At 73.5% G+C, this 57,671-nt stretch carries 50 protein-coding genes (2 of these 50 only partly in view); 25 read left to right on the plus strand and 25 right to left on the minus strand.

Features of this window, described 5'->3' with window-relative positions; genetic code table 11:
* Positions 1-364 carry the 3' portion of a hypothetical protein gene (locus tag ABD665_RS18750; protein ID WP_344742725.1) on the plus strand. 101 nt of this gene lie to the left of the window's left edge, so 364 of the gene's 465 nt are visible here — the last part of the coding sequence; its start codon lies beyond the left edge, outside the window; the stop codon is at positions 362-364.
* Here the strand turns inward: ABD665_RS18750 and ABD665_RS18755 are convergent.
* The 4 genes from ABD665_RS18755 to ABD665_RS18770 form a co-directional block, all read right to left on the minus strand.
* Positions 327-944, minus strand: a complete 618-nt coding sequence (locus ABD665_RS18755; RefSeq protein ID WP_204911155.1) for a CE1759 family FMN reductase — start codon at positions 942-944, stop codon at positions 327-329. The two genes, ABD665_RS18750 and ABD665_RS18755, sit on opposite strands and share 38 nt — an antisense overlap.
* A complete protein-coding gene (locus tag ABD665_RS18760) occupies positions 941-2,080 on the minus strand; it encodes a CE1758 family FMN-dependent luciferase-like monooxygenase (protein WP_204911156.1) in 1,140 nt (379 codons plus the stop codon). The genes ABD665_RS18755 and ABD665_RS18760 overlap by 4 nt, the downstream gene beginning before the upstream one ends.
* A 92-nt stretch (positions 2,081-2,172) precedes the next feature.
* Complete coding sequence (locus ABD665_RS18765) at positions 2,173-3,615, minus strand: APC family permease (RefSeq protein ID WP_204911157.1); 1,443 nt, start codon at positions 3,613-3,615, stop codon at positions 2,173-2,175.
* Between the two features lie 40 nt (positions 3,616-3,655).
* Complete coding sequence (locus tag ABD665_RS18770; protein WP_204911158.1) at positions 3,656-4,456, minus strand: nitrilase-related carbon-nitrogen hydrolase; 801 nt, start codon at positions 4,454-4,456, stop codon at positions 3,656-3,658.
* An 80-nt stretch (positions 4,457-4,536) separates the two neighbouring features.
* Between ABD665_RS18770 and ypfJ the strand changes: the two genes are divergently transcribed.
* Complete coding sequence (gene ypfJ, locus ABD665_RS18775; protein ID WP_204911159.1) at positions 4,537-5,415, plus strand: KPN_02809 family neutral zinc metallopeptidase; 879 nt, start codon at positions 4,537-4,539, stop codon at positions 5,413-5,415.
* A 12-nt stretch (positions 5,416-5,427) separates the two neighbouring features.
* Here the strand turns inward: ypfJ and ABD665_RS18780 are convergent, their stop codons facing one another.
* From ABD665_RS18780 to msrA, 4 genes are all read right to left on the minus strand, one after another.
* Complete coding sequence (locus tag ABD665_RS18780) at positions 5,428-6,678, minus strand: MFS transporter (protein WP_204911160.1); 1,251 nt, start codon at positions 6,676-6,678, stop codon at positions 5,428-5,430.
* A gap of 179 nt (positions 6,679-6,857) precedes the next feature.
* Positions 6,858-7,151: a hypothetical protein gene (locus tag ABD665_RS18785; protein WP_204911161.1), complete on the minus strand. Its 294-nt coding sequence runs from the start codon at positions 7,149-7,151 to the stop codon at positions 6,858-6,860.
* Between the two features lie 58 nt (positions 7,152-7,209).
* Positions 7,210-8,853 (minus strand): ATP-binding cassette domain-containing protein, encoded by a 1,644-nt coding sequence (locus ABD665_RS18790; RefSeq protein ID WP_204911162.1) that lies wholly within the window; start codon positions 8,851-8,853, stop codon positions 7,210-7,212.
* A 304-nt stretch (positions 8,854-9,157) separates the two neighbouring features.
* Complete coding sequence (msrA, locus tag ABD665_RS18795; RefSeq protein WP_204911163.1) at positions 9,158-9,790, minus strand: peptide-methionine (S)-S-oxide reductase MsrA; 633 nt, start codon at positions 9,788-9,790, stop codon at positions 9,158-9,160.
* Positions 9,791-10,016: 226 nt separating this feature from the next.
* Here msrA and ABD665_RS18800 point away from each other — a divergent pair, with 226 nt between their 5' ends.
* Positions 10,017-11,165, plus strand: coding sequence for a cystathionine gamma-synthase (locus ABD665_RS18800; RefSeq protein ID WP_204911164.1), 1,149 nt, complete (start codon positions 10,017-10,019; stop codon positions 11,163-11,165).
* Positions 11,166-11,468: 303 nt separating this feature from the next.
* Here ABD665_RS18800 and ABD665_RS18805 read toward each other — a convergent pair whose 3' ends face one another.
* Positions 11,469-12,164 (minus strand): uracil-DNA glycosylase, encoded by a 696-nt coding sequence (locus ABD665_RS18805; protein ID WP_204911165.1) that lies wholly within the window; start codon positions 12,162-12,164, stop codon positions 11,469-11,471.
* Positions 12,142-13,416, minus strand: a complete 1,275-nt coding sequence (locus tag ABD665_RS18810; RefSeq protein WP_204911166.1) for an MFS transporter — start codon at positions 13,414-13,416, stop codon at positions 12,142-12,144. The genes ABD665_RS18805 and ABD665_RS18810 overlap by 23 nt, the downstream gene beginning before the upstream one ends.
* Positions 13,417-13,509: 93 nt before the next feature.
* Between ABD665_RS18810 and ABD665_RS18815 the strand changes: the two genes are divergently transcribed.
* Entirely contained in the window at positions 13,510-14,826 is a 1,317-nt protein-coding gene (locus ABD665_RS18815; protein WP_204911167.1) for an AI-2E family transporter, read from the plus strand.
* A gap of 353 nt (positions 14,827-15,179) precedes the next feature.
* On the opposite strand, the gene ABD665_RS18820 is transcribed toward ABD665_RS18815, so the two are convergent.
* The 3 genes from ABD665_RS18820 to ABD665_RS18830 form a co-directional block, all read right to left on the minus strand.
* Positions 15,180-16,430 (minus strand): Ig-like domain-containing protein, encoded by a 1,251-nt coding sequence (locus ABD665_RS18820; protein ID WP_204911168.1) that lies wholly within the window; start codon positions 16,428-16,430, stop codon positions 15,180-15,182.
* A 291-nt stretch (positions 16,431-16,721) separates the two neighbouring features.
* Positions 16,722-18,455 (minus strand): DHA2 family efflux MFS transporter permease subunit, encoded by a 1,734-nt coding sequence (locus ABD665_RS18825; RefSeq protein ID WP_204911169.1) that lies wholly within the window; start codon positions 18,453-18,455, stop codon positions 16,722-16,724.
* Positions 18,456-18,514: 59 nt separating this feature from the next.
* A complete protein-coding gene (locus ABD665_RS18830; RefSeq protein WP_204911170.1) occupies positions 18,515-18,976 on the minus strand; it encodes a MarR family transcriptional regulator in 462 nt (153 codons plus the stop codon).
* Between the two features lie 133 nt (positions 18,977-19,109).
* On the opposite strand from ABD665_RS18830, the gene ABD665_RS18835 reads away from it, so the two are divergent.
* Positions 19,110-20,132 (plus strand): hypothetical protein, encoded by a 1,023-nt coding sequence (locus ABD665_RS18835; RefSeq protein WP_344742731.1) that lies wholly within the window; start codon positions 19,110-19,112, stop codon positions 20,130-20,132.
* Positions 20,129-20,539, plus strand: coding sequence for a DUF2089 family protein (locus ABD665_RS18840; RefSeq protein ID WP_204911171.1), 411 nt, complete (start codon positions 20,129-20,131; stop codon positions 20,537-20,539). The genes ABD665_RS18835 and ABD665_RS18840 overlap by 4 nt, the downstream gene beginning before the upstream one ends.
* Before the next feature lie 57 nt (positions 20,540-20,596).
* Here ABD665_RS18840 and greA read toward each other — a convergent pair whose 3' ends face one another.
* Both greA and ABD665_RS18850 read right to left on the minus strand, forming a co-directional pair.
* The gene (gene greA / locus ABD665_RS18845) at positions 20,597-21,100 is read right to left on the minus strand and encodes a transcription elongation factor GreA (RefSeq protein WP_204911172.1); all 504 of its coding nucleotides are present in this window, start codon (positions 21,098-21,100) and stop codon (positions 20,597-20,599) included.
* Positions 21,101-21,151: 51 nt separating this feature from the next.
* Positions 21,152-21,571, minus strand: a complete 420-nt coding sequence (locus tag ABD665_RS18850) for a DUF4307 domain-containing protein (RefSeq protein ID WP_204911173.1) — start codon at positions 21,569-21,571, stop codon at positions 21,152-21,154.
* Between the two features lie 74 nt (positions 21,572-21,645).
* Here ABD665_RS18850 and mca point away from each other — a divergent pair, with 74 nt between their 5' ends.
* A complete protein-coding gene (mca, locus tag ABD665_RS18855) occupies positions 21,646-22,554 on the plus strand; it encodes a mycothiol conjugate amidase Mca (RefSeq protein ID WP_344742735.1) in 909 nt (302 codons plus the stop codon).
* Positions 22,555-22,590: 36 nt separating this feature from the next.
* Positions 22,591-22,791 carry a hypothetical protein gene (locus tag ABD665_RS18860; protein WP_204911174.1) on the plus strand — a complete coding sequence of 67 codons (201 nt, stop codon included), beginning with the start codon at positions 22,591-22,593 and terminating at the stop codon, positions 22,789-22,791.
* Positions 22,792-22,794: 3 nt separating this feature from the next.
* Here the strand turns inward: ABD665_RS18860 and ABD665_RS18865 are convergent, their stop codons facing one another.
* On the minus strand, positions 22,795-23,601 hold the full coding sequence (locus tag ABD665_RS18865; RefSeq protein ID WP_204911175.1) for an FAD:protein FMN transferase: 807 nt from the start codon (positions 23,599-23,601) through the stop codon (positions 22,795-22,797).
* Positions 23,602-23,603: 2 nt separating this feature from the next.
* Positions 23,604-23,828, minus strand: a complete 225-nt coding sequence (locus tag ABD665_RS18870) for an FMN-binding protein (protein ID WP_344742738.1) — start codon at positions 23,826-23,828, stop codon at positions 23,604-23,606.
* On the opposite strand from ABD665_RS18870, the gene ABD665_RS18875 reads away from it, so the two are divergent.
* On the plus strand, positions 23,818-24,069 hold the full coding sequence (locus ABD665_RS18875; protein WP_344742740.1) for a hypothetical protein: 252 nt from the start codon (positions 23,818-23,820) through the stop codon (positions 24,067-24,069). The genes ABD665_RS18870 and ABD665_RS18875 overlap by 11 nt on opposite strands.
* A 63-nt stretch (positions 24,070-24,132) precedes the next feature.
* On the opposite strand, the gene ABD665_RS18880 is transcribed toward ABD665_RS18875, so the two are convergent.
* Positions 24,133-25,539 carry a ferric reductase-like transmembrane domain-containing protein gene (locus tag ABD665_RS18880; RefSeq protein WP_204911177.1) on the minus strand — a complete coding sequence of 469 codons (1,407 nt, stop codon included), beginning with the start codon at positions 25,537-25,539 and terminating at the stop codon, positions 24,133-24,135.
* Positions 25,536-25,754: a hypothetical protein gene (locus ABD665_RS18885; protein ID WP_344742742.1), complete on the minus strand. Its 219-nt coding sequence runs from the start codon at positions 25,752-25,754 to the stop codon at positions 25,536-25,538. Before ABD665_RS18885 ends, ABD665_RS18880 begins: the two co-directional genes overlap by 4 nt.
* Positions 25,755-26,049: 295 nt before the next feature.
* Between ABD665_RS18885 and ABD665_RS18890 the strand changes: the two genes are divergently transcribed.
* Genes ABD665_RS18890 through ABD665_RS18910 form a run of 5 tightly spaced genes read left to right on the plus strand, consistent with a single transcriptional unit; the run spans position 26,050 to position 31,379 of the window.
* Positions 26,050-26,511: a DUF2231 domain-containing protein gene (locus ABD665_RS18890; protein WP_204911179.1), complete on the plus strand. Its 462-nt coding sequence runs from the start codon at positions 26,050-26,052 to the stop codon at positions 26,509-26,511.
* Positions 26,512-26,529: 18 nt separating this feature from the next.
* On the plus strand, positions 26,530-27,237 hold the full coding sequence (locus ABD665_RS18895) for a response regulator transcription factor (protein WP_344742744.1): 708 nt from the start codon (positions 26,530-26,532) through the stop codon (positions 27,235-27,237).
* Positions 27,234-28,565 (plus strand): ATP-binding protein, encoded by a 1,332-nt coding sequence (locus tag ABD665_RS18900; RefSeq protein ID WP_204911180.1) that lies wholly within the window; start codon positions 27,234-27,236, stop codon positions 28,563-28,565. Before ABD665_RS18895 ends, ABD665_RS18900 begins: the two co-directional genes overlap by 4 nt.
* Positions 28,562-29,305, plus strand: coding sequence for a VIT1/CCC1 transporter family protein (locus ABD665_RS18905; protein ID WP_204911181.1), 744 nt, complete (start codon positions 28,562-28,564; stop codon positions 29,303-29,305). Before ABD665_RS18900 ends, ABD665_RS18905 begins: the two co-directional genes overlap by 4 nt.
* A gap of 52 nt (positions 29,306-29,357) precedes the next feature.
* Complete coding sequence (locus ABD665_RS18910; protein WP_204911182.1) at positions 29,358-31,379, plus strand: DUF255 domain-containing protein; 2,022 nt, start codon at positions 29,358-29,360, stop codon at positions 31,377-31,379.
* Positions 31,380-31,555: 176 nt separating this feature from the next.
* Here ABD665_RS18910 and trhA read toward each other — a convergent pair whose 3' ends face one another.
* Positions 31,556-32,233 carry a PAQR family membrane homeostasis protein TrhA gene (gene trhA, locus ABD665_RS18915; protein WP_204911183.1) on the minus strand — a complete coding sequence of 226 codons (678 nt, stop codon included), beginning with the start codon at positions 32,231-32,233 and terminating at the stop codon, positions 31,556-31,558.
* Positions 32,234-32,303: 70 nt separating this feature from the next.
* Between trhA and ABD665_RS18920 the strand changes: the two genes are divergently transcribed.
* The 5 genes from ABD665_RS18920 to ABD665_RS18940 all read left to right on the plus strand — a co-directional run bounded on the left by ABD665_RS18920 (position 32,304) and on the right by ABD665_RS18940 (position 37,397).
* Positions 32,304-33,113: an isoprenyl transferase gene (locus ABD665_RS18920; protein ID WP_204911184.1), complete on the plus strand. Its 810-nt coding sequence runs from the start codon at positions 32,304-32,306 to the stop codon at positions 33,111-33,113.
* A 59-nt stretch (positions 33,114-33,172) separates the two neighbouring features.
* Entirely contained in the window at positions 33,173-34,054 is an 882-nt protein-coding gene (locus ABD665_RS18925; RefSeq protein WP_204911185.1) for a DUF559 domain-containing protein, read from the plus strand.
* Between the two features lie 335 nt (positions 34,055-34,389).
* Positions 34,390-35,730, plus strand: coding sequence for an RNA 5'-3' helicase PhoH2 (gene phoH2 / locus ABD665_RS18930; protein ID WP_204911186.1), 1,341 nt, complete (start codon positions 34,390-34,392; stop codon positions 35,728-35,730).
* Positions 35,731-35,836: 106 nt separating this feature from the next.
* Positions 35,837-36,559 carry an aggregation-promoting factor C-terminal-like domain-containing protein gene (locus ABD665_RS18935; RefSeq protein ID WP_204911187.1) on the plus strand — a complete coding sequence of 241 codons (723 nt, stop codon included), beginning with the start codon at positions 35,837-35,839 and terminating at the stop codon, positions 36,557-36,559.
* Positions 36,560-36,656: 97 nt separating this feature from the next.
* Positions 36,657-37,397 carry an aggregation-promoting factor C-terminal-like domain-containing protein gene (locus ABD665_RS18940; RefSeq protein WP_204911188.1) on the plus strand — a complete coding sequence of 247 codons (741 nt, stop codon included), beginning with the start codon at positions 36,657-36,659 and terminating at the stop codon, positions 37,395-37,397.
* Between the two features lie 27 nt (positions 37,398-37,424).
* Here ABD665_RS18940 and ABD665_RS18945 read toward each other — a convergent pair whose 3' ends face one another.
* Positions 37,425-38,300: a TolB-like translocation protein gene (locus ABD665_RS18945; protein WP_204911189.1), complete on the minus strand. Its 876-nt coding sequence runs from the start codon at positions 38,298-38,300 to the stop codon at positions 37,425-37,427.
* Between the two features lie 95 nt (positions 38,301-38,395).
* Here ABD665_RS18945 and ABD665_RS18950 point away from each other — a divergent pair, with 95 nt between their 5' ends.
* The 4 genes from ABD665_RS18950 (at position 38,396) to ABD665_RS18965 (ending at position 42,739) form a co-directional block, all read left to right on the plus strand.
* Entirely contained in the window at positions 38,396-39,385 is a 990-nt protein-coding gene (locus ABD665_RS18950; protein WP_204911190.1) for an aldo/keto reductase, read from the plus strand.
* 8 nt (positions 39,386-39,393) lie between these two features.
* On the plus strand, positions 39,394-40,434 hold the full coding sequence (locus tag ABD665_RS18955) for a substrate-binding domain-containing protein (RefSeq protein WP_204911191.1): 1,041 nt from the start codon (positions 39,394-39,396) through the stop codon (positions 40,432-40,434).
* Between the two features lie 78 nt (positions 40,435-40,512).
* A complete protein-coding gene (locus tag ABD665_RS18960; protein ID WP_204911192.1) occupies positions 40,513-41,703 on the plus strand; it encodes an enolase C-terminal domain-like protein in 1,191 nt (396 codons plus the stop codon).
* A gap of 49 nt (positions 41,704-41,752) precedes the next feature.
* Positions 41,753-42,739, plus strand: a complete 987-nt coding sequence (locus tag ABD665_RS18965; protein ID WP_204911193.1) for a PfkB family carbohydrate kinase — start codon at positions 41,753-41,755, stop codon at positions 42,737-42,739.
* Positions 42,740-42,748: 9 nt separating this feature from the next.
* Here ABD665_RS18965 and ABD665_RS18970 read toward each other — a convergent pair whose 3' ends face one another.
* Entirely contained in the window at positions 42,749-44,158 is a 1,410-nt protein-coding gene (locus tag ABD665_RS18970; RefSeq protein ID WP_425562189.1) for a class II fumarate hydratase, read from the minus strand.
* Positions 44,159-44,163: 5 nt separating this feature from the next.
* Complete coding sequence (locus ABD665_RS18975; RefSeq protein ID WP_204911195.1) at positions 44,164-44,880, minus strand: polyamine aminopropyltransferase; 717 nt, start codon at positions 44,878-44,880, stop codon at positions 44,164-44,166.
* Between the two features lie 329 nt (positions 44,881-45,209).
* Between ABD665_RS18975 and ABD665_RS18980 the strand changes: the two genes are divergently transcribed.
* Positions 45,210-56,144: an Ig-like domain-containing protein gene (locus tag ABD665_RS18980; protein WP_204911196.1), complete on the plus strand. Its 10,935-nt coding sequence runs from the start codon at positions 45,210-45,212 to the stop codon at positions 56,142-56,144.
* 120 nt (positions 56,145-56,264) lie between these two features.
* A complete protein-coding gene (locus ABD665_RS18985; RefSeq protein WP_204911197.1) occupies positions 56,265-56,819 on the plus strand; it encodes a DUF4245 family protein in 555 nt (184 codons plus the stop codon).
* Positions 56,820-56,844: 25 nt separating this feature from the next.
* On the opposite strand, the gene ABD665_RS18990 is transcribed toward ABD665_RS18985, so the two are convergent.
* Together ABD665_RS18990 and xseA are read right to left on the minus strand one after the other, a co-directional pair.
* Complete coding sequence (locus tag ABD665_RS18990) at positions 56,845-57,081, minus strand: exodeoxyribonuclease VII small subunit (protein ID WP_204911198.1); 237 nt, start codon at positions 57,079-57,081, stop codon at positions 56,845-56,847.
* On the minus strand, positions 57,078-57,671 hold the 3' portion of the coding sequence (xseA, locus tag ABD665_RS18995; RefSeq protein WP_204911199.1) for an exodeoxyribonuclease VII large subunit. 633 nt of this gene lie beyond the right edge of the window; only the last 594 of its 1,227 coding nucleotides appear in the window; its start codon lies off the right edge, out of view — the gene reads right to left on this strand; it ends in the stop codon at positions 57,078-57,080. Before xseA ends, ABD665_RS18990 begins: the two co-directional genes overlap by 4 nt.

Genomic DNA, 57,671 nt, shown 5'->3' on the forward strand with positions numbered 1-57,671 from the left:
CGCCGCGACCGCGCGCGGGGTGACGCAGCTCGTCACGCAGTACGCCGAGGCCCCGCTGGCCTACGTCCTGTCGCTCGTCGCCGGGATCGTCTACATCGTCGCGACGGTGACCCTGGCCCGCGGCACCGCGACCTCGCGCCGGGTCGCCCTGGTCGCCGTGAGCGTGGAGCTCGTCGGCGTCCTCACGGTCGGCACGCTGAGCGTGCTCGACCCGGCCGCGTTCCCGCGGGCGACCGTGTGGTCGCTCTACGGGAGCGGCTACGGGTTCGTGCCGCTCGTGCTGCCGGTCCTCGGCCTGCTCTGGCTGCGCCGCACCCGACCCGGCGCTAGGCCGAGAGCTGCTGGTCGAACCGCGCGAAGCTGAACGCGCTCACGTCGTACGGGTCCACCGCCGCGGGACGGGCGCGGCCCGACCCCAGGACGAGGCGCGCGAGCTCCTGGCCGGCCCGCTCGATCCGGGCGTCGAGCTCCCCGGGCGAGGCCCAGTCCTCGGTCGCCGCGAACACGCCGGTCGACGTGGTCGTCGCCCGCAGGTAGGCGAACAGCGGGCGCAGGGCGTGCTCCAGCACCAGCGAGTGGCGGGCGCTGCCGCCGGTGGCGCCGAGCAGGACCGGCACCCCGTCGAGCGAACCCATCGGCAGGGCGTCGACGAACATCTTGAACAGCCCGCTGTACGAGGCGTTGAAGACGGGCGACACGGCGACGACGGCGTCGGCCGCGGCCACCCGGTCGAGCGTCTCGCCGAGCCGCTTGCTCGGGAAGCCGGTCACGAGCTGGTTCGCCAGGTCGACGGCGTGCTCGCGCAGCTCCACGACCTCGACCTCCACCTGCTCGCTCTCGGCCCGCAGCGCACGGGAGGCGGCGGCGGCGAGGCGGTCCGCCAGCAGCCGGCTCGAGGAGGGCGAGCCGAGGCCCGCGCTCAGGACCACGATCCGGCGGGTCATGCCGCACGCCCCGTCGAGGTCAGCCCGGACACCAGCTCAGCCGCGGCGTCCTGGTCATCGGCCTGCTGCGCGGCGAGCACGAGCGAGGCGTGCGTGGGCGCGTCCGGGACGTGGGCCGGGCGCAGCGCGTCCAGCTCGCGGCGCAGGACCGGGACGACCTGCTCGCCCAGGATGTCGAGCTGCTCCAGAACCGTCTTGAGCGGCAGGCCGGAGTGGTCGGCGAGGAAGAGCTGGCGCTGGTAGTCGCCGAAGTGCTCACGGAAGGTCAGCGTCTTCTCGATGACCTGCTGCGGGCTGCCGACGCTCAGCGGCGTCTCCCGCATGTAGGTCTCGAGCGCGGGCCCGTGGCCGTAGACCGGGGCGTTGTCGAAGTAGGGCCGGAACTCCCGGACCGCGTCCTGGCTGTTCGCCCGGATGAACGCCTGGCCGCCGAGACCGACGATCGCCTGGTCCCGGGTGCCGTGGCCGTGGTGCTCGTAGCGGTCGCGGTAGAAGCCGATCAGGCGCTGGAAGTGGTCGGTCGGCCAGAAGATGTGGTTCGCGAAGAAGCCGTCGCCGTAGTAGGCGGCCTGCTCGGCGATCTCGGGGCTCCGGATCGAGCCGTGCCACACGAACGGGGGCACGCCGTCGAGCGGGCGCGGGGTCGAGGTGAAGCCCTGCAGCGGCGTACGGAACTGGCCGGACCAGTCGACGACGTCCTCGGTCCAGAGGCGGCGCAGGAGGGCGTAGTTCTCGACGGCCAGCGCGATGCCGTCCCGGACGTCCTTGCCGAACCAGGGGTAGACCGGGCCGGTGTTGCCGCGGCCCATCATCAGGTCGACCCGGCCGTCGGCCAGGTGCTGCAGCATCGCGTAGTCCTCGGCGATCTTGACCGGGTCGTTGGTCGTGATCAGCGTCGTGGAGGTCGACAGCAGCAGCCGGGACGTCTGCGCGGCGACGTAGCCGAGCATCGTCGTCGGCGAGGACGGCACGAACGGCCGGTTGTGGTGCTCGCCGGTCGCGAAGACGTCGAGCCCGACCTCCTCCGCCTTCTTCGCGATGGTGACCATCGCCTTGATCCGCTCGGCCTCGGACGGCGTACGCCCCGTCGTGGGGTCCGTGGTGACGTCGCCGACGGTGAAGATCCCGAACTGCATGCCCCGCTCCTAGTTGAACGCTCAACTTCTTGTTCGTCCAAACCGTGCGGGTGCGTCGGCTATTCCGGGAGCCGACCGGGCGGAGGGGCGGCTCAGGCCGGCTCGTCCTCCTGCAGGGTGTAGCGCCCGCCGAGGACGCACCCGAGGACGAACGCCGCCGCGGGGACCAGGGCCAGGACCGTGCTCACGCCCGCGCCGCCGCCGGTGACGAGGGTGAAGTTCGAGAGCACGAGCCAGGTGCAGACCAGGAGCCCGAGGACGGCCACGACGGGCGCGACCCGGGTCGGCAGCACCCGCCCGCGGGCGGCGTCGGGGCGCCGGGAGAAGTAGACGAAGACCGCGACCGAGGTGACGATCATGAGCAGGACCATGCCGACCGTGCTCACGCCGGCCATGGAGCCGAAGACGCCGACGAGCGGGTCCAGGCCGACCAGGACGAGGGCGAGCAGCACGACCACCGCGCTCACCGTCTGCACGACCGAGGCGAAGGACGGGGCGTGGTGGCGGGGGTTCGTGCTGCCGAGCCGGGCGGGCAGCACGTGCTTGTTGGCCAGCGAGAACAGGTAGCGCGCCAGCACGTTGTGGAAGCTCAGGACGCAGGCGAAGAGGCTGGTGATCAGCAGGACGTTCATGACGTCGCGCAGCCCGGCGCCGAGGTAGGCGTCCGCGGTGTCGAGCATCATGTTGCCCTCGCCGTCGAGCGTCCGCTGCGCGACGTCGACCGCGCCCCCCGCGCCCGCGGCGGTGACCAGCGCCCAGCAGGACAGCGCGTAGAAGACGCCGATGATCACCACGGCGAGGTAGGTCGCGCGGGGGATGGTCCGCTCGGGGGTGCGCGCCTCGTCCCGGAACACCGCGGTGGCCTCGAAGCCGATGAACCCCGTCAGCGCGAACAGCACCGCGACGCCGAGGCCCGGCTGGAGGACGTTCGACGGCGAGAAGGAGGACCAGACCGGGCCCTCCGCGCCGCCGGTGGCGAAGATCGCCACGTCCAGCACGACCATGATCGTGATCTCGCCGACCAGCGCGACGCCGAGCACGCGGGCGCTCAGCTCGATGTGGCGGTAGCCGAGCACCGCGACCACCGCGAGGGTCACGAACGAGTAGATCCACCAGGGGATCTCCGGCCCGCCGAAGTAGGTCACGAGGTCGTTCGCGGCCCAGCCCATGTAGCCGTAGATGCCGACCTGGATCGCGGTGTACGCGACGAGCGCCACGAAGGCGGCGCCGAGGCCGGCCCGGGAGCCCAGGCCGGTGGCGACGTAGGAGAAGAAGGCGCCGGCCTCGCGCACGTGCGGCGTCATGGTCACGAAGCCGATCGCGAACACCAGCAGCACGGTGGCGGCGATGAGGAAGCCGACCGGGGCGCCGATCCCGTTGCCGCCGCCGACGGCGAGGGGGACGTTCCCGCCGATGACGGTCAGCGGGGCCGCGGCCGCGATGACCATGAAGACGATCGCGCCGACGCCGAGCTGGCCGGTGAGGCGGCGTACGGGACCGGTGCTCGCGTCGGCGTCGGTGGTGGCCTGGGTCATGGGGTTCCTCGCGGTGCTCGTGGGGCGGGGAGAAGCAGGGTCAGGAGGGGCGACGGGCCTGGTAGAGCTCGGGGCGCAGGTCGGCCAGGTAGGGGTTGTCGCGCTGCGCCCGCTCGACGACGTCGGTGTCGACCGTGGCGACGACGAGGCCGGTGGGCGTGCTGGGGGCGAGGGCGTCGAGCACCACGCCGGAGGGGGCGGCGATCGAGCTGCGCCCGACGTAGCGGAGGTCGCCCTCCTCGCCGCTGCGGTTCACGTACGCGACGTAGACCTGGTTCTCCCACGCACGCACCGGGATCAGCGTCTCGGCCACGAAGGCGAACGGCTCCATCTGGGCCGTGGGGACCACGACCACGTGCGCGCCCGCCAGGGCCGCGGCGCGCACGGTCTCGGGGAACTCGACGTCGTAGCAGATCAGCAGGGCCAGCCGGACGCCACGGTAGGTCACGGGGGCCGGGAGGCCGGTGCCTGCGACGAAGAGCGTCTGGTCGAGCGCGGAGAACAGGTGGGTCTTGCGGTAGCGGGCGAGCTCGGCGCCGGTCTCGTCGACCAGCAGCGCGGTGTTAGCGACCGTGCCGTCCTCGAGCCGTTCCGGGAGCCCGGCCACGATCGCGACGCCCGCCTCGGCGGCCACCTTCGCGACCTCGGGGACGAGCGGACGTCTGGCGAGCTCGGCCACGCGGTCACCGATGTTGTAGCCGGTGACGAACATCTCCGGGGTCACGAGCAGGTCGGCGCCCCGGGCCCTCGCCTCGCGGGCGGCCTCGGCGACGACGGCCAGGTTGGCGTCCACGTCGCCCGGGTGCCCGGGGTGCTGCAGGCCGGCGATCGTCAGTCTCATCCCAGGCCCCCCGTGTCGCGTCGGTCCCGTCCGTACCGCGGCACGACCCTAGACCCTGCCGCTTCCGCCACACTGACCCCGTGAAGTACAACGAGGGCGCGAACCTGGACCCGTCACAGGTCGGCGGCCGCCCCGGCGGCGGCGGCGGCAAGATCGCGATCGGTGGCGGCGCCGGCGTGGTGGTGCTGATCCTGGCCCTGCTGCTCGGCGTCAACCCGGGCGACCTGCTCGGTTCCGACGCGCAGCCGGGGCAGCAGCCCGGGTCGGGCGGGGCGTCGTCGTCGCCCTTCGCCCAGTGCACCCGGGGCAGCGACATCGGCCAGGACCGGAACTGCCGCTTCGTCGCCTACACGAACTCGATCCAGGACTACTGGGGCGACGCGGTGCAGGACTACCAGGTGATCAAGGTGACGACGTTCACCGGGCAGATCTCCACCGCCTGCGGCACGGCGACGTCGGAGGTCGGCCCCTTCTACTGCTCCGGCGACACGGCGGTCTACCTCGACCTCGGCTTCTTCGACGAGCTGACGACCAAGCTCGGCGCCAAGGGCGGCGACGCGGCAGAGGCGTACGTGCTCGCGCACGAGTTCGGCCACCACGTGCAGGACCTCGAGGGCACGCTGCAGCGGGTCCAGGGCGGCAGCGGTGGGACCGGGCCGACCTCGTCGGGCGTCCGGCTCGAGCTGCAGGCCGACTGCTACGCCGGCGTCTGGTTCAACCACGCGACGAACGACCCGCAGTCCCCGATCAGCGAGGTCACCCAGGCCGACCTGGACGACGCGCTCGACGCTGCCGCGGCCGTCGGCGACGACCGGATCCAGAAGAAGATGCAGGGCCAGGTGAACCCCGAGTCTTGGACGCACGGTTCCGCGGCGAACCGTCAGAAGTGGCTCACCACCGGCTTCACCAGCGGCGACCCGAACGCCTGCGACACGTTCGCCAGCGGCGCCGTCAGCTGATCGGCCCGTCCGTCAGCGCTCGGCGCGCGCCTTCTCGCGTCGCTGGAACGCGAGGCCGACGCCGAAGATGATCAGGCCCAGCACCGGGAGGACGACCGAGACCCGGCTCGGCCACGCGTACGAGTAGCCGGCGGCGAGCACGGCCCCGCCGATCCAGGCGCCGACGGCGTTGGCGACGTTGAGCGTGGAGTGCATCAGGGCGGCGGCGAGGGACTGGCCCCCGGCGGCGACGTCCATCAGGCGGGTCTGGAGCGCCGGCATCATGTAGCTGCCGGAGGCGCCGAGCAGGAAGACGGCGGCGAAGGCGCCGACCGGGGTGGTGGCCAGAAACCCGAACACCGCGAGCACGACGCCGATGGCGACGAGGCCGCTGATCAGGGTCGGGACCAGAGCGCGGTCCGCGAGGCGACCGCCGAGCAGCGTCCCGACGGTCGACCCGACGCCGAACGCGGCGAGGATCCAGACGACGCCGCCCTCGCTCAGCCCGGCCAGCGTCATGACGGTCGGCGCGATGTAGGAGTACGTCGCGAACATGCCGCCGAAGCTGACCATGCCGGTGACCAGGGCGAACCAGACCTGCGGGCGGGCCAGCGCGCTCAGCTCGGTGCGGACGCTCGCCACGCCGCTGCCCACGCGGACCGGCGGCACCCAGGTGCTGACGGCGACCAGGCAGGCCAGCGCGAGGACCGCGACGGCGAGGTAGAGCGCGGGCCAGCCGAGGTGCTGACCGGCCCAGGTGGCGACGGGGACGCCGACGATGTTCGAGATGGTCAGGCCGAGCATGACGCGGGCGACGGCCGAGGCGCGGCGGTTCGGCGCGACCAGGGCGGCGGCCACGACCGAGGCGACGCCGAAGTACGCGCCGTGCGGGAGCCCGGAGACGAACCGCGCGACGAGCAGGAAGCCGAACGAGCTCGCGAAGGCCGAGGCGGCGTTGCCGAGCAGGAACACGAGCATGAGGACCAGCAGCAGCTGCCGGCGCGGGACCCGCGCGGCGACGGCGGCGATCAGCGGGGCGCCGACGACGACGCCCAGCGCGTACGCGGAGATCAGGTGCCCGGCCGTCGGGATGCTCACGCCGACGCCGGCGGCGATCTGGGGCAGCAGGCCCATCGAGGCGAACTCGGTGGTGCCGATCGCGAACCCGCCGACGGCCAGGGCGAAGAGCGCCCAGCTCGGCCGGGTGGGCCGGTCGCCACCGAGGGGCTCGAAGCGCGTGGCGCTCGTGGTCGTCGACGGCTCGGGGGGCGCAGCGGCAGTCATCAACGTCTTCCTGGGGGTGTGCACGGGCGTCGGGGGGTCGCCGGTGACGTCGGCGCCAACCTCGCTCACCACGTGCTTGTTCCGGCTGTGCGCCACCTCACAGCAGGCGCGAACGAGAACGGGGAGGATCGCGCACCTCGATGGCGCGCGATCCTCCCCGTTCTTGTTGGCCTCAGGCCTCAGGCGTGCCCGACCTGCGGTCCGTCGACCTCCTGGACGTCCTGGCTGGGCTCGACGGCGTCCTCGCGGTCCGCGTCGCTGATCTCGAGGCCGGCGACGGGGTTGCCCGACGCCGTGCCCTCGGTGCCGTGCGTCGGCATCTCGCCCGCGCGCGGGGCGTCGCGCGGCGGGGCCCCGCCGTCGCTGGCGCGGGCGATGCGCTGGGTGGCCTCGGCGGCGTACGCGCGCGACTCCCGGTTGTTGCGGACGTCGACGTCCTGCTGCTGCGGGGTCTCGGGCTCTTCAGGGCTCATGGGACGAACGTAGGGCACGTCTCCCAATCGCCCGCCCCGCGTGCGGGCCGCGCCGCGGTCAGACGGGGCGTTCCTCGACGCGCCCGTGGTCGACGTGCAGGCGGCGCGTCACGTGCACGGCCTCGAGCAGCCGCCGGTCGTGGCTGACCAGGACGAGCGTGCCCGCGTACGAGGCGAGCGCGCTCTCGAGCTGCTCGATCGCGGGCAGGTCGAGGTGGTTGGTGGGCTCGTCGAGGACGAGGAGGTTCGTGCCGCGGGCCTGGAGCAGCGCGAGCGCGGCGCGGGTGCGCTCGCCGGGGGAGAGCGAGGCGGCGGGGCGGTTCACGTGGTCGGCCCGCAGCCCGAACTTGGCCAGCAGCGTCCGCACGTCCGCGGGCGACCAGTCGGGCAGGGCGCGTTCGACGACGTCGGTGAGCAGGTCCGGCCCGTCGACGAGGTCGCGGGCCTGGTCGATCTCGCCGACCTGCACCGAGGCGCCGAGCGACGCCGAACCCTCGTCCGGCGCCGTACGGCCGAGCAGCAGCCCGATCAGCGTGGTCTTGCCGGCACCGTTCGGGCCGACGACGGCGACGCGGTCCCCGTACGCCAGCGACAGGTCGACCGGGCCGAGGGTGAAGCCGCCGCGACGCACCACGGCGCGGTTCGCGGTGCTGACCACGGAACCCGACCGCGGGGCCGCGGCGATCTCCATCTGCAGCTGCCACTCCTTGCGCGGCTCCTCGACCTCGTCGAGGCGCTCGATCAGCCGCTCGGTCGCGCGGACCTTGGACGCCTGCTTCTCCGTCCGGTTGATGCGGAAGTCGCGCTGCGCCTTGTCCCCGTCCTTCGGGTTCTTCTTCTCCTTGGTCACGCCCTGCACGGCCCAGGCGCGCTGCGACCGCATCCGCGTCGTCAGGTCGGCCTTGGTCTCGGAGTACTCGTCGTACGCCTCCCGCGCGTGCCGGCGCCGGACCTCGCGCTCGGCCAGGTAGGCCTCGTAGCGGCCGCCGAACACCTCGACGCGCTGCTGGGCGAGGTCGAGCTCGACGACCGTCGTCACGCACCGCCGGAGGAACTCACGGTCGTGGCTGACGACGACCGCGCCGACGCGGAGGTCCTGCACGAACTTCTCGAGCCGGTCGAGGCCGTCGAGGTCGAGGTCGTTCGTCGGCTCGTCGAGCAGCAGGACGTCGAAGCGGGAGAGCAGCAGCGCCAGCAGCCCGACACGGGCCGCCTCGCCGCCGGAGAGGCTGGTCATCAGCGCGCCCGGCCCTACGGTGAGGCCGAGGTCCGCGCTCTGCGCGGCCATCCGCTCGTCGAGGTCCGCGCCGCCGAGGGCCAGCCAGCGGTCGAACGCCGCCGCGTACCAGTCGTCGGCCCCGGCCTCCTCGCGCGTCAGCGCCTCGGTGGCGGCGTCGAGGTCGACCTGGGCGGGTTCGACGCCCGTGCGCCGGGCGACGTACGCGGTGACGGTCTCGCCCTCGCGGCGCTCCGGCTCCTGCGGCAGCAGGCCGACGGACGCGCCCGGCGGGCTGAGCGTGACGGTCCCGGCCTCGGGCCGGCCCTGCCCGGCGAGCAGCCCGAGCAGCGTGGACTTGCCGGCGCCGTTCGCGCCGACGAGCCCGATGACGTCGCCGGGTGCGACGGTGAGGTCGAGCCCGGAGAACAGCACGCGCGCCCCGTGCCCGGCGCTGAGGTCACGGGCGACGAGGGTGGCGGACACGATCGCCTAATTTACGTTCGTCGGGCTCGCAGCGCGACCGGGTTACGCGCAGAACGCCCCCTGAGCCCGTCGAAGGGCCCCGGAGGGGTCGGCGTTCTCCTGGCGAGAGGAGAACGCCGACCTCTTCGAGGCCCTTCGACAAGCTCAGGGGCGTTGACGCAGGTGCAGGCAAGGCACCACTGGCCCCAGGACTTTCACGTTAACGTGAAAGTCCGGTACTCACCACGGCAGATCTGCCGGGCAAGGTACTGGTCTTTCACGTTTACGTGAAAGACCAGCGGGCTCGAGCGTTGCGCCTAGGCAATCAGTTGCAGGTCACGCCGGTGGCGTGGACGGGGCAGTAGCCGAACGGGTTCTTGTCGAGGTACTGCTGGTGGTAGTCCTCGGCGTAGAAGAACTCCGGGGCCGGCTTGAGCTCGGTGGTGATCCGGCCGTAGCCCGAGCGGGTGAACTGCACCTGGTACTCGTCGCGGACGCGCTCGGCGGTCGCCTGCTGCTCGGGCGTGGTGGTGTAGATCGCCGAGCGGTACTGCGTGCCCACGTCGTTGCCCTGGCGCATGCCCTGGGTCGGGTCGTGGTTCTCGAAGAAGATCTTCAGCAGGTCCTCGAAGGACGTCTTCTTCGGGTCGTAGCTGACCTTGACGATCTCCGTGTGACCGGTGCGGGCGCTGCAGACCTCCTCGTACGAGGGGTTCGGCGTGTAGCCGCCCTGGTAGCCGGCGGCGGTGTTGGTGACGCCGGGGGCGTTCCAGTAGAGCTTCTCCGCGCCCCAGAAGCAGCCGAGGGCGAGGTAGACGACCTCGGAGCCCTCCGGGACCTGCTGGACGGGGATGCCGAAGATCTCGTGATAGGTCGGGTCGGCCAGGACCGAGCGGCCGCGGCCGCGAAGGGCCTGCTCCGGCTCGACGAGGGTCGACTTCATCTTCGAGAAGAACATGGTTCGAGTCTGCCTTCCTGCGCGGACCTGGATGGCCCGGCGAGTGCTCAACCGTCGCACTCGACGGGATGTTCCGCAGCACGCTCCGTCACCGCCGCCGACGAGCGCGCCGGTCTCTGGACGACCGAGGGAGCACGACAGCGTTCTTCCGTCGTGCGAGCGAGGGAGGAAGAGATCGGGTCGGAGCGCTCGGAGCGCCGTAGCGAAGCGGAGGCAGAATGGCGGCGTGACTGAGGAACTGGGCTTCTCCACCCGCGCCATCCACGCCGGACCGGAGGCGGACCCGGCCTACAACGCCGTGACGCCCCCGATCTACGCGACCTCCACCTACAAGCAGGACGGCGTCGGCGGGACCCGGGGCGGCTACGAGTACTCCCGGTCGGGCAACCCCACCCGTACGGTGCTCGAGGAGTGCCTCGCCTCGCTCGAGGGCGGGCGGCACGGCCTCGCGTTCGCCAGCGGGCTGGCCGCCGAGGACGCGGTGCTCCGCGCGCTCACCGGGCCCGACGGCCACGCGGTCGTCCCGCACGACGCGTACGGCGGCACCTACCGGATCTTCGCGCGGGTCTACGACGCCTGGGGCCTGCGCTGCACCCCGGTGGACCTCACCGACCTCGCGGCGGTCGAGGCGGCGATCCTGCCGGAGCAGACGACCATCGTCTGGGTCGAGACGCCGACGAACCCGATGCTCAACGTGGTCGACATCGCTGCGGTCGCCGAGCTGGCGCACGCCGCCGGGGCGCTGCTCGTCGTCGACAACACCTTCGCGTCGCCCTACCTGCAGCAGCCGCTCGCCCTGGGAGCCGACATCGTCGTGCACTCGACCACCAAGTACGTCGGCGGCCACTCCGACGTCGTCGGCGGGGCTCTCGTCGTGAACGACGACGCGCTCGCCGAGCGGCTCCGGTTCCACCAAAACGCGATGGGCGCCATCGCGGGCCCGTTCGATGCGTGGCTGACGCTGCGCGGCGTGCGCACCCTGAGCGTGCGGATGGAGCGGCACTGCGACAACGCCGAGCAGGTGGCGGCGTTCCTGGCCGGGCACCCGGCCGTCGCCGAGGTGATCTACCCCGGGCTCGAGTCCCACCCGGGCCACGACCTCGCCGCGCGCCAGATGCGCCGCTTCGGCGGGATGATCAGCTTCCGCGTGAAGGGCGGCGAGGAGAAGGCGCTCGACGTCTGCGGCAAGACGAAGATCATCATCCTGGGCGAGTCCCTCGGCGGCGTCGAGTCGCTCATCGAGCACCCGGGCCGCATGACCCACGCCTCCGTCGCCGGCACGCCGCTCGAGGTCCCCGCCGACCTCGTCCGCCTCAGCGTCGGCATCGAGGACGTCGCCGACCTGATCGCCGACCTGGAGCAGGCGCTCGCCTGACCCGAGCAGCGAACGCCCCCTGAGCCTGTCGAAGGGCCGAACGCCCCCTGAGCCTGTCCGGCCCAACGCCCCCTGAGCCCGTCGAAGGGCCTCGAAGAGGTTGGCTCCTCCTCGTCCCAGCAGAGGTGCCGACCCGTTCCGGGCCCTTCGACAGGCTCAGGGGGCGTCGTGCGGTCAACGGCAGGGATGCCGACCCGTTCCGGGCCCTTCGACAGGCACGGGGCGTCGTGCGGTTCACGTCAGAGATGCCGACCCGTCCAGGCCCTTCAACAGGGCTCGACGGGCGTCAGCCCTTCGACAGGCTCAGGGGGCGTTGGCGGGCGGAGGCAGCTGCCAGTCGACGGGCTCGGCCCCCTGGGCGACGAGGAGCTCGTTCACCCGGCTGAAGGGGCGCGAGCCGAAGAACCCGTTACGCGCGGAGAGCGGCGAGGGGTGGGCGCTCTCGACGACGGGGACGTCGCCGAGGAGCGGGGCGAGCTTGCGGGCGTCGCCGCCCCAGAGGACCGCGACGAGCGGGCCGCCGCGGGCGACGAGCGCCTCGATCGCCTGCTGGGTGACCTGCTCCCAGCCCCGACGGCGGTGCGAACCCGAGCGGCCCGGCTCCACGGTGAGGACGCGGTTCAGCAGCAGCACGCCCTGCTCGAACCACGCCGTCAGGTCGCCGTGCGCGGCCGGAGGGACGCCGAGGTCGGCCTCGAGCTCGCCGTAGACGTTCCGCAGGGAGCGGGGGACCGGGCGTACGTCCGGGGCGACCGAGAACGCCAGCCCCACGGGGTGGCCGGCGGTGGGGTAGGGGTCCTGGCCGACGACGAGGACCCGGACGTCGGCGAGGGGACGGCTGAACGCCCGCAGCACCCGGGCCCGTTCCGGCAGGTACGCGCGCCCGGCGGCCTCCTCCGCGTCGCAGAAGGCCTCGGCCTGCGCCAGGGCCGCCTCGGCCGGGCGCAGCGCCTCGACCCAATCGGGGCTGAGCCCCTCAGTCCACGCGCGTCGGCTCACCGCTGCCCTCCGGGTCACTCGGCACACGGGCCGGGACGTCCCGCTCCGAGCGCGGGTCCTCGCGCGGCATGCGGACCGAGGCCGCGGTGCCCACGAGCAGCAGCGCCGCGCCGACGGCGAAGGCGATCGGGTAGCCGACCTGGTCGGCGAGGAAGCCGGCGGCCAGCGGACCGAGGATCGCGCCCACGTCCGAGGACATCGAGAAGATCGCGACCGGGGTGCCGCCGCGGGCACCGGCCGCGTCGCCGACGGAGGCGGCGGGCGCCGTGCCGAGGAAGGCCGCCGACACCCCGTAGACGCAGAGGACGGCGATGAGCACGCCGATGTTCGGGGCGAACGCGACCGCGAAGATCGACGCGCCGCCCAGCAGGGTGCCGAGGATCATGGCCGGCCGCCGGCCGACCGTGTCGACGAACCGGCCGGCGGGCCCGACCGCGACGGTCTGGACGACCGCGGCGCAGGTGAAGGCGATGCCGGTCCAGGACGTGCTGCGGTCCAGGACCTCGACGACGAGCACGGGCACGAGCGCGGAGCGGACGCCGAAGGACGACCAGCCCTGGCCGAGGTTCACCAGGCAGGCCGCCTGGAACCGCCGGTCCCGGAGCACGTCGCGCAGCGGCCGTACGGCGAGGTCGGGGGCGTCGTCGGGACGCTCGGAGCGGGTCCGGAGCAGGAGCAGCCCGACCGTGCCGGCGACGGCCAGCGTGGCGGCGTAGAAGAAGAAGGGCGCGGTGATGCTGATCGCCGCGAGCAGGCCCCCGATCGCCGGCCCGGCCATCCCGCCGATGAGGAAGCCGGCCTGGAAGAACCCGGTCGCCCGGCCCCGGACGCCCGGCCCGACGCTGGTCAGCAGCAGGGTGGTCGCGGAGACCGTGAACATGGCCGAGCCGATGCCGCCGAGCCCGCGCAGCACGAGCAGCTGCTCGTAGCTGGTGGAGATCCCGGCCAGGCCGCTGCTCAGCGCGACGACGTAGATCCCGACGGCGAGGACGAGCCGTTCGCCGAAGATCCCGATCAGGCGCCCGCAGAAGGGGCTGCAGGCCAGCCGCATCAGGGCGAAGGCGGAGACGACGGCCCCGACCTCGAAGTTGCCGACCCCGAAGCTCCGGGCGAAGACGGGCAGCACCGGCACCAGGACGCCGAAGCCGACCGCGACGCAGAAGGCGATCAGCCCGAGGACGTACACCTCGCGCGGGAGCCGCTCACCACCGGTACGCGGCCGCCGGAGGAAGGCGGGACGGGCGGGTGGCACCGGCACAGTGTGCCCCGAAGTCACAGGCGGACGCCGTCGGACCACTAACGTTGAGGGGTCCGGCACCTCGTCGGGCGCGAGGAGAGCAGCAGCGTGACCCTTTCCGACCAGATCCGCCGCATCGCCGGGCGGTCCGGACGACGTCCCGGCACGACCGCGGCGGCCGTGCAGGCCGGCCCCGCGCCGCGCACCCCGGCGGCCCTGACGGCGACCGCCGAGGACCGCCTCGAGCCGGACGCCCTCACCGTCGCCGCCTCGCCGAACCTGCCGAGCGTCGCGGGCACCTCCGAGGTCCCCGAGATCAACGTGCACGTCGAGGACCTGAACTCGCGCTACAACGAGGCGGTCCCCGACGGCCTGCACGTCGCCGCGGCCTGGGGCTGGCGGGTCATCGTCGTGGCGATGCTGATCGCGCTCGTCGCGTACGTGCTGGCCTTCCTGTCCGAGGTCACGATCCCGCTGCTCATCGCCGTGCTGCTGACCGCCCTGCTGCTGCCGGTGACCAAGCGGCTCCACGCCTGGGGCGTGAACCGCGGTCTGGCGACGGCGATCACCGTGCTCGGCGGCCTCGCGGTCATCGCCGGCGTGCTCTACCTGATCGTCAGCTCGATCGTCTCCCAGGCCTCGACCCTCGGCGCGAACGTCACCACCGGCTTCAACCAGCTCGCCGGCTGGCTGCAGAACGGGCCGCTGCACGTCAGCGCCACCTACTTCAACGCCGACGAGTGGGTCACGCGGATCACCGACTGGGTCCGGACCAGCCAGGACACGATCACGACGTACGCGGGCGAGATCACCTCGTCGGTCGGGCACTTCCTCGCGGGCTTCGCGCTTGCCCTGTTCGCGCTGTCCTACTTCCTGCACAACGGTCCCGAGATCTTCTCGTTCGTCATGCGCTTCATCCCGCGCAAGTCGCGCCGCCGCGTCGACAGCGCCGCGCAGAACGGCTGGCACTCGCTGTCGTCCTACGTCCGCGCGACGATCCTCGTCGCGCTGGCCGACGGCGTCGGCGTGCTGATCGCCGCGCTGATCATCGGCGTGCCGGCCGCGCCGGCCCTCGCCACGCTGGTGTTCATCGGCGCGTTCGTCCCCATCGTCGGGGGCTTCGTCTCGGGCTTCGTCGCCGTCGTCGTGGCGCTGGTCGCGCTGGGCTGGGTCAAGGCCCTGATCATGCTCGCCGCGATCATCGCGGTCGTGGAGATCGAGGGGCACATCCTGCAGCCCTTCCTCATGGGCCGTGCGGTCAAGCTCCACCCGCTCGCCGTGCTGCTCGCCATCGCGGTCGGCATCATTCTCGGCGGCATCGTCGGGGCGCTGTTCGCGGTGCCGATGCTGGCCTTCGCCAAGACGTTCGTGCAGCACCTCTCCGACGAGCTCCCGAACCCCTCGAGCGCGAACGTCGTCCGCTAGGAGCGGCCCCTTCGACAGGGTGCCGCTCGAGACGTCCCCTGAGCCTGTCGAAGGGCCCGGAACGGGTTGACGTCTGTGGTCCGGGGACGAGGGCCGACCTCTTCGAGGCCCTTCGACAAGCTCAGGGGGCGTGGGCGGGACCGCTCGGTGGGACGTTCCCTGAGCCTGTCGAAGGGCCCGGAACGGGTCGCCGGCCGTGGCCCGGGTACAAGCGCCGACCTCTTCGAGGCCCTTCGACAGGCTCAGGGGGCGTGGGGAGCAACGGCTCGACGGAGGCCGACGCGCAGACGCGAGAAGGGCGGGCCCGGCGTGAGCCGGACCCGCCCTTCTGCGCGGTCAGTGGAGGGTGGGCCTCAGAGGGCCGAACCCTTCTTGTACTCGTTCCAGGAGGCGTTCCAGTCGGAGTAGCCGTTGCCCGGCTCGATGCCCTTGCTCGAGCCCGTGGTCACGACCGGGTCGCCGATCAGGGTGTTCTCGATCAGGTAGCGCGAGTTGGCGACGCTCATGCCGACGCAGCCGTGGCTGACGTTGGCCCGTCCCTGGCTGCCCACGCTCCAGGGGGCCGAGTGCAGGAACTCGCCGGAGTTGGTGAGCCGCATCGCGTACGCCGCGGTGAGCTCGTAGTCCTCCTCGGCGCCGATCTGCTCGTTGGTCATGACCTTGTTGTACTCCTTGGCCATGATCAGCTTGGTGCCGCTGCGCGTCGTCCAGCCGGGCTTGCCGCCCGTCACCGGGATGCTGCGGACCTTCTTGTCGTTCTTGTAGACCGTGGCGTAGTCGGACTTGAGGTTGACCTTGATCAGGAACTTGCGGCCGACGGTGAAGTCGGTCTTCGACGACTTCTGGCCGTAGTTGCCGTTGCCCGCGCTCACGCCGTTGATGTCCGCGTCGACGACGACCTTGGTGCCCGGCTTCCAGTAGGACTTCGGGCGCCAGTGGACCTCCTGGCTGCCGTACCAGTGCCAGCTGCCGGTCTGCTTCGGCGTCGTGGTGACGTGCAGGTTCTTCTCGATCGACTTCTTGTCGGTGACCGGGACGTCGAACCGCACGATGGCCGGCATGCCGACGCCGACCTTGCTGCCGTCGAGGGGGTAGATCTCCGGGAAGACCTGCTTGCTCAGCGCCAGCGACTGCGTCTTGAAGCTCGTCTTCTCCGACGTGCTCTGGCCGGCCGCGTTCTTGCCGGTCATCGTCAGGGTGTAGCTGCCCGCCGGCTCCAGCCGGTCGCCGGCCGTCCAGGAGGTCTTCGCCTTGTTCATCGAGCCCTTGAGGGAGCCCTTCTGGGCCTTCCCCTTGGTGTCGGTGTACTTGTACGCGAGCTCGACCTTGGACAGCTTGCCGAGGCTCGCCTTCGCGGTGACGAGGGTGGAGACCTTGACGCCGTCCTCGCCGTCGTCGACGTTGGCGCTCAGCTTGACCGCGGGGGTCGTCGGCGTCGGGGCCGGGGTGGGGGAGGAGGACGAGGACTGGGAGGCGCCGGCCGGGGCCGGGCTCTGGCCGGTCGAGCCCTGCGCGTCGGGGACGGTGCCGCAGCCGGCGCTCACGGCCAGCAGCAGGACGGCGGAGACCAGGCCACCAGCGGCCAGGTGTCGTCGGGTCGGCATCGGGGTGTCGTCTCCTCAGGTGCTTCCGGCTGGGCTCGCTGGTGCCACGCAGGCTCAGCTCTACGGTCGGAGGGTGGCCGCGGGAGGCACGGATCGCCGTGCTCCGCTAAGGTGCCCCACCCCACCCGCACCTCCAATGTGCCACCCGGACGGGCCGATTCCTAATCGTTCGCGAGCCCGAGACGAGACCGTTGTGGACTCGTACGGAGGCCGTGCGAAAGGTGTCGGCCGGGTCTCGTGCCTCCGGCCCCGAGCGGGGACGGGGTGCACGGGACCCGGGCGACGTGCGGTTCAGTGCCCCGCGGCCACGAGCTCCTCGTGGGCCTCGGCCGACGCCGGGGCGGCCGGCTCGCGCCCGCCCAGCGGCTTCTCCCGCATGAGGAGGGCCAGCACCAGGCCGACGGCGAGGAACGGCACCGCGACAAGGAAGAGGTCGTCCATCGCCTGGGTGAAGGCGGTCAGCACCCACGTGTGGACCGGCTCCGGGAGCGACTGGATCGCCGTCACGTCGTTGACCGAGCCGGCGGCCGCGCCGGCCTGCGCACCGGCGCCCGGCGGGATCACCGCGGCGAGGTGGTGCGCCAGGCGGGTGTTGAGGATCGCCCCGAAGAGCGCCGTGCCGAGCGCGCCGCCCATCGACCGGAAGAAGGTCACCGACGCGGTGGCGACGCCCATGTGGCGCCGGTCCACGTTGTTCTGCACGGCGGTGACGACGACCTGCATGGTGAGGCCGAGGCCGGCGCCGAAGACGAACATCAGCACGGCGACGTACGCGTAGCTCGTCTCGACCGCGATCCGCGAGAGCCCGACGAAGGCCACCCCGACGACGATCGAACCGGTGATCGGCATCCACTTGTAGCGGCCGGTGCGGCTCATGATCTGGCCACCGCTGATCGAGGTGGAGAAGATCCCGACCACCAGCGGGAGCATGGCCAGGCCCGACTCCGTGGCGCTCATGCCCTTGACGGCCTGCAGGTAGATCGGCAGGTAGATCAGCCCACCGAACATCGCGACGCCCATGATCATGGCGAAGCTGATGTTGGAGACGAAGGTCCACGAGCGGAACAGCTCGAGCGGGATGATCGGCTCGCTCGCGCGGCTCTCGACGAGCACGAAGAGCGCGGCCAGCACGACGACGGCGACGAGCAGCCCGAGGCCGGTCAGGGAGGTCCAGCCCAGGTCGGGACCGGCCCAGCTGAGGTAGAGCACGAGGCTCGTCACCGAGCCGACGATGGTCGCGGCGCCGAGGTAGTCGACCGACGCCTGGCGCGGCACGTGGTGCAGCTTGAGCGCGAACGACGTGACGACGAGGGCGGCGGCCCCGATCGGGAGGTTGATGAAGAAGATCCACTCCCAGCCCAGGTGGTCGGTGAAGAGGCCGCCGAGCAGGGGGCCGGCCACCGAGGAGATGCCGAAGACCGCGCCGAACAGGCCCTGGTACTTCCCGCGCTCACGCGGCGGGATGACGTCGCCGATGACCGCGAGGGCGAGCGACATCAGGCCGCCGCCACCGAGGCCCTGGACCGCGCGGCCGATGATCATCACGTCGATGCCGGGCAGGCCGAGCGCGCTGGACAGCGGCGAGGCGAAGCCGCAGACGACCGAGCCGACGAGGAACACCACGATCGCGGCCTGGAAGACCGGGCGCCGCCCGCGGAGGTCGGAGATCTTGCCCCACAGCGGGGTGGCCGCGGTCGAGGTGAGCAGGTAGGCGGTGACGACCCACGACAGCTTGTCGAGCCCGCCGAGCTCGGAGGTGATCTTGGGCAGCGCGACGCCGACGATGCTCTGGTCGAGCGCCGCCAGGAACATGCCGGCCATCAGCCCGCCGATGACCACGAGGATCTGGCGGTGGCTCAGGTAGTCGCCGCTGGGCGTGGGGCCGGACGGCGGCTCGGTGCTGACGCCGGGGACCCCGCCGGCCTCGGCCGCGGTCTCCTCCAGCGCCCGGGTCCCGGCGTGGGTCCCGCTCCGGCCGACGTCCGCCGGTTCGGCGAGGGCGCGGCGTGGTTCATACGTGCTCATGGCGTTCTCTGTCTGCTGGTGGGTCTGCTGGTGAGGGTGGTCGGGAGCCGTCGGGCGCGTCAGCGCGTCCGGGACTCGACGCCGGCGACGAGCCGGCCGAGGAGGCGTTCGAGGAGGGCGAGGTCGGCGGGGTCCCAGCCCTCGAGGCTGTCGGTCAGGACCTCGCGACGCCGGGCGGTGGAGGCCTCGAGCTGCGTACGCCCCTCCGCGGTGAGGGCGATCCGCTGGGCGCGGCCGTCGTCGGGGTCCGGGCCGCGCTCGACCAGCCCGGCCTGCTCGAGCTGGGTCACGTGGCGCGAGACGGTGGAGGTGTCGAGCTGGGTGCTCGCCGCGAGCGCGGTGATGCGCATCGAGGAGGCGAGCAGGTTCTTGAGCACCCAGTAGGTGGCCGGCTCCAGCTGGTCCCCCGGGAGGCGCTGGCGCATCACGCGGCCGATGGTCATCGCCGTGTGCAGCACCGAGTCGACGACCTGGGTGGCCGCGTCGGTGGGCGCCGCGGCGTCGTGCGGCATCGCTTGCATGGCACAAGCATACAGGTACTTGTGCGATGCAACCGATAGTTCGGCAGGCTGAGGGCCCGACGCCACCCCGACGTGTCCCTGGTTCTGGTGCCGACCCTTTCGCTTCTGGTAAGTCGCGCTTTACATTTTGAGCATGAGCCCTGACCCGCTGATGTCCGCGATCCTCGGTGACCTGGCTGCGGGGCGCATCGACGCCTCCGAGGCCGCCCGCCGGATCGACGCCCTGAAGGCGGCTCCCGCGGAGGACCGCTCGGAGCCCGTCACCGTCACGCCCGAGGCGGCCGCGCCCGTCGTCGAGCCCCGGGACGACGCCGCGACCGACCCGTGGGCGGCCGCGACCGACCGCCCGCAGCACGCCACGTTCGCGCGGGAGACCGTCCGGTCGGAACCCGCCGAGCCCACGGCCCCGACCGGCTCGACCGAGGCCGAGACGACCGGGACCGGAACGCCGGGGACGACGCCCACCGAGCCGCGCGGCAAGGCCGCGAACGGGGTGGAGCGCATCTCCGTCCGCGCCGTCGGCCGCCGCGTGCGGATCGTGGGGGAGACCTCGGTCGCCACCCTCTCCGCCGACGGCCCGCACGTCCTCCGCCGCAACGGCACCACGCTCGAGGTGTCGAGCGACGGCGAGATCGGTCCCAGCCTCGACGGGTTCAGCATCCTGCGCGGCGTCCCCCGCAGCCTCGAGGACATCCGGGCGCTCGGCCTGGGCAAGGAGCTGCTGCTCCGCGTCAATCCGGCGCTGGAGGTCGACGTGGAGGTGACCGCCGGCCAGCTGAGCACCGAGCGGGTGCCGCACCTCGGCAAGGTCCGCGTGACCGCCGGAGGCGCCAAGCTGCTCGACGTCACCGCCGTCAACGACGTCCTGGTCCAGGCCGGCTCGGCCACGATCAAGGGCACGATCACGAGCGGGCGGCACCGCGTACGCGTCGAGTCGGGTTCGCTGTCCATCTCCCTCGGCGACGACTCCAACGTCACCGTCAAGAGCGACGCGCAGCTCGGCCGGGTCAGCTGGGCCGGCGGCCACAGCGGGGCGGGCGACGAGGTCGTGATGGGCCACGGGAACGCGCGGCTCGACGTCGAGGTCGTGATGGGCCACGCCCAGGTGCGCGTCGGTTCCGACGCGGCCGCCTCGTCCTCGACGAGCGGCTCGTGAGCGGGGTGGGCGAGCGCGCCCGTCCGACCGACCCGCACCGCCACCGCGCGCCGAGCGCCTGCCCGGTCTGCGGCGACCAGCTGGCCGTCACCCGGCTGGGCTGCGGGACCTGCGGCACGGAGCTCGCGGGGATCTTCGCACCGTGCGACTACTGCGCGCTGGACGACAGGGAGAGCGAGATGCTCCGCGTCTTCCTGGCCTCGCGGGGCAACCTGCGCGAGGTCGAGAAGCACCTCGGCGTCTCCTACCCGACGGCGCGGGCGCGGTTCAACGACCTGCTCCGCAAGCTCGGCCTGGCCGGCGTGGACGAGGCCCCGGCGGCGCTGACCCGCGAGCAGGTCCTCTCCGAGGTCGCCTCCGGCGCCCTCAGCCCCGACGCCGCGGCCGAGCTCCTCGCGAACCTCTAGAGGTCCGGACGTGAGCGAGGGGCCTGCAGACGCGCTGCAGGCCCCTCGGGTGGTCGATCAGCCGGTGTAGGGCTCGACCTTGACGACGGTGACGTTGATCGTGCGGCCGTTGGGCGCCTCGTACGAGGCCTTGTCGCCCTTGGACTTGCCGAGGATGGCGGCGCCGAGGGGGGACTGCGGGCTGTAGACGTTGGTGTCGAGGTCGTCGGCGCCGAGCACCTCGCGCGAGCCGAGCAGGAACGTGTCGGTGTCGCTCTCGTCGCCGTCGAAGGCGATCGTCACGCGGGTGCCGGGCGCGACCTCGTCGGCGGTCGCGGCGGCCTCGCCGACCTCGGCGCGGCGCAGCATGTCCGTCAGCTGCCGGATCCGCGCCTCCTGCTTGCCCTGCTCCTCCCGGGCGGCGTGGTAGCCGCCGTTCTCGCGGAGGTCGCCCTCGTCGCGTGCGGCGGCGATCTTGGCGGTGACGTCGGCGCGGCCGGGGCCGGAGAGCTGCTCGAGCTCGCTCTGCAGCTTGTCGTACGCGTCCTGCGTCAGCCAGATGGTCTGTGTGGCCTCGGACATCTGGTCACGATAGCAACGAGGACGTCCGGTCTCTAGATCGTTCGCGTCCGCTCAGCCGGTGCTGCAGCTGCGGACGGTCACCGAGGTGGCCCGGCGGAGGGTCGTCAGGGTGACGGGGACGTCGACCACCTTGTAGGCGCTGGCCGCGACGGGCACGCTGCTCTCGGCCACGGGCTGGAAGTCGGTCGACTGGGCCAGCAGCCGGCAGGTCGCCGGCTGCGACGGGTCGTCGCGCTGGACCGTCATCGTGACCTTGATCGAGGTGTCCGAGACGACGTCGAAGCCCGCCACGTCCCCGCTGACCGCCGGGGTCGCGTGCAGCAGGGCCGCCCAGACCAGCCAGGTCATCGCGACCGCGGTCGCGGCGACGACGAGGACGACCTTGGTCCGCCGCCGGACCAGGGGCGGCGGGTAGCGCCGGGCCAGGCGTTCGGCGACCGAGGCGGCGTCCACGGTGCTGGGCTCGGTCATGCGCCCATCATCCCCTCCCGCCCGAAGCGGTCGGGGCGTGAGACGGGCACGACGTGCGTGGGACGATGGCCGGCGTGAACGAGGCCCCCCTGCGCGTCGACGACCGAGGCGAGCGGCTCCGGCTGCTGCACGTCCATGCGCACCCCGACGACGAGTCCAGCAAGGGCGCGGCGACGACCGCCCGCTACGTGGCCGAGGGTGTCGAGGTCATGGTCGCCACCTGCACGGGCGGCGAGCGCGGCTCGATCCTCAACCCGAACATGGACCGGCCCGACGTCCTCGCGAACATCGCCGAGATCCGCCGCCAGGAGATGGACGCCGCCCGCCGCATCCTCGGCATCGAGCAGGTCTGGCTCGGGTTCGTCGACTCCGGGCTGCCCGAGGGCGACCCGCTCCCGCCGCTGCCGGAGGGCAGCTTCGCCACCCTCGACGTGGACGAGGCGTCGATCCCGCTCGTGGAGGTGGTCCGCCGGTTCCGGCCGCACGTGATCACGACGTACGACGAGCGCGGCGGCTACCCGCACCCGGACCACGTCATGTGCCACAAGATCAGCGTGGCGGCGTACGACCACGCGGCCGACCCCGACTGGCACCCCGAGCTCGGCCCGGCGTGGCAGACGCCCAAGCTCTATTACTCCTTCGCCTTCCACCTCGACAAGACGAAGGCGCTCGACGAGGCGATGACCGCCCGCGGGCTGGAGTCCCCCTACGCGGAGCGGCTGCGCCGCTGGCCCCCGGACCCGGCCATGCAGGGCCGGGTCACCACGCGGGTGCCGTGCGGGGAGTACTTCGAGGTGCGCGACCGCGCCCTGATCGCCCACGCGACGCAGATCGACCCCGAGGGGACCTGGTTCCAGATCCCGATGGACCTGCAGCTCGAGGTGTGGCCCACGGAGGACTTCGAGCTGGCGCGCACCACCGTGCCGACGCACCTGCCGGAGGACGACCTGTTCACCGGGATCGCGGTCCCGGCGCCCGCGTAGGCTGAAGATGTAGCCGTGCCTGGAGGAGGTGCCCACGTGCTTGCCCTGCTCGACCTGGACCCGAACATCGTGAAGCCGGGATGGATCCCGCTGCTGATCACCATCGGGCTGGCCGCCGTGATGGTGCTGCTGTTCTTCAGCCTGCGCAAGCAGTTCCGTCGCATCGACACGAACTTCCCGACGCAGCCCGGGGCGGCCGAGCCCGAGGTCACGAAGGACCCCAGCACCCAGGTCTGACGCTCAGCCCGCGGCGGACCGGCGGTCGGGGACGACCGTCGTGACGCCGCCGTCCGGTGCGACGACGAGAGCGCTGTCCACGGGCCGGGTGCGCAGCCAGGCGGCGGCTCCTGCCCCCTGGGCGTACGCGGCCGTGGCGTCGATGTCCGCCCAGGTCAGCGACGGACCGATCACGGTGACCGACGCGACGCCGACCGGTGCCCGTCCGGTCCGTGCGTCCACGAGGTGCGCCCCGCGGTGCACGGTGCCCGAGGTCGCCACGGCCCCCGTCCGCACCGGGACCACCGCCACGAGGCGCGACGGGTCCCGCGGGTCCTCCACCCCGATCCGCCACGGCGCGGAGCCACGGTCGGCCCGGCACGTGACGTCGCCGCCGACCGAGAGGCAGTGGTCGGTCGCGTCGAGCCGGGCGAGGTGCCGGGCGGCGCGCTCGGCGGCCCAGCCCTTGACCACGCCGCTCGGGTCCAGCCGCCGGCGTCCGGCGGGGTCGCCGGGCACCGGCAGGGACGTGGAGAACCCCCCGTCGGACTCGGCCGAGGCCCGCTCGCCGAGCGCGAGGACCTCGGCCACGACGGCCGGGCACGCCGCGAGGTCGAGCTCGCCGCGGTCGAGCCGGCTGATCACCGAGTCGGCCCGGTAGGTGCTGAAGACGCGGTCGACCTCGGCGAGCTCGTCCATCACCGCCGCCCAGGCGGCCCGGCCCTCGTCGGTCGCCGCGTGCCGGCCCCGCAGGGCGAGGCTGACGGGCATCCCCATCACGTGCTCGACGTAGCGGTGGAGGGGCCGGCGTCCCGCGGCGGTCGTGCTCATGCTCAGATCCCGGCCTGGTCGAGCGCGGACTGCAGCGAGGTGACGTAGCCGTCGCTGGTCACCGTGGCGCCGCTGACCATGTCGATGTCGGCGCTCTGCGCGTCGAGGGTCTCCTGCACGAGCACCGGCAGCGCCCGGTCGTTGATCTCGACGTCGCGGCCGTTGCCGCTGGGGGAGACCGGAACCTCCACCTTGGTGACCTTGCCGTCGGCGACGGTGATCTCCACCTGCACCGGTCCCCAGCGGGTCGACGCCGCGTCGCCGGTGTACGTCTTCGTGCCCGACGAGGAGCCCGAGGAGCTCGACGACCCCGAGGACGAGGACCCGGAGGAGGAGGCCCCGGACGAGGCCGAGGGGGTGGACGACGGGTCCGGCGGGGCCGTCGCCGACGGGGTGCCCGACGGCGTGGCGGGCGCGCTGGAGGCGCTGCCGGCGGCGGTCGCGGGCGTGTTGGTCGAGGTGTGGTAGCCGAAGAGGAGCACCACGACCGTGACGGTCGAGGCGAGCCAGATCACGATGCGGCGCACGTGGTCACCATCCAAAGCTCTCGGTGTGGACGCGGTCGGCGGGGACGCCGGCCGCGGCGAGGAGTCGTTCGACCCCGGAGGTCCAGGCGGAGGGTCCGCACAGGAACACGTCGCGCTCGGCGACGTCGGGCACCCACCAGCGCAGGGCGGCGAGCTCGTCCGGGCCGGCGGCCGGCCCGAAGACGGACCCCGGGTGCGGTCGTGGCCCGGGGAGGACGACCGTCTGCAGGCCCCGCTCGCGGGCCAGGACGTCGAGCTCGGCCGCGAAGAGGGGCTCCGCGGTGCAGCGTTGCAGCAGCACGGCGTCACCCGGCGCGTACGCCAGCCCCTCGGCGAGCGCCCGGACCGGCGTGATGCCGACGCCGGCGCCGACCAGCAGCACCCGCGGCCGGGTGCGGGCCCGGCTGCTGAGGCGGCCGTACGGGCCCTCGAAGGTCACACGGGTCCCGGGGCGCAGGCGGGCGAGCCGGGCGCTGCCCTCGCCGAGCGCCTTGGCGGTGATCCGCAGGCTCCGCCCGTCGGGCGCGGCGGACAGGGAGAACGGGTTGGAGCGGGTCCAGCCCGGGCCGTCGAGGAACCGGACGTTCAGGAACTGCCCGGCCCGCAGGGGGAGCCGGTCCAGGCGGCGACCGGTCAGGAAGACGGAGACGACGTCCGAGGACTCGCGCACCACCGACGTGACCCGCAGGCCGTGCCGCAGGCTGCGCGCCAGGGGGAGCAGCAGGCGCCAGACGAGGACGGTGCCGGCCGCCGCGATCCACAGGCCCCACCAGTAGAGGGTGCGGCCGGTCGACTGCAGGAACTCCTGACCCGTCCACAGCTGGTGCGGCAGGGCCAGCCCGACGCCGAGGTAGGCGTAGAGGTGCAGCAGGTGCCACGACTCGTAGCGCAGCCGCCGGCGGGCCTTCTTCACGCTCGTGACGACGACCATCACGAGGCAGGCCGTGCCCGCCACGGAGAGGAGCACGCCCCCGTACGTCGTCACGAGGTCCCAGGTCGTGGCGGGGACCTGGAGCCACGAGGCGCCGGCGTAGCCGAGCACGATCGTGACGACGTGCACGCACATCAGGTCGAAGGACAGGAAGCCGACGACGCGGTGCACGCGGGCGAGCCGGTCGCGGCCGAAGGCGTGCTCGAGCGGCGGCAGCCGGGACATCAGCAGCACCTGGACGAGGAGCAGGTCGGCCGACCAGAGCCCGGTCAGCCGGCCGGCGGACATGAGCCCGGTGTCCCAGGCGACCAGGTCCGTGAACCCGCCGTCCGCGGCCCACCAGTAGGTGACGAGCAGCAGCCCGGCCCACAGCAGCAGCCCCGCGCCCGTCCGGACGGCCCGGTCGAGGGTGGCGTCCGCGTCGAGGCGGACCGGCGCCGGGGTCGAGGCGCTCTCGGTCCGTTGCAGCAGGGCGGTCACGACGAGGCCCCGGAGGGGGCGGCCTGCTCGTCGCCGGTCCGCGGCCCGCGGTTCCCGCCGTCGGCCCCCTCGCCGGACCCGTGCCGCCCCGCGTGCTCCTCGCCGGACGCCACTTGCGCGGGGGGAGCGTCGGTCGGCGACGCGGCCCGCTGGGCGTACGCCGCACTGCCCGTCACGGCGCCCGCGCCGAGCAGGGTGACGAGCACCGCGACCACGGGCCGGACGCGTCGGCGCCCCCGGGTCGGCGGGGCTCCCGCCGTGACCGGGGCGGGCTCGGCGGACCCCACCTCCGTAGCGGGCTCCCAACGTGAGCCGCTGGGTCCTGACCAGTCGTCCTGCACCGTGACCTGCCTCTTCTCGTCCTCGTCCGACGAGAAGAACTGCACCAGTCGTTTCTTAGACCCAGGTGAGTCCCACGCTCGCGGGCCCGGGCTCAGAGGGTGCTCTAAGAAACCTCTGAGCAACTGTGACGAGCCTGTGCGGAGCCCTAGTGCGAAGGAGCTCCACCCCATGACCGTCCTCGGCCTCCCGCTCCACCCCCTGATCGTGCACGCGACCGTCGTCGCCGTGCCGGCCGCGGCGCTCTCCGTCCTGCTCGTGACCATCTGGCCGCGGTTCCGGCACTGGGCGTCGTGGGGGCCGGCCGCGCTCGCGGCGGTGGCCCTGGTCCTCGTGCCGATCACCACGTCCTCGGGGGAGACGCTCGAGCACACGCTCCCGAGCACGCCCCTGATCGAGGCCCACACGCACCTGGCCGACGGTCTCCTGCCGTGGGTGATCGCCCTGCTCGTCGGCGCCCTGCTGGTGCTCTGGCCGCAGCTGGCGGTCACGCGTCCGCGGATGTGGGCGCTGCCGCGCTGGCTCGTCGTCGGAGGGATGGTCGTCGCGTCGGTCGCCGCCGTCGGTGCGCTGGTCGAGGTCGTGCTGATCGGCCACAGCGGTGCGGCCGCCGCCTGGTCGCAGAACGCCTGACCCGGGCATCCTGGGCACGTGGTGGACGCGACAGGGGGACGGCCCGGCCCGGGCGCGTCCGACGCACGTCGGGTGCTGCTCGTGGAGGACGACCGCGCGCTGGCCGCCATGCTCGAGGAGATCCTCGTCTCGGCCGGCTACCTCGTCGAGGTGGCGCGCGACGGGCAGGCGGGCCTGCACCTCGGCCTCAGCCGCTCGTACGACGCGGTCGTCCTCGACCGGGGGCTGCCGGCCATCGAGGGCCTCGACCTGCTCGCCCGGCTGCGGTCGCGCGGCGTGACGACGCCCGTCCTGGTGCTGTCCGCGCTCGGGCTGGCCCGGGACCGGGTCGACGGGCTGGACGCCGGTGCGGAGGACTACCTGGCCAAGCCGTTCGACATCGACGAGCTGCTGGCCCGGGTCCGGGCGCTGCTGCGCCGCCACGGGGACGTGGCGGACACGTTGCCGGTGCCCGGGGGACGGTTCGCGGTGTCGGTCCGGACCGTGGTCGGTGGCAGCGGCGAGACCCACCTGTCCGAGCGCGAGTCCGCGCTGCTCGCCGTCCTGGCCCGTCGGCCCGGGCGGGTCTTCAGCCGTTCGGAGCTCGTGGCGGAGGTCTTCCCCGACGCCGAGGACGACGGCGTGGTCGACACCTACGTCCACTACCTGCGCCGCAAGCTCGGCCGCGGGACGGTCCGGACGGTCCGGGGGCTCGGCTACCAGCTGGGGACGGAGCGGTCCCCGTGAGCCGGGGGCGTCCGTCGGAGGTCGAGCTGCGCCGGACGGCCTGGCGGATCGGCCTCCAGACGGCCGGGCTGCTCCTCGCCTGCATGCTCGTGGTCGCGGCGGTCCTCTACGGCTCGGTCGTCCGCAGCCAGGAGGAGCAGCTGACCGCCTCGCTGCAGGACGCCGTCGGGACCGCGGGCACCGGGCGCGACCCGGACCACGACCACGACCACGACCTCAGCGAGCCGCGCGGCGGGATCCAGTACGCCGTCCTCGACGGGCGCGGGCTGCGGACCTCCACCGACGTGCCGCCGGGCCTGCCCGACCTCGAGGTGCTGCGGACGGTCGCCGCGACCCACGTGCAGGACCGCCGAACGCTGCGGCTGCCGTCCGGGGGGTTCGAGGTGCTGACCGTGCAGCGCGGCGACGACACCGTCCAGGTCATGGCGAGCACGTACGAGCAGCACCAGGAGCGCGAGCGGATCCTCGCCGGCCTCGGCCTGGCCGGGGGTGCGGGCCTCGTCCTCGCCACCCTGGCGGCCGCGGTCCTCGCTCGCCGGGCCGTCCGGCCGATGGCCCGGGCGCTCGCCCAGCAGCGGCGGTTCGTCGCGGACGCCGGCCACGAGCTCCGGACGCCGCTGACCCTGCTCAGCACCCGGAGCCAGCTGCTCGCCCGGCGGGTGCGCGACCGCACGACCCCGGCGGAGCAGCGCGAGCAGCTGGTCGAGCGCGACGCCGCCGGCATCGTCGCCGACACCACCGCGCTCGTCGCCATCCTGGAGGACCTGCTGACGGAGGCCGACGACCGTACGCCGGTCCCGCAGGAACCCGTCGACCTCGCCGACGTCGCCCGCTCGGTCGTCGCGTCCGCCGGGGCGGCGGCGCAGGAGGCCGGGGTCACGCTCAGGGTGGAGGTCGACCCCGCGGGTCCCACCGTGGTGCAGGGGGCGGGCACCGCCCTCGCCCGGGCGGTCGCCGCCCTGGTGGACAACGCGGTCGACCACGCGCGCACCCGGGTCGAGGTCCGGGTCGCCCGGGCGGGCCGCTCGTTCGTCGTGGAGGTCGTCGACGACGGACCGGGGATCGCGTCGGACACGCTGCCGCGTATGTTCGACCGGTTCTCCAGCGACCGACGCCCTGTCCCGGAGACCGGCGGCGACCGCCGGCACTTCGGTCTCGGGCTGGCGCTGGTGAGCGAGATCGCGACCCGGCACGGCGGCTCGGTGACCGCGGAGAACCGGCGTGCGCCCGAGGTCGGTGCCCTGCTGCGCCTCACGGTCCCCGTCGCTCCCGCCGGCCGTTCCACCGACCGACCCTCCCGCCACCCCCGCACCCCGGAGCGACCATGACGAACGACGAGCGCACCGCCGACCTCGAGCCGGGGGGGCACCCCGACGAACCGCACGCGGTCCAGGGGCTGGCGCGCCAGCTGAACTGGCTCCGCGCGGGTGTGCTCGGGGCGAACGACGGCATCGTTTCCGTCGCCGCCGTGGTCATCGGCGTCGCCGGGGCCGGTGCGGGCTCACGCGCGCTGGAGGCCTCCGGGACCGCCGCGCTCGTGGGCGGGGCGCTGTCGATGGCCCTCGGCGAGTACGTCTCGGTCAGCAGCCAGCGCGACGCTCAGACCACCCTGATCGCCAAGGAGCGGATGGAGCTCGCGACCGAGCCCGAGGCGGAGCTCGACGAGCTGGCCGGGCTCTACGAGGAGCGCGGGCTCTCGCCCGAGACGGCCCGTCAGGTCGCGGTGGAGCTGACCGCGCACGACGCCCTCGCGGCGCACCTGTCCGCCGAGCTCAACCTCACCGAGGACGACGTGGTCAGCGCCGGGCACGCCGCCTTCGCGTCGGCCGTCAGCTTCCTGGTCGGCGGGCTGCTGCCCTTCCTCGCCGTCCTGCTGCTGCCCGACGCCGTCCGCGTGCCGCTCACCTTCGTCGTGGTGCTGCTCGCCCTCGCGCTGACGGGCTACCTCAGCGCCCGCGTCAACGACACCCCGCGGCTGCGCCCGACCCTCCGGCTGGTGCTCGGCGGGGCGGTCGCGCTGGCGGCCACGTTCGCGATCGGCTCGGCCGTGGGCGCGCTCGCCGCCTGACCCCGGGCGGTCCGCCCAGCCGCGGCCCGTGGCGGCCGGGGAGAATCGGGACGTGCCCAACCGTCTCGCGAACGCCACCAGCCCCTACCTGCTGCAGCACGCCGACAACCCGGTGGACTGGCGGGAGTGGGGCGACGAGGCGTTCGCCGAGGCGGAACGGACCGGGAAGCCGGTGCTGCTGAGCGTCGGCTACGCCGCCTGCCACTGGTGCCACGTGATGGCCCACGAGTCGTTCGAGGACGAGGCCACCGCGGCGCAGATGAACGCGCGCTTCGTCAACGTGAAGGTCGACCGCGAGGAGCGACCCGACGTGGACACCGTCTACATGGCGGCGACGCAGGCCCTGACCGGGCAGGGCGGGTGGCCGATGACCGTGTTCCTCACCCCGGACCGCAAGCCCTTCTACGCCGGCACCTACTTCCCGCCGACGGCGCGGCAGGGGATGCCGGCGTTCAGCCAGGTCCTCGACGCGGTCTCGGCGGCCTGGGACGACCGCCGCGACGAGGTCGTCTCGAGCGCCGCCGGCATCGCCGCCCAGCTGGCGGAGCAGCGGCTCGTCGCGGCCCCGGGTGCCGTCACCCCAGCCGACCTCGACGCCGCCCGCCAGGGTTTGGAACGCGACTTCGACCCGACGTACGGGGGCTTCGGGCGGGCGCCCAAGTTCCCGCCGTCGATGGTGCTCGAGGCGCTGCTGCGGGACGGCAGCGAGCAGGCCCTCGAGATGGCGTCCCGGACCTGCACCGCGATGGCCCGCGGCGGGATCTACGACCAGCTGGTCGGCGGGTTCGCGCGCTACAGCGTCGACGCGCACTGGGTGGTGCCGCACTTCGAGAAGATGCTCTACGACAACGCGCTGCTGCTGGGCGTCTACACGCACCTGTGGCGGCGGACGGGTGACCCACTCGCGTCCCGCGTGGTGGAGGAGACCGTCGACTGGCTGCTGCGCGAGCTGCGGACGCCGCAGGGCGCCTTCGCCGCGAGCCTCGACGCCGACTCGCTCGACGCCTCCGGTCACCTGCACGAGGGCGCCTTCTACGCGTGGACCCCGGAGCACCTGGTCGAGGTGCTCGGTCCCGAGGACGGCGCCTGGGCGGCGCGGGTGTTCGCCGTGACGACGGCGGGCACCTTCGAGCACGGTGCCTCGACGCTGCAGCGCCCCGGCGTGGGGGAGGACGAGCCCGAGCGGCTGGCGGGGGTCCGCGCTCGGCTGGCGGAGGCGCGCGAGCAGCGGGCGCGGCCGGGCCGTGACGACAAGGTCGTGGCCGCCTGGAACGGCTGGCTGGTCGACTCCCTCGTCGAGGCCGCCGAGGTGTTCGGGCGCCCGGACTGGCGCGAGGCGGCCCGGGCGGCGGCGGAGCTCGTCTGGGAGGTCCACTGGCAGGCCGACGAGCGGCGGCTGCGGCGTACGTCGCGGGACGGGCGGCCGGGCGGCGCCGCCGGGATCCTCGAGGACCACAGCGCGGTCGCGGCGGCGTACGTCCGGCTGGGCTGCGCGACCGGCGACCCGGTGTGGGTCGAGCGGGCGCGGACGTTGCTGGCGGTCGTGGAGGAGCAGTTCCCGGACGGCCGGGGGGGATGGTTCGACACGGCCGCCGACGCGGAGGCGCTCTACACGCGCCCGCAGGAGGTCACCGACAACGCGACGCCGTCGGGGCTGAGCGCGACGCTGCGCGCGCTGCACCTGATGGCCCGGCTGACGGGGGAGGACGCGTACGCGCGACGGGCCGACGAGGCCGCGGCGACGGTCGGCGCGCTCGTGCCCCGGGCGCCGCGGTTCGCGGGGTGGCTGTGGGCCGAGGCCGTGAGCGAGGTGCTGCCGGCGGCCGCGCCGGTCGAGGTCGCCGTCGTCGGACCGGCGGGACCGGAGCGCGACGCGCTCGTCCGGCTCGCGTGGGACCGCGCCCCGGCGGGCTCGGTCGTGGTGGCCGGGGAGGAGGGCGCCGCCGGCTTCGCCCTGCTCGAGGACCGCTCGGCGCGGGACGGGCGCCCGACCGCGTACGTCTGCCGGGGGTTCGTGTGCCGCCTCCCGGTCACCGACCCGGAAGCCCTGGCCGAGCAGCTCCGGACGGTCTGACCCAGGCGCGCGCCCTGCCCGAGCCGGGGAGTCCCGCGGCCCGAGTTCCCGACCACTGGTCACTTCGAGCGGCCGGGGGCCTCCTCGGGTGTCCCGAAGTGACCACTGGTCAGTGAAGGTCGGGATGGGGCCCGGGACTGGCCAGGCACGGGATCCGGACTGGGGGCGGGGGAAGCTCAGACGGCGGCGTAGGTGACCAGCGAGATGGCCACGTAGTGGCAGACGAAGCCGCCGATCGTGCACGCGTGGAAGATCTCGTGGAAGCCGAACCAGCGCGGTGAGGGATCGGGGCGCTTGCGGCCGTAGACGACGGCGCCGCTGATGTAGAAGACGCCGCCGCCGAGGATCAGCGCGACGACCGCAGCGCCGCCGGTCTCGTAGAAGGCGCCGATCCAGCCGAGCGCCGAGCAGCCCATCAGCAGGTACATGGCGGTGTAGAGCCAGCGCGGCGCCGCGAGCCAGAGCGTCCGGAAGAGCAGCCCGCCCAGGGCGGCGGTCCAGACCATGACGAGCAGCGCGACCCGCGACGGGCCGTGCAGGAGCATCAGCGCGAGCGGGGTGTAGGTCGCGGCGATGAAGACGTAGATGTTCGCGTGGTCGAGCCGGCGCAGGATGCCGTCACCCCGCGGGCCCCAGTAGAAGCGGTGGTAGAGGCCGCTGGTCGCGAACAGCAGCACCGACGCCGCCAGGAACACGGCCCCGCCCACGACGCCCGCCGTGGTCGGCGCGAGGGCGACGAGCACGACCCCGGCGGCCAGCGCGAGGGGCGCCATCGCGGTGTGCAGCCAGCCGCGCAGGTGCGGCTTGAGCTCGCGGACGACCTCCGCCGGAGCCTCGTCGAGGGCGTTCGGCATCGACGGCCTCCCGGTTCGTGGTTCTGCGGAGATCCAGGTTAGCCAGGCCCCCGGCGATACGCTGCTGAGCATGCCCACCGCAGACCGGTGGCGGGAGTACCTCGACCGCCTCCATCCGTCCGGGCTGCTCTACGCCACCTACGAGCACCGGCTGATCGCCGAGCTCGACACCGACCGGCTGCCGCGCCACGTCGCCGTGCTTGCCGACGGCAACCGGCGCTGGGCCCGCACGAACGCCCCGGGCAAGCCGCTGACCGCGGGCTACCAGGCGGGCGCGCGGCGGCTGCGCGACTTCGTGGAGTGGTGCGACGAGATCGGCATCCCGGTCGTCACGCTCTGGGTGCTGTCCACGGACAACTACAGCCGCGCGAGCGAGGAGGAGATCGGCCCGCTGCTCGAGGTGATCGAGTCGCTCGTCGACGAGCTCGCGGCCACCGGCCGCTGGCACGTCCACCCGGTCGGCGCGCTCGACCTGCTCCCGTCCGAGACCGCCGAGCACCTGCGGTCCGTGGACGCCGAGACGTCCGGGATCGACGGGATGATGGTCAACATCGCCGTGTCGTACGGCGGCCGGCACGAGCTGCGCGACGCGGTGCGCTCGCTGCTCGCCGAGGAGGCCCGGCTGGGCACCCCGATCGAGGACCTCGCCAAGAACCTCGACATCGAGCACATCGCCGAGCACCTCTACACGCGCGGCCAGCCCGACCCCGACCTGATCATCCGGACCTCGGGGGAGCAGCGGCTCTCCGGCTTCCTGATGTGGCAGTCGGCGCACAGCGAGTTCTACTTCTGCGAGGCCCTGTGGCCCGACTTCCGCAAGGTCGACTTCATCCGCGCGCTGCGGGCGTACGGGCAGCGGGAACGCCGGTTCGGTCGCTGACGACACCTCGGGCCCGTCGGACGACGGCTCGGACAACACCGGTCTGACGTCCTGTCGGGGTGAGACTCTCCGACGAGGTCCGGACCGTCCTGCAGCGCGACGGGGTGATCGCCCGCCGGGACCATCCGGCACTGGCCGGAGCGATGGCCCGTCTGGTGCGGGACGGCGAGCTCGCACCCGTCCTGCCCGGCGTGTACGCGACGGCCGGCACCAGTGGTCAGCGCGAAGCGCGGCTCGCGGCGCTCGCGAGGTGGGCGCCGGACGCCGTCCTGGTGGGTCGGACGGCCGCGCAGCTCACCTTCTGGCCGACGTTGCCCGGCTCGACGGTCGAGTGCGCGCTGCGCTGGCCGCGGGACCCGCAGGCCGGGTTCCTCTTCGCGAAGCGCCGGGTCCCGCCCGAGCTGGTGCTCGAGCGCCACGGCCTGCGCATGACGTGCCCGGACCTGACCGCGCTGGACCTCTCCGCGGAGCTGGGCGGGTACCCGATCGACCAGGTCCTGCTGAGGCGGCAGGGCACCCTCGCGGGCCTGCACGAAGCGCTCCGGCTCACCCCGTCCCGGGCGGGGAACCGTGACCGGCGCGCCGTCCTGCTCGACTCGCGCGACGAGCCGTGGTCGGCCGCCGAACGGATCTGCCACCGCCTCCTCCGGTCGGCCGGCATCACGGGGTGGAAGGCCAACCTCCCCGTCGACCTCCGCGGGCACCACTACTTCCTGGACGTCGGCTTCCCGGCGCTCCGCCTGGTGCTCGAGATCGACGGCCGGATCCACCAGACCGACCCGGAGCTGTTCGAGAGCGACCGGTGGCGGCAGAACGACCTCGTCCTCGAGGGCTGGACGGTGCTGCGTTTCACCTGGCGGATGCTCGAGGACCACCCCGGCCTGGTCGTCGAGCTGGTCGAGGAGGCGATCCGCTCGATCCGTGACCCGAGATGGCGTTGAGGACGGGTTCGCACGCTCGGCCCGGGCGCGGATCCTCGTCTCGGTGCACGGATCGAGCAAGACCGTCGGGCAGCGCCGGCCACCTGCGGCGGCCGGGTGAACGCTGCGGGTCGATCGGATGACGGCCCCGGCGTGGCGGGTCCTGAGGGCTGACTGAGCGACGTAGCGTCCGAGGTGCGGGCCGTGGGGAAGCGGACCGCCTGGGAGGCGATGCATGCTCCGTCTGCTGACGGGCACGAACCTCGGACCGCACGCGGTCCGCCATCGGTCCCGGCCGACCACGTGACCGTGGGGCCGGGCGCGGATGGCGTGCGGCCCCCTCGAAGGGAAGACCCGTGTCTCTCGCCGCCGCGCACACCCCCGAGCCCACCGAACCCGCCGTCCCGACCGGACGGCTCACGTACGTCATCGACACCTCCGTCCTGCTGAGCGACCCGCACGCGCTGCGGCGGTTCGCCGAGCACGACGTGGTCCTGCCGCTGGTGGTCGTCACCGAGCTGGAGGGCAAGCGCGACCATCCGGAGCTGGGCTTCTTCGCCCGCACCGCGCTGCGCCACCTCGACGACCTCCGCGTCGAGCACGGCCGCCTCGACGCCCCGGTCCCCGCGAACGACGCGGGCGGCACCCTGCACGTCGAGCTGAACCACACCGACCCGAGCCGGCTGCCCGAGGGCTTCCGGCTGGGCGACAACGACTCCCGGATCCTCGCCGTTGCGCTGAACTACGGTGCGGAGGGTCGCGACGTCACTTTGGTCTCCAAGGACCTGCCGATGCGCGTCAAGGCCGCGTCGGTCGGCCTGCGGGCGGAGGAGTACCGCGCCGAGCTGGCGGTGAGCAGCGGCTGGACCGGCATGGTCGAGCTGGACGTGACCAGCGCCGAGCTCGACGCCCTGTACGAGGGCGGGACGCTCGACCTGCCGTCCGCCCGCGACCTGCCCTGCCACACCGGCGTCGTGCTGCTCGGCTCCAGCTCCACCGCGCTCGCGCGGGTGACCCCGGACAAGGAGCTGCGATTGGTCAAGGACCGCGACGCCTTCGGGGTGCACGGGCGCTCGGCGGAGCAGCGGGTCGCGCTCGACCTCCTGCTCGACCCGGCCGTCGGCATCGTCTCCCTCGGCGGCCGCGCCGGCACCGGCAAGTCGGCCCTCGCGCTCTGCGCCGGCCTCGAGGCCGTCCTCGAACGTCGCCAGCACGCGAAGGTCGTCGTCTTCCGGCCCCTGTACGCGGTCGGCGGCCAGGACCTCGGCTACCTCCCCGGGTCCGAGGGCGAGAAGATGGCGCCCTGGGCGCAGGCCGTCTTCGACACCCTCGGCGCCGTCACCTCCAAGGCCGTGATCGAGGAGGTCATGGACCGCGGGCTGCTCGAGGTCCTGCCCCTCACCCACATCCGCGGCCGGTCGCTGCACGACGCCTTCGTGATCGTCGACGAGGCGCAGTCGCTGGAGCGCAACGTGCTGCTCACCGTCCTCAGCCGCATCGGCCAGGACTCCCGGGTCGTGCTCACCCACGACGTCGCCCAGCGCGACAACCTCCGCGTCGGGCGCCACGACGGCGTCGCCGCGGTGGTCGAGAAGCTCAAGGGGCACCCGCTCTTCGCCCACGTCACGCTGCACCGGTCCGAGCGCTCGCCGATCGCCGCCCTGGTGACGGACATGCTCGAGGACGTGGGCATCTAGCCCCGGCCCCCGCCGGGCCTCCGCCGTGACCCGGTGGTGACGGTGCGCGCACCGTCACCACCGCGAAGATTTCGTTTTGATAACGGCGCTGTGGCATGGTTCCCCGGTGCGTCGTCTCGTCCGTCATGGTCTCGCTGGTGCTGCGGCCACCACCTTCGCGGTGGTCGCCGGCGTGACCGCCCTCGGTGCGCCCGCCACCACGACGCTGGCCGTCCCCGCCGTGGACCTGGTCCCGCAGTCCGTCCTCGCTCCGGTCGCGGCCGACCCGTCGGTCGACGCCCAGCGTGCCGAGACCGCCGAGCGCGAGAACCGCGACGCCGAGCGCACGCGCATCCGCGACGCCGTCACGGTCGCCGCCGGCCAGCGCGCCTCCAACCTCGACGACCAGGGCGACGCCATCGACAAGAAGTCGAAGGAGATCAAGAAGGCCAAGGCCAAGGCGGCGGCCGAGAAGAAGGCCAAGGCGGAGGCCGCCGAGAAGAAGCGCCGCGCCGCGATCAAGGCCCAGGGCTACGAGGTCGGCGTCACCGACCCGCGCGAGATGGCCCGCCAGATCCTGGACAACAAGTTCGGCTACGGGTCCGACCAGTTCTCCTGCTTCGACTGGATCATCAAGCACGAGAGCGGCTGGAACGTGCACGCGCAGAACGCGAGCTCCGGCGCGTACGGACTCCCGCAGTCCCTCCCCGGCTCGAAGATGGCCAGCGTCGCGCCCGACTGGCGCGACAACCCCGCGACCCAGATCATCTGGGGCGCCCAGTACATGAAGAGCCGCTACGGCAGCCCGTGCGGCGCCAAGTCGCACTGGGAGAGTGCCGGCAACTACTGAGCCGGCCCGACCGGGCAGCCTCTCGCAGCACCCTCGTCCTGAGGCCCGAGCCTCCGCAACCGCCACCGCCTTCCCGGCGCTGTGGCATCGTTGAAGGATGCGTCGTCTCGTCCGCCACGGCCTCGCCGGGCTCGCCGCGACGACGTTCGCGGCGGTCGCCGCGGTCACCACGCTCGGCGCGGACGCCACACCCACCGCCGCCCCTCCTCCCGTCGCCCCGGCGGCGACGGGCGACTTCGTGCCGGTGCAGTTCGTGCCGGCCGACCCGGTCGCCGACGCCCAGCGCGCGGCGACGGCGGAGCGGGACAGCCGCGAGGCCGAGCGCACGCGCATCGCCGCCGCGACGGCGCAGGCCGCCTACCAGCGGGCCCTCGGCCTCGCGACGCAGGGCCAGGCGATCGACCAGCAGTCGAGCAGGATCAAGGCCGAGATCAAGGCGGCGAAGGCGAAGGCCGAGGCAGCGGAGGCCGCGGCGGAGGCGGCGGAGAAGAAGGCCCGGGACGCCGCGATCGCCAACCAGGGCTACACCCCGGGCACCACCGACGTCCGCGAGATCGCCCGGCAGATCCTCGCGAACAAGTTCAGCTACGGCGAGGACCAGTACGCCTGCTTCAGCTGGATCATCACGCGCGAGAGCAACTGGAATGTGCACGCCGAGAACCCGTCGGGCGCGTACGGGCTCCCGCAGTCGCTGCCCGGCTCGAAGATGGCCAGCGTCGGCCCCGACTGGCGCGACAACCCGGCGACCCAGATCATCTGGGGCGCGCAGTACATGAAGAGCCGCTACGGCAGCCCGTGCGACGCGAAGTCGCACTGGGAGAGCGCCGGCAACTACTGACGGAAGCCCCGCGACGCTCGGGTGCGCTCAGGGCCCGATCGGGTACGCCACGAACGCGAACCGGCGGCTGTCGGGCGACCAGCTGTTGACGTTGATCGTGCCCTGCCCGCCGGTGAGCGGGTAGGACCGCAGCGGGACCGACCAGTCCGTCGTGGCCACGACCCGCACCTCCACCTCGAGGTCGGCCGGGTGGCCCGTCGTCCCTGCGGGGAACGACACGTAGGTGGCGTGCTCGCCGTCGGGGGAGAGGTGCGGGAACCAGTCGACGCGGTCGCTCTCCAGCAGCCGCTCGAGCGGGCCGCCGCCGTCGGGAACGCGAGCGAGCTGGGCGTGGCCCGGCCCCGTGAACGCCTCGGTGTTCAGGTGGATCCAGCGCCCGTCCGGCGACCACTCGGGACCGTCGAGGTGGCCCGGACCCACGTCGACCGGGTGGGTCGTGCCGTCCGCGTCGAGGACCACGAGGCGGCCGTGGGGTGCGGTCAGGTCCGCGATCTCCACGTACGCGAGCCGGGCCCCGTCCGGGGACACGCCGTGCAGGAAGTGCCAGCGCCCGTCCTCGGGGGTCACCCGGACGCCGGGCCCGCCGCTCAGCGGGACACGGTAGACGTGGGTGTCCGCCGTCGAGACGTAGACGTGCACGCCGTCGGGCGCGAGCACGTGGTCGTTGTTCAGGTCGGGCAGGCCCGGCAGGTCGACCGGCACGGGCGAGGCGTCCGGCGACCCGGGGTCGAGGGTCCACAGCCCGCCCGCGCCGTTCAGCACGAGGGCCCGGCCGTCGAGGGTCCAGTTCGGCGCCTCGAGCAGCACCGCGTCGGTCTCCAGGACCAGCTCGGGCGTCGCGACGTCGACGCCCCCGACCCACACCTGGCAGGTCTGGCCGGGGCGGAGCGTACGAGGAGGCATGCGGGTCCCTTCTCAAGGTGCGGAGGCCGAGCCGGGCTAGGGTATCGAAACCGGTTTCGCCCGCCGAGGGCACCAGCGACAGCAGGGAGAAGTGCGTGACGGCTCAGCCGCAGCAGGGGACGAGCGGCCCGACGAGCAGCCCGGGGACCGGCGGGCGCCGGGTGCTCGGACGCACGGGCCTGGAGGTCTCGGAGGTCTCCCTCGGGGCCGCCCTGCTCGGTCAGGACCGAGAGCTGGGCGGGACGCCGAGCGAGCAGGCGGTGGCGGCGGCCGTGGCCATGCTCACCGGTCCCTTCGTCGCGGTGGACTCCTCGAACAGCTACGGCCAGGGCCGCAGCGAGCTCGCGCTCGGGGCCGGCATCGCCGCGCTGGGCGGGTTCCCCGACGGCAAGCTGCTGATGACCAAGGCCGACCGCGACCTGGCGACGGGGCGGTTCGACGGCGACCGGGTGCTGCGCTCCTTCGAGGAGTCGACCCGCCGCCTCGGCGTCGACGTCCTGCCCGTCTACCAGCTGCACGACCCCTACACCGTCTCCTTCGCCGAGGCGATGGCTCCGGGCGGTGCGGTCGAGGCGCTCGTGCGGCTGCGCGACGAGGGGGCGGTCGGCCACCTCGGGATCGCCGCCGGGACCCTGTCGCTGGTCTCGGCCTACGTCGACACCGGCGTCTTCGACGTCGTGCTCACGCACAACCGCTTCACCCTGCTGAACCGCTCGGCCGCCGACCTCGTCGAGGACTGGGCCGCGCGCGGCCTGGGCGTCATCAACGGCGCACCGTTCGGCGGCGGGCTGCTCGCCCGGGGGGCGAAGCCGGGAGCGAGCTACGCGTACGAGCCGGCAGACGAGCCGGTCCTGCGGTTCGTCGCGCGGCTCGAGGACCTCTGCCGGGAGTGGGAGGTCCCGCTGCCGGCGGCCGCGCTGCAGCTGTCGACGCGGAACCCGGCGATCGCGACCACGCTCGTCGGCACCGCGAACCCGGACCGCGTCGCGCAGACGCAGGCGCTCGCCGCGCACCCGGTGCCGGAGGGCTTCTGGTCCGCGGTGGACGCGCTCGGGACGCCGCCGGTCGACTTCGGCACGGACTGAGGCTCGGGGTGGAGGTCGACGGACAGCGCCCGGTCGGGCGCAAGCGCGTCACGATCTCCGACATCGCGCTGCTCGCGGGCTGCTCCAAGGCGACGGTGTCGAAGGCGGTGAACCACCAGCCCGGCATCTCCGCCGAGGCCCGCGCCCGCATCCTCCGCATCGCCGAGCTGTCCGGCTGGCGTCCTTCCGCCCGAGCCGTCGCGCTGGCCGGCAAGAGCCGGACGGTGGGTCTGGTCCTCGACCGGTCGCCCGACCTGCTGGCGGCCGACCCGTACCACGCGGAGCTCGTGTCGGGCATCGAGTCGGTGCTCGCCCGGCACGGCTACTGGCTGCTGCTGCGCATCGGCACCCACGCGGGCGCCGAGCAGGAGGCCGCCACCTACCGCGAGCTCGCGCAGTCGGGCCGGGTCGACGGGGTGCTCCTCGCCGAGACGAGCGTCGACGACCATCGCTTCTCCCTCGTCCGCGAGCTCGGGCTCCCCGCGGTCGTCGTCAGCCGCCCCTGGTCCCCGGTCGACCTGCCCTGGGAGGGCCCGCAGCACCCCGGCGCCGGCATGGACGAGGCCGTGCGGCACCTCGTCGAGCGCGGTCGGGACCGGATCGCCTACGTCTGCGGGCCGCCCAGCCGCTCGTACGTGGTCTACCGCACCCGGACGCTGCTCCAGGCGGTCGCCGACGCGGGCGCCTCCATGGTCGGGATCCGGCAGACCGACGCCTCGGCCGAGCAGGGCCACGCCGCGACGCGCGCCCTGCTCGAGCAGCCGCGGCCGCCGGCGGCGATCCTCTACGACAACGACCAGATGGCGTTCGCGGGCTGCCGGGCGATCCAGGCCGCCGGGCTGCGCGTGCCCGAGGACGTCGCGGTGGTGGGCCACGACGACCTGTCGGTCAGCCGGTGGTTCAGCCCGCCGCTCACCACCGTCGCCCAGGACGTCTTCGGCCTCGGGGTGCGCTGCGCCACCCGGCTGCTGCGGCTGCTGGGGGAGACCGTCGAGGAGCCGGCGCCCTTCGCGGACCCGGTCCTCGTCGTGCGCGATTCCGCCGGATAACCGCGTGCTAGTTTCCGACGAAACCGGTTACCCCGCCGTCCGACGACGGTCGGCGGCGGCGCGAGCGAGGGGCAGAAGATGAAGATCACGGCGGTGCGGTGCGCGCTGCTCGGCGACAGCCCGGTCCTGCGGGTGGTCACCGACGAGGGCGTCGACGGCTACGGCCAGATCGAGTCGTCCAAGCCGTACATGGCCACGGTCGTGCCGCTCTACGAACCCTTCCTGCTCGGCGAGGACCCGACCGACATCGAGCGGTGCCTGCTCAAGATCCGCCGCTTCGCCGCCTTCAAGCCGTGGGGCAGCGTCGTCTCGGCGCTCGAGGTGGCGCTGCACGACCTGACCGGCAAGGCGTACGGGATCCCGGTCCACAAGCTGCTCGGCGGCAAGGTCCGGGACCGCGTGCGCGTCTACAACGGCGGCGTCCGGCCCGAGCTCGAGGGCCACGAGCCGGAGCACTACGCCCGGGCCATGGAGCAGATGAAGGCCGCGCCCGAGGGGTTCACGATCATCAAGGAGGGCGTGGGCTTCCACGGCTTCATGAGCCAGAACATCTCCGGCTTCATGCTCGGCGACCAGCGCACCGGCCCGCGCCACCCGAACCGTGGGCCCCTCACGCAGAAGGGCCTGCGGCACACGGTCCGCTGCGTCGAGGCGATGAAGGCCGTGCTGGGCGACGAGATCGGGCTCGCGCTCGACATGGGGCCGGGGTGGACGGTGTCCGACGCCATCCGGGTGATGCGCGCGATCGAGCCGCTCGACGTCCTCTGGGGCGAGGACCTGCTGACCGGCGACTACGTGCCGTGGGTGCACGCCGACCAGTACCGCGAGGTCACCATGGCCACCAGCACGCCGACCCACACGGGCGAGCAGATCTACCTCCGCCAGAACTTCCAGGAGCTGCTCGAGCGCAAGGCCGTCCGCGTGATCGGCCCCGACCCGCTGGACGTGGGCGGGCTCGCCGAGCTCAAGCGCGTCGCCGAGCTGGCCGACCTGCACGGCGTCCAGATCGCCCCGCACGGGGTCCTCGACGGGGTGATCGGGCTGGCGGCCCTGGTCCAGGTCTGCGCGACCCTGCCCGACAACTTCATCGCCTTCGAGTACCCGGTGGCCGAGCACCTCTGGTGGTACGACATCGTCGTCGGCCTGCCCACGCCGATCGTGCAGGACGGCTTCGTCACGGTGGGCGACGCCCCCGGGCTCGGGGTGACCTTCGACGTCGACGCGGCGAAGGCGTACCTGCGGCCCGAGGACCAGGGCTTCTTCGACTGAGCCCGTACCTCGCACCCCAGAGGCAGACCCGGACGACGCAGGAGGCCCGATGACGAAGCAGCGCGAGACCCCGTACGCGGGTGGTGGGGTGCTCACCTTCGGCGAGGCGATCGTCGGCTACGCCAGCGGCGAGGGCGACCTGGCGGGGTCGACGACGTTCACCCGGTTCCTCGGCGGGGCGGACCTCAACGTCGCGGTGGCCCTCGTCCGCCTCGGCGTCCCGGCGACCTGGGCCGGCGTGCTGGGAGACGACGCCCACGGCGACTACGCGAGCGCGCAGGTCGCCGGGCTGGGGGTCGGAGCCCTCGTGCACCGCGCACCCGGGCCGACCGCCGTCATGTTCAAGGCCGGGGTCGGCGGCGAGGACCCCGAGGTCCTCCAGCTGCGGCGCGGCAGCGCCTTCGCGCAGGACGCGGGGCGGGTGCTGACCGACGCGGTCGACGCCCTCGCCCGGGTCGACCACCTCCACCTGACCGGGATCACCCTCGGCGTCTCCGAGGTGGCGCACGCCGCGACCATCGCGCTCCTGGACGCGGCCCGGGCCGCCGGCCGGACGGTCTCCTTCGACCCCAACCTGCGGCCGCACCTGTGGTCCGACCCCGACGAGATGCGCGAGGTCGTCAACGCCGTCGCCGCCCGCGCCGACGTGGTCCTGCCCGGGGTCGGCGAGGGCCGGCTGCTGACCGGCACCGACGACCCCGAGGGGATCGTCGACTTCTACCGCGAGCTCGGGTCCGGCGGGGTCGTGGTCAAGCTCGGCGCCGCGGGAGCGCTCGGCGTGGACGGCGGGGGAGCGGTCGTCCGCTCGCGCACGTACGCGGTGGACGTCGTGGACACCGTCGGCGCGGGAGACGGGTTCGCGGCCGGCTACCTGGCCGGCCTGCTGGGCGGCGAGGCCTTCGCGGACCGCCTCGACCGCGCCGCCGCCGTCGGAGCGCTCGTCACCACGCGTCCCGGTGACCTCGACGCGATGCCCTCCCGCGCCGAGGTGGACCTGCTGCTGGCCACGGCCGCCGCCGGTCCCCGCCCGACCTGAGCGCGACCGTCAGGCCGGCGGACGGGTCATCGACAGCACGTCGAGCGCGGCGTCCAGCTGCTCCTCGGTGAGCTTGCCGTCGTTCACGAACCCGCGCTCGACGACCACCTCGCGGATCGTGCGGCCCTCCTTGAGAGCCTGCTTGGCGACGGCCGCGGCGTTCTCGTAGCCGATGTAGCGGTTCAGCGGCGTCACGATCGACGGGCTCGACTCGGCCAGGAAACGGCAGTGGTCGACGTTGGCGGTGATGCCGTCGACGCAGCGGTCGGCGAAGACCCGGCTGATGTTGGCCAGCAGCCGGATCGACTCGAGGACGTTCCGGGCCATGACGGGCAGCATCACGTTCAGCTCGAACGCCCCGGCCGCGCCGGAGAACGCGACGGCCGCGTCGTTGCCGATCACCTGGGCGCAGACCTGGGTCATCGCCTCGGACAGGACCGGGTTCACCTTGCCCGGCATGATCGAGCTGCCGGGCTGGAGGTCGGGCAGGGCGATCTCGCCGAGCCCTGCACGCGGGCCCGAACCCATCCAGCGGATGTCGTTCGCGATCTTGTTCAGCCCGACGGCGATCGTGCGGAGCACCCCGGACGCCTCGACGAGCGCGTCGCGCGCGCCCTGCGCCTCGAAGTGGTTGCGCGCCTCGGTGAAGGGCAGCCCAGTCTGCTCGGCGACGATCCCGATCACCGCGGCGGCGAAGCCGGGCGGCATGTTGATCCCGGTGCCGACGGCGGTCCCGCCGAGCGGCAGCTCGGCCACGCGGGGGATCGCGGCCTCGACGCGCTCGACGCCGTAGCGGACCTGCGCGGCGTACCCGCCGAACTCCTGGCCGAGGGTCACCGGCGTCGCGTCCATGAGGTGCGTGCGTCCGCTCTTGACCACGTCCGCGAACTCCGCCGACTTGGCCTCGAGGGCCTCCGCGAGGTGCGCCAGCGCCGGGACGAGGGTCTGGACGAGGCCCTGCGTCGTGGCGATGTGGATCGCGCTGGGGAAGACGTCGTTGCTCGACTGCGACATGTTGACGTCGTCGTTCGGGTGGACGTCGGCGCCCAGCGCCGTGCTCGAGAGCGAGGCGATGACCTCGTTGGCGTTCATGTTGCTCGACGTGCCCGAGCCGGTCTGGAAGACGTCGATGGGGAACTCGGTGTCGTGCGCCCCGGCGGCCACCTGCGCGGCCGCGGCGGAGATCGCGTCGGCGCGGTCCTGCGCCAGCCGGCCGAGCCGGGCGTTGGTCTGCGCCGCGGCGCCCTTGATCATCCCGAGGGCGGCGACGAGCGCCGGCTCGATCGGGGTGCCCGAGATCGGGAAGTTCTCCACGGCCCGCTGGGTCTGCGCCTTCCACAGCGCGTCCCGCGGCACCTGGACCTCGCCCATCGTGTCGTGCTCGATCCGGAACGGGGTCTGGGCGTCTGCGCTGGCCATGACGGTCATCCTGCCGCACCCCCTGAAGGCTTCCGGGCGAGCGGCCGACGGACGGTCTCGATGGCGTACGTGAACCTGCGGCCCTCCCGGTCGACGGTGAGCCGGACCTCCTCGGCGGACGGGTCGAGGCGGCCCAGCGCCGCCAGCAGGGGAGGCGACGGCGCCTGGCACCAGATCGCGAGGACGCCCGCGGGCGCCAGCCGTCCGTACGCCGCCCGGAGCGTCGGCTCGGTGTAGAGCACGTCGTTCCCGGCGTGGACGAGGAAGTCGGGGCCGTTGTCGACGTCGAGCAGGATCGCGTCCCAGGGACCGGCCGGTCCGCCGTCCGACCCGAGGAGGACGGTCGCGACGTCGCCGACGTGCAGCCGGACGCGGGGGTCCGCGGCCACCCGCGCGAGGGTCTCCGTACGCCCCTCCCGGGCCCACCCGACCAGGGCCTCCTCGAGCTCGACGACGTCGACCCGGACGTCGGCACCGCGCCGGTCGGCCTCGTCGAGCACCGCCGCGGCGGTGTGCCCGAGGCCGAGCCCGCCGACGAGCACGCGGCCCGCACCGGCCGCCACCAGGCCCAGCTCCTGCTCGCTCCGGGTCTCGCGGCTGTCCATCGCGAAGGTTCCGTCCACCACGAGCTCCTCGACCACGGAGGACCCCGAGACGCGTCGCCGGAGCACCACCTCGCCGTGCGGGCCGGCCGCCCGGCCGAGGGTCGTGAGCTCGTCCACGCCGCCATTCTGGCGGGTGGTCACGGGGTGCCGGAGGGGTGCGGGCCGTGTCCTCCGCACGGGGGACAAGGGCCGTTCTTCAGGGGATTCTTAGTAATTCGCTCAGCCGAACTGATTCTTCTGTCCAGCAAGAAAAATCGGCCGACGCGGCGTCGTCGGGGTGCTCGTCAACCTCCCGCGGATCTTCCGCCCCGTCCTCGCCCCCTCGGGTGCGGGTGTCATCGTTCCGCTCGCTCGGGGGAGCCTTGCCGACGTCTTCGACGTCGGGCCACCGTTGACCGAAGGCCTCCCGCATGCGCCGGCTCCTCGCCCCCCTTCTCGTCCTCGCCATGTCCGTCGGGCTCCTGTCCGCCGCACCGCTGACGGCGTCGGCCGCACCACCCACCAGCACCTGGGCGGGTGGAGCCGGCGGCAGCACGGCCGGCGTGGGGCTGGACCTGATCGGCGTGCTCGACCTCGCCGACGTCGCTCTCGCCACGAGCCGGGCCGACGCGGGTTCGCAGCGCACCCCGAACCGCGCGACGGCGCGTTCCGCGAACCTGGGCGCCACGGTGGCCGGTCTCGGTCTCGCCGTGGCCGACAACGTGGTGACCGCCGGACCGGCCGCCGAGACCAACACCAGGCCGCGCTCGATCGGGGCCACGGTCGGCGGGAGCCTGGTCTCGGTCGGGGCGCTCGACGTCACGGACACGGCGACCTGGGCCGGTGACACCTCGTGCGTCACCAGCGGTCCTCTGTCCACGGCCTCCACGACGACCGCGGGGGTCGGCGTGACCCCGCTCGGTCTGCCCCTGCTGTCGACCGGCGCGTCGACGACGAGCGGCACGACGGAGCTCGTCCCCACCGGCGTCACCTCGAACAACGGCGTCAACAACGGCGTCCAGAGCACGGCCAGGGCCGGGACGCTCACCGCCAACGTCCTCGGCGTCGGGATCGGCGTCGCCGACGGGTCGAGGCTCGTGACGACCGCCAACGCGAACGGGACCACCCCGACCTTCAGGCCGGCCGCCGTCACCGTCACGCCGCCGGGCCAGCCTGAGCGACCCCTCACGGCCGGCGCCTCCGTCACCGTGAACGTGACCGGCCTGGCGGGAGGTCGCACCGCGACCGTCCGGATCCGGGCCAACGACGCGGCCACCGTGACCAGGCCCAACGCCACCTCGATCAGCGCGCTCGCGTCGGCCGTCACCGTCGACGTCACGGTGAGTCTCGTCGTCCCGGTCCTGACCGCCACGATCGACCTGCTGCCCCTGAGCTCCTCGGCCTCGGTCCCGGCCGGCGGCATCGACTGCCCCGCCCCGGTCCCCGCCGCGCCGGTCGTCACCACCCCGGCCGACGGGTCCAGCACCAACGACACGACCCCGACCTACCGCGGCACCGGCATCCCCGGCGCGACCGTGAACCTCACCGTCGACGGCACCCGTACGCCGGCCGTCGCGACCGTCGACACCGACGGCACCTGGACCTACACCCCGACCGTGGCGCTGGCCGAGGGCAGCCACAGCGTGTCGGCGACGCAGACCCGCTTCGGCACGGAGTCGCTCGCCTCCAACCGGAACACCTTCGACGTCGACGTCACCGCGCCCGCCGCGCCGGTGCTCAGCACCCCGGCGGACGGTTCGGTCACGAACGACCGGACCCCGACCTACACGGGCACCGCGGCCGCGGGCTCCACCGTCCGGGTCTACGAGGGCACCACCCTCGTCGGGACCGGCACCGCGAACAGCGCCGGCACCTTCTCGATCCGGTCCGACCAGCTCGCGCCCGGGTCCCACCGGGTGCTGGCGCGCGCCACCGACGCGGCCGGCAACGTCTCCGGCGACTCGAACGCCAACACCTTCACCATCGACACGACCGCGCCCGCAGCCCCGGTGATCACCGTGCCGACGGACGGCACGACCACGACCGACACGACCCCGACCATCAGCGGCACGGCCGAGGCCAACGCCACCGTGCGGGTCCGGGTCGACGGGAACACGGTCGGCACTACCACCGCGAGCAGCACCGGGGCCTGGACGATCGACGCCACCCCGCTCGGCCAGGGCCCGCACACGGCCACGGCCGTCGCGACCGACCCCGCGGGCAACGTCTCGGTCGCCAGCGACCCGGTCGGTTTCACCGTCGACTCGGTCGCCCCGACCGCGCCGGTCATCACCGTCCCCGCCGACCTGAGCTCGACGAACGACACGACGCCGACCATCAGCGGCACCGCCGAGCCCGGCTCGCGGGTCGCGGTCTCGGTCGACGGCGTCCTGGTCGACACGGTGACCGCGACCGCCGGCGGCCGCTTCGAGGTCACGCCGACGGCACCGCTGGGCGAGGGCCCGCACACCACCACCGCGGTCGCGACGGACGCGATCGGCAACGTCTCCCCGACCAGCGACACCGTGCGCTTCACCGTCGACACGGTGGCCCCCGCGACCCCCGTGCTGATCACGCCGGCCAACGGGACGACCATCTCCGACCGGACCCCGACCTACCGCGGCACCGCGGACGCGGGCTCCACCGTGCGGGTCTACGAGGGCACCACGCTCCTGGGCACCGGCCAGGCCACCAGCGGTGGGACGTTCGCCATCGTCTCGAACCAGCTCGGCCAGGGCCCGCACACCGTGCTGGTCCGGTCGACCGACGCCGCCGGCAACGTCTCCCTCGACTCGAACGCCAACACCTTCGTCGTCGACTCCGTCGCTCCGGAGGCTCCGGTCGTCGTGACGCCGGCCGACGGCTCGACCACCAACGACACGACCCCGACGGTCAGCGGCACGGCCGAGCCGGGCGCCTCGGTGCGGGTCTTCGTGGACTCCGCGGCCGTGGGCCCGGTCGTGGCGGACGACAACGGCGTGTGGACCATCGACGCGCCCACGCTGACCGAGGGCGTCCACACCGCGAGCGCGCTGGCGACCGACGCCGCCGGCAACGTGTCGCCCACCAGCAACACGGTCCGCTTCACCGTCGACTCGGTCGCCCCGGCCGCGCCGGTGATCACGACCCCCGCCGACGGCTCGGTCACGGCCGACACGACGCCGACGATCCGCGGCAACGCTGAGCCCGGCTCGCGCGTCGAGGTGTTCGTCGACGGCCTGAGCGTCGGGACGGACACCGCCAGCGCCACCGGGCGGTTCGCGGTGACCCCCACCGTCCCGCTCGCCGAGGACCTGCACGTCGCGACCGCGACCGCCACCGACCCCGCGACCAACCGGTCGCAGGCCAGCGCGCCGGTGACCTTCCGGATCGACACGGTCGCGCCGGCCGCGCCCGTGATCGCCGTGCCCGCGGACGGCAGCGCGACGAACGACACCACGCCGACGATCAGCGGCACGGCCGACCCGGGCGTGCAGGTCGACGTCTTCGTCGACGGCACGCGCGTCGGCACGACGACGGCCACGCCGGAGGGCGGCTTCGCCGTCACCCCGACCGCCGAGCTCGCCGTGGGTCCGCACGTCGCCCGGGCGATCGCGACCGACGCCGCGGGCAACGTCTCCGTGCCCAGCGCCCCCGTGCGCTTCACCGTCGACGTCAGCACCCCGGCCGCCCCGGTGATCACCGCGCCGGCGAACAACAGCTCCACCAACAACCCGACCCCGACGATCAGCGGCACCGCGGAGCCGGGATCCACGGTCGTGGTGTCGGTCGACGGTGCGCCGGTCGGCACGACCACCGCGACGACCGGTGGGACCTTCGCGGTCGTCCCGAACGCCCCGCTGGGCGACGGCCCGCACGACGCCACCGCGGTCGCGACCGACGCGGCCGGCAACGCCTCGCCGGTGAGCCCCACGGTGCGCTTCACCGTCGACACGCAGGCGCCGACCAGCACGGTCCTGACCACGCCCGCGAACGGCTCGGTCACCAACGACCCGACCCCGACCTACACGGGTACGGCGGACGCGGGCTCCACCGTGACGGTCTACGAGGGCGCGACCGCCGTCGGCAGCGGCCAGGCCACCTCGGGCGGGACGTTCTCGATCGTCTCCACCCGCCTCGCCGAGGGCCCGCACACCGTGCTGGCCCGGGCGACCGACGCGGCCGGCAACACCTCGGCCGACTCGAACGCCAACACCTTCACCGTCGACGTCACGGCGCCGGCCGCCCCGGTGGTCGTGATCCCGGCCGACGGCAGCGTCACGCGGGACACGACGCCGACGATCAGCGGCACGGCCGACCCGGACGTGCAGGTCGAGGTCCTCGTGGACGGCGCCGTCGTCCGCACCGTCGTGTCCGACGGTGCCGGCGCCTGGACGACCGACGCGCCCGTCCTGGCCGACGGTCCGCACACGGCGACCGCGCGGGCGTTCGACACCGCCGGCAACCGCAGCCCGGTCAGCAACACGAACCGTTTCCGGGTGGACTCGGCGGCCCCCGCCGCCCCGGTCATCACCGCTCCCCGTAACGAGGCGACGATCGCCGACACCACCCCGGACATCTCGGGAACGGCGGAGCCGGGCGCGACCGTCGTCGTCACGGTCGACACCCTCGTCGTCGGCACCACCGTCGCCGACGCGGGCGGGACGTTCACCGTCACCCCGGCCCTCCCGCTCGACGAGGGTGCGCACAGCGCCACGGCCGTGGCCACCGACCCGGCCGGCAACGCCTCGCCGACCAGTGCGGCCGTGAGCTTCATCATCGACTCGGCGGCAGCGGCCCCGGTGCTGCTGACGCCCGCCAACGGGTCGTCGATCCCGACGCGCACGCCGACGTACACCGGCACGTCGGCGCCGAACGCCGACGTCGTGGTCTACGAGGGCACGATCGTCGTCGGCAGCGGGACCGCGAACGATGCCGGCGAGTTCTCCATCCCGTCGGGCCTGCTCGCCGAGGGTCCCCACACGGTGGTCGCCCAGGCGACCGTCAACGGCGGTGTCGTCTCCGCCGACTCGAACGCGCTCACCTTCGACGTGGACGTCACCACGCCGGCGGCGCCCGTCGTCGTGCTCCCGGCCGACGGCAGCGTCATCAACGACACGACGCCGACGATCACCGGCACGGCGGAGCCCTTCGCCTCGGTCACCGTCCTCGTCGACGACGCCAGCGTCGGGATCGTCCCGGCGAACGGCGCCGGCGAGTGGTCCTTCACCACGACGCCGCTGAGCCAGGCCCCGCACTCCGCGACGGCGCGGGCGACGGACGCCGCCGGGAACGTGTCGGTGCTGAGCAACCGGAACGCGTTCCGCATCGACGCGGACCCGCCGCTCGCGCCGACCATCACGGCGCCCGTGAACGACAGCACCGTCGCGGACACGACCGCGACGATCCGCGGGACGGCGGAGGCCGGAACCACCGTCGAGGTGTTCGTCGACGGCGTGCCGGTCGGGACCGACACGGCGGACGCCGACACCGGGGCCTTCTCGGTCACGCCGAGCACCCCGCTGACCGAGACGCGGCACGTGGCCACGGCGGTGGCGACGGACGTTGCGGGCAACGCCTCGCCGGCGAGCCTCCAGGTCGCGTTCACGGTCGACGTGACCGACCCGGCCCCGCCGGTGATCACGACGCCGGCCGACAACAGCTCGACGTCGGACACGACGCCGACGATCAGCGGCACCTCGGAGCCGTTCGCGTCGATCGTCGTCACCTACGCCGGCGGGACCGCCGGGACGACGACGGCGAACGGGGCCGGAGCGTGGACCCTGGTGTCGACGACGCTGACCCCGGGCACGTACACCGTGACCGCGGTGGCCACGGACGCCGCCGGCAACGACTCCACCCCGAGCAACGCGGTCACCTTCACGGTCGACACGGAGAACACGACGGTGCCGGTCATCACGGCCCCGGCGAACAACGCGACCATCACGGACCCGAGCCCGGCGGTCACGGGCACCGCGGAGAAGGGGTCGACCGTCGAGGTGTTCCTCGGCGCGACCAGCATCGGCACAGGCGTCGCGAACGCGCAGACCGGTGTGTTCGCCGTGATCCCGAGCGCCCCGCTGGTCGACGGCACGTACGTCGCGACGGCGGTCTCGACCGACGCCGCGGGGAACGTGTCGCCGAGGAGCGCGGCCGTGACGTTCACCGTGGACCGGGTCGCTCCGGCGGCTCCGGTGCTGGCGACTCCGGCGAACGGGACGTCGGTGCCGACGCGGACGCCGACGTACACGGGCACGGCCGAGGCCTTCTCGACCGTGCGTGTGTACGAGGGTGCGACCGTGGTCGGCACGGGCCAGGCCACGGAGACGGGTGCCTTCTCGATCGTGTCGACCCAGCTGTCGGTCGGGTCGCACACGGTGCTGGTGCGGGCGACCGACGCCGGCGGGAACGTGTCCGCCGACTCGAACGCGAACACCTTCACCGTCGACACCACCGACCCGGCCGCGCCGGTGATCGAGGTGCCGGCGAACGGGACGATCACCACCGACACGACGCCGACGATCAGCGGCACGGCCGAGCCGGGCGCCTTCGTCGAGGTCACGGTCGACACGACCGTCCAGCCCCTCGTCCGCGCGGACAGCGTCGGGCGCTTCAGCCTGGACTCGACGACCCTGCTCCAGGGTCGGCACACCGCGACCGCCGTGGCGGTCGACGCGGCGGGCAACCGGTCGGACGCGAGCACGGCCACCGTCTTCACGGTCGACTCGCTGGCGCCGGCCACGCCGGTGATCACGGACCCGGTGGGCGGGACGACCGTCACCGACCCGACCCCCGACATCACGGGCACCGCCGAGGCGGGCTCCTCCGTGGTGGTGACGATCGACGGCATCCAGCTGCCGGCCGTCACCGCGACCGCGGGCGGCACCTTCACCGCGACGCCGACGGTGCCGCTGAGCGACGCTGCGCACACCGTCACGGCGGTGGCGACCGACGCGGCGGGCAACGTGTCCCCGGTCAGCGCGCCGGTCACCTTCACGGTGGACGCCACCGCGCCGGGTGCTCCGGTCATCCAGGTGCCGGCGAACAACAGCTCGACGTCGGACACGACGCCGACGATCAGCGGCACGGCCGAGGCGAACGCGACGGTCCGGGTCACGGTCGACGGAGCCACGGTGCTGACGACGACGGCGACGCCGGGTGGGACGTTCACGGTCGACGCGCTGGCGCTGGCCGAGGGCCGCCACTACGTCATCGCGGTCGCGGTCGACGCGGCGGGCAACCGCTCGGTGCTGAGCAACCGGGTCGACTTCACCATCGACGTCACGAGCCCGGCCGCGCCGGCGATCACCGCGCCGACGGACGGCTCGACGATCACCAACCCGAGCCCGACGATCAGCGGGACGGCGGAGAAGGGTTCGCGGGTCGAGGTGTTCCTCGGCACGACGAGCCTGGGTGTGACGACGGCTGACGCGCTGACAGGCGCGTTCGCGGTGGCCCCGAACGCTCCGCTGGTCGACGGCACGTACGTGGCCACGGCGGTCTCGACCGACGCCGCGGGCAACGTGTCCCCGACGAGCGCGCCGGTGACCTTCACCCTCGACCGGATCGCGCCGGCGACGCCCGCGCTGGTGGACCCGGCGAACGGGTCGTCGACGAACGACACGACCCCGACGTACACGGGCACCGCCGAGGCCGGTTCGACGGTCCGTGCGTACGAGGGAGCCAACCTGCTCGGGACCGGGACGGCCTCCGACGCGGGGACGTTCTCGATCGTGTCGGCCCAGCTCTCGGTCGGGTCGCACACGGTGCTGGTGCGGGCGACCGACGCCGGCGGGAACGTGTCCGCCGACTCGAACGCGAACACCTTCACCGTCGACACCACCGACCCGGCCGCGCCGGTCATCACGTCGCCGCTCGACGGCGCGCGGATCACCGACCGGCGGCCCCCGATCACCGGGACGGCCGAGCCCGGCTCCCGCGTCACCGTGCGCCTCGGCGGCGCTGTCCTCGGTAGCGCTGACGCCGACCCGCAGACCGGGGTGTTCTCGGTGCCCCAGCCCGACCCGCTCGAGGACGGCACCTACACCGCGACCGCGTTCTCCACGGACGCGGCGGGCAACGTGTCCGACGACAGCGACCCGGTCGACTTCACCGTCGACACGGTGCTGCCGGGTGCGCCGGTGATCGCGCAGCCGGTCGGTGGGACGACCGTCACCGACGCGACCCCGCCGATCAGCGGCACGGCCGAGCCGAGGTCCACGGTCGAGGTGTTCGTCGACGACGTCTCGGTCGGGACGGACGTGGCGGACGCGGACGGCAGCTTCTCCGTCACCCCGACGGTGCCGCTGACCGACACGCAGCACGTCGCCACGGCGGTGGCGACGGACGGAGCGGGGAACGTTTCCCCCGTCAGCGGGCCGGTCACCTTCACGGTGGACGCCACGGCGCCCGGGGCGCCGCTGATCCAGGTGCCCGGGAACAACAGCGTCATCAAGGACACGACCCCGACGATCAGCGGCACGGCCGAGGCGAACGCCCGGGTCGAGGTCACGGTCGACGGAACCACGGTGCTGACGACGACGGCGACGCCGGGTGGGACGTTCACGGTCGACTCGCTGGCGCTGGCCGAGGGTCGCCACTACGTCACCGCGGTCGCGGTCGACGCGGCGGGCAACCGCTCGGTGCTGAGCAACCGGGTCGACTTCACCATCGACGTCACGAGCCCGGCCGCGCCGGCGATCACCGCGCCGACGGACGGCTCGACGATCACCAACCCGAGCCCGACGATCAGCGGGACGGCGGAGAAGGGTTCGCGGGTCGAGGTGTTCCTCGGCACGACGAGCCTGGGTGTGACGACGGCCGACGCGCTGACGGGGAACTTCTCGGTGGCCCCGAACGCTCCGCTGGTCGACGGCACGTACGTGGCGACGGCGGTCTCGACCGACGCGGCGGGCAACGTGTCCCCGACCAGCACGCCGGTGACCTTCACGCTCGACCGGGTCGCTCCGGCGGCTCCGGTGCTGGCGACCCCGGCGAACGGGACGTCGGTGCCGACGCGGACGCCGACGTACACGGGCACGGCCGAGGCCTTCTCGACCGTGCGTGTGTACGAGGGTGCGACCGTGGTCGGCACGGGCCAGGCCACGGAGACGGGTGCCTTCTCGATCGTGTCGACCCAGCTGTCGGTCGGGTCGCACACGGTGCTGGTGCGGGCGACCGACGCCGGCGGGAACGTGTCCGCCGACTCGAACGCGAACACCTTCACCGTCGACACGGCCAGCCCGGCCGCGCCGGTGGTCCAGGTGCCCGTGAACAACAGCGTCATCAGGGACACGACGCCGACGATCAGCGGCACGGCCGAGGCGAACGCCCGGGTCGAGGTCACGGTCGACGGAGCCACGGTGCTGACGACGACAGCGACGCCGGGCGCGTCGTTCACGGTCGATGCGCTGCAGCTGGGCGAGGGTCCGCACTTCGTCACCGCGGTCGCGGTCGACGCGGCGGGCAACCGCTCCCCGCTGAGCGACCGGGTCGACTTCCGGGTCGACTCGGTGGTCCCGGCAACCCCGGCCGTCACCCAGCCCGCGTCCGGCACGACGGTCACCGACCCGACGCCGACCATCTCGGGCACGGCGGAGGCGGGCTCCACGGTCGTCGTGACCGTGGACGGCACGCCGCTGCCGGGCGTGACGGCCACGCCGGGCGGGACGTTCTCGGTGACGCCGCCGACGCCTCTGAGCGACGGTCCGCACACCGTGACCGCGGTCGCGACGGACGCGGCGGGCAACCCGTCGTCGCCCAGCGTGCCCGTCACCTTCACGGTGGACGCCACCGCTCCTGCGGCGCCGGTCATCGCCGTGCCCGTGGACGAGAGCTTCACCACGGACACGACGCCGACGATCAGCGGCACCGCCGAGGCGAACGCCCGGGTCGAGGTCACGATCGACGGCGTCACCCTTGTGCCGACGACCGCGGACGGGAACGGGACGTTCTCGATCACCGCCCCGACGCTGGGCCAGGGTCGGCACTACGCGACGGCGGTCGCGGTCGACGCGGCGGGCAACCGTTCGCCGGTCAGCATCCGGGTCGACTTCACGGTCGACACGGTGGTCCCGGCCGCCCCGGCCATCACCCAGCCCGGGTCCGGCACCACGGTGAACGACCCGACGCCGACCATCTCGGGCACGGCCGAGCCGGGCTCGACGGTCGTGGTGACCGTCGACGGCACGCCGCTCCCGGGCGTGACGGCCACGCCGGGCGGGACGTTCTCGGTGACGCCGACGACGCCGCTGGACGACGGGCCCCACACGGTCACCGCGGTGGCGACCGACCCGGCGGGCAACCCGTCGCCGGTCAGCGACCCGGTCGACTTCGTCGTCGACGCCACGGCGCCGGCTCTGCCGGTCATCACGGTCCCGACCGACGGGCAGCGGTTCCGCGACCTCACCCCGACCTTCACGGGTACGGCCGACGCCGGGTCCACGGTGAGGCTGTTCCTCGACGGGGAGGAGCTCGTCGACGACCTGCCGGTCACCGACGGGCGGTGGACCTACACGCCGACGGCTCCGCTGACGGCCGCTCAGCACATGCTGCGGGCCACGGCCACCGACGCGGCCGGCAACGAGTCGGCGCAGACCGACGAGGCCGACTTCGTGATCGTCGCCAAGCCGGTGGTCGTGAACCCGACCGACGGCGCGGTGGTCGACCCGACGCCGACGATCGCCGGGACCGGGACGCGGGGCGGGCTCATCACGGTCGTGGCGCTCGAGGACGCCGGTTCGGTCGAGGCCGGTGACACGATCGGGACGGCCGTGGTGGACGTCGACGGCAACTGGAGCCTCGACGTCAGCGACGAGCTCGGCTACGGGACCTACCGGGTCCAGGCCGAGCAGCGGTTCACGGACGAGGCCGCGGACGCCCCGCTGGACGAGGCATTCGACGTCTCCGACGACGTCACCTTCGTCGTCGCGCCGACACCGCCGGCGATCACGACGCCGGTAGGCGGCGAGACCGTGGACGCGCCGACGGACGTCTGCGGCACGGGCCAGGCCGGTTCGACGGTCGTCCTCCGGGACGAGGACGGGACGGTGCTGGGGCAGGCCGTCGTCGACGCGGACGGTGAGTTCTGCGTGACGGTCACGCTCGAGGACGGCGACCACACGGTCACCGTCACCCAGACCACGCCGGGCCAGCCGGACCAGGTCTCGGACCCGGTCGACTTCACGGTCGACGCGGGCTCGGGCGACGGGAACGGCAACGGGAACGGGTCCGGTGACGGCAACGGGTCTGGGAACGGGAACGGCAGCAACGGCAACGGGAACGGCAACGGGAACGGGAACGGCAACGGCGGGCACCTCGCCTCGACCGGTGGTCCGTCCCTGCTCGTCGGGCTCGCGGCCCTGCTGCTCCTCGCGGCCGGCTCCACGACGGTGGTCGTCTCGCGGCGGCGCCGGCGTCACTGAGGTACCAGAGACATCCCGGTCGGGCGTCCCCCCGTGCGCCCGACCGGGACCCTGGGCCCCGCGTCGCGCCGACCCGGCGCGCGTGGTCCCGGACTTGGTGCCGTACGCGACCATGGAGGCGTGGCACGCGCGAAGAAACCGGCGACGATGGGTGACCTCGTCCGATCCCTGCTGGTGATCATCGTGCCGCTGCTGCTGATCTCGGCCTTCTTCACCCGCAACCTCGGCGACCACCCGGTCAAGGAGGTCGACTGGCGCCCGGTGCTGACCCTGGCCCGGTCGCAGGCGCCCTACCCCGTGGTCGCACCGGTCAACCTGCCTCCGGGCTGGCGGCCCGTGCAGGCCACGTGGGTCCGCACCGGGGAGCCCTACCTCAACGGCGAGGCCTCGCCGCGGAACCTGTGGAAGCTCGGCTTCCTCACCAGCGACGACGTGTTCGTCGGGCTCATCCAGGGCGACCTCAAGCCGGACGACCTCGTCCGCGACGAGACGCGCGAGGGCACCGGCGACGGGCAGAGCGTCCTCGGCGGCCAGACCTGGGAGCGCCTGGAGAGCCCGGACGGGCGGACCCACTCCCTGGTGGAGTCGACGCCCGAGGTCACCACGATCGTGACGGCCGACCTCCCGTACGAGGCGCTCGACACCTACGCCGGGATCCTCTCCAGCACGGACTAGCGCACCGGCGGCACGGGCGGCCGGGTCAGCCGTCCGACGGACCGGCCTCGCCGGTCCGCGCCTTGCGGGCGGCGTCGACGCGGGCGCGGGCCCCGTCCAGCCAGCGCTGGCAGATCGCGGCCAGCTCCTCGCCACGCTCCCAGAGCTTGAGCGACTCGTCGAGCGGGACCCCGCCCGACTCGAGGCGCTGCACCACCGAGACGAGCTCGTCGCGCGCCTTCTCGTAGGAGAGCTCGGGCTCTGCCGGGCCGCTGGGGCTCATGCCGCGTTCCTTCCGGGTCGGACGTCCCGCACCTCGACCACGAGCTGGCCGTCGGCGAGGTAGGCGAGCAGGTCGTCGCCGGGGTCGGCGTCCTGCACCGAGGTCAGCGCGTGGCCCTCGGGTCCGACGACGATCGCGTAGCCGCGCTCGAGCGTCGCCTTGGGGGACATGGCGCGGACCCGGGCCAGGTGGTGCCCGACGGCGACCGACTCCCGCTCGACCAGGACGCTGACCGCGCGCAGGGCGCGCGCCCGGGCGCTGGCCAGCTGGTCCTCGTTGACCGTGAACGTCGCCGTCGGGTCCACCAGCACGGGGCGGGACCGCAGTGCCCGCAGCGACTCCTGCTGGCGGGCGATCAGGGCGTCGACCAGGTGGTCGAGCCGCGCCGAGACCTGGGTGATGCGGGTGCGTTCCTCGGTGACGTCGGGGACGACGCGCTTGGCGGCGTCCGTCGGCGTCGAGGCGCGCACGTCGGCGACGAGGTCAAGGATCGGGTTGTCGACCTCGTGACCGATCGCGCTGACGACGGGCGTGCGGGCCTTCGCGACCGCCCGCACCAGGCCCTCGTCGGAGAAGGGCAGCAGGTCCTC

The organism is Microlunatus spumicola, from assembly GCF_039536445.1.
GTDB classification, from domain to species: Bacteria; Actinomycetota; Actinomycetes; order Propionibacteriales; family Propionibacteriaceae; genus Microlunatus; species Microlunatus spumicola.

Coding starts and splice junctions, on each gene's coding strand:
- ABD665_RS18755 (WP_204911155.1), bottom strand. CDS start 944: ATGACCCGCCGGATCGTGGTCCTGAGCGCGGGCCTCGGCTCGCCCTCC.
- ABD665_RS18760 (WP_204911156.1), bottom strand. CDS start 2,080: ATGCAGTTCGGGATCTTCACCGTCGGCGACGTCACCACGGACCCCACG.
- ABD665_RS18765 (WP_204911157.1), bottom strand. CDS start 3,615: ATGACCCAGGCCACCACCGACGCCGACGCGAGCACCGGTCCCGTACGC.
- ABD665_RS18770 (WP_204911158.1), bottom strand. CDS start 4,456: ATGAGACTGACGATCGCCGGCCTGCAGCACCCCGGGCACCCGGGCGAC.
- ABD665_RS18780 (WP_204911160.1), bottom strand. CDS start 6,678: ATGACTGCCGCTGCGCCCCCCGAGCCGTCGACGACCACGAGCGCCACG.
- ABD665_RS18785 (WP_204911161.1), bottom strand. CDS start 7,151: ATGAGCCCTGAAGAGCCCGAGACCCCGCAGCAGCAGGACGTCGACGTC.
- msrA (WP_204911163.1), bottom strand. CDS start 9,790: ATGTTCTTCTCGAAGATGAAGTCGACCCTCGTCGAGCCGGAGCAGGCC.
- ABD665_RS18820 (WP_204911168.1), bottom strand. CDS start 16,430: ATGCCGACCCGACGACACCTGGCCGCTGGTGGCCTGGTCTCCGCCGTC.
- ABD665_RS18825 (WP_204911169.1), bottom strand. CDS start 18,455: ATGAGCACGTATGAACCACGCCGCGCCCTCGCCGAACCGGCGGACGTC.
- ABD665_RS18830 (WP_204911170.1), bottom strand. CDS start 18,976: ATGCAAGCGATGCCGCACGACGCCGCGGCGCCCACCGACGCGGCCACC.
- ABD665_RS18835 (WP_344742731.1), top strand. CDS start 19,110: ATGAGCCCTGACCCGCTGATGTCCGCGATCCTCGGTGACCTGGCTGCG.
- greA (WP_204911172.1), bottom strand. CDS start 21,100: ATGTCCGAGGCCACACAGACCATCTGGCTGACGCAGGACGCGTACGAC.
- ABD665_RS18850 (WP_204911173.1), bottom strand. CDS start 21,571: ATGACCGAGCCCAGCACCGTGGACGCCGCCTCGGTCGCCGAACGCCTG.
- ABD665_RS18865 (WP_204911175.1), bottom strand. CDS start 23,601: ATGAGCACGACCGCCGCGGGACGCCGGCCCCTCCACCGCTACGTCGAG.
- ABD665_RS18890 (WP_204911179.1), top strand. CDS start 26,050: ATGACCGTCCTCGGCCTCCCGCTCCACCCCCTGATCGTGCACGCGACC.
- ABD665_RS18905 (WP_204911181.1), top strand. CDS start 28,562: ATGACGAACGACGAGCGCACCGCCGACCTCGAGCCGGGGGGGCACCCC.
- trhA (WP_204911183.1), bottom strand. CDS start 32,233: ATGCCGAACGCCCTCGACGAGGCTCCGGCGGAGGTCGTCCGCGAGCTC.
- ABD665_RS18920 (WP_204911184.1), top strand. CDS start 32,304: ATGCCCACCGCAGACCGGTGGCGGGAGTACCTCGACCGCCTCCATCCG.
- ABD665_RS18940 (WP_204911188.1), top strand. CDS start 36,657: ATGCGTCGTCTCGTCCGCCACGGCCTCGCCGGGCTCGCCGCGACGACG.
- ABD665_RS18945 (WP_204911189.1), bottom strand. CDS start 38,300: ATGCCTCCTCGTACGCTCCGCCCCGGCCAGACCTGCCAGGTGTGGGTC.
- ABD665_RS18960 (WP_204911192.1), top strand. CDS start 40,513: ATGAAGATCACGGCGGTGCGGTGCGCGCTGCTCGGCGACAGCCCGGTC.
- ABD665_RS18965 (WP_204911193.1), top strand. CDS start 41,753: ATGACGAAGCAGCGCGAGACCCCGTACGCGGGTGGTGGGGTGCTCACC.
- ABD665_RS18970 (WP_425562189.1), bottom strand. CDS start 44,158: ATGGCCAGCGCAGACGCCCAGACCCCGTTCCGGATCGAGCACGACACG.
- ABD665_RS18980 (WP_204911196.1), top strand. CDS start 45,210: ATGTCCGTCGGGCTCCTGTCCGCCGCACCGCTGACGGCGTCGGCCGCA.
- ABD665_RS18990 (WP_204911198.1), bottom strand. CDS start 57,081: ATGAGCCCCAGCGGCCCGGCAGAGCCCGAGCTCTCCTACGAGAAGGCG.